At 68.1% G+C, this 56,008-nt stretch carries 52 protein-coding genes and 1 tRNA gene (2 of these 53 cut by a window edge); 24 read left to right on the top strand and 29 right to left on the bottom strand.

Annotated elements, in window-relative coordinates; translation table 11 throughout:
- A protein-coding gene (gene deoD, locus IEY31_RS06705) for a purine-nucleoside phosphorylase (RefSeq protein ID WP_188970236.1) crosses the window boundary here: on the top strand, positions 1–362 show its 3' portion. 349 nt of this gene lie to the left of the window's left edge; only the last 362 of its 711 coding nucleotides appear in the window; the start codon falls outside the window, past its left edge; its stop codon occupies positions 360–362.
- A 65-nt stretch (positions 363–427) separates the two neighbouring features.
- Here the strand turns inward: deoD and IEY31_RS06700 are convergent, their stop codons facing one another.
- Both IEY31_RS06700 and IEY31_RS06695 read right to left on the bottom strand, forming a co-directional pair.
- On the bottom strand, positions 428–1,096 hold the full coding sequence (locus tag IEY31_RS06700; protein ID WP_188970235.1) for a hypothetical protein: 669 nt from the start codon (positions 1,094–1,096) through the stop codon (positions 428–430).
- Between the two features lie 10 nt (positions 1,097–1,106).
- Entirely contained in the window at positions 1,107–2,387 is a 1,281-nt protein-coding gene (locus IEY31_RS06695) for an RsmB/NOP family class I SAM-dependent RNA methyltransferase (protein ID WP_188970234.1), read from the bottom strand.
- A 347-nt stretch (positions 2,388–2,734) separates the two neighbouring features.
- On the opposite strand from IEY31_RS06695, the gene IEY31_RS06690 reads away from it, so the two are divergent.
- From IEY31_RS06690 to IEY31_RS06675, 4 genes are all read left to right on the top strand, one after another.
- Positions 2,735–3,778 (top strand): HD-GYP domain-containing protein, encoded by a 1,044-nt coding sequence (locus IEY31_RS06690; protein WP_229723371.1) that lies wholly within the window; start codon positions 2,735–2,737, stop codon positions 3,776–3,778.
- Between the two features lie 39 nt (positions 3,779–3,817).
- Positions 3,818–4,711 carry a phosphotransferase family protein gene (locus IEY31_RS06685; protein WP_229723370.1) on the top strand — a complete coding sequence of 298 codons (894 nt, stop codon included), beginning with the start codon at positions 3,818–3,820 and terminating at the stop codon, positions 4,709–4,711.
- A gap of 109 nt (positions 4,712–4,820) precedes the next feature.
- On the top strand, positions 4,821–7,166 hold the full coding sequence (gene recG, locus IEY31_RS06680) for an ATP-dependent DNA helicase RecG (protein ID WP_188970231.1): 2,346 nt from the start codon (positions 4,821–4,823) through the stop codon (positions 7,164–7,166).
- Positions 7,167–7,456: 290 nt separating this feature from the next.
- Complete coding sequence (locus tag IEY31_RS06675; protein WP_188970229.1) at positions 7,457–8,320, top strand: SDR family oxidoreductase; 864 nt, start codon at positions 7,457–7,459, stop codon at positions 8,318–8,320.
- Positions 8,321–8,378: 58 nt separating this feature from the next.
- On the opposite strand, the gene IEY31_RS06670 is transcribed toward IEY31_RS06675, so the two are convergent.
- Positions 8,379–9,278 carry a hypothetical protein gene (locus tag IEY31_RS06670; RefSeq protein WP_229723369.1) on the bottom strand — a complete coding sequence of 300 codons (900 nt, stop codon included), beginning with the start codon at positions 9,276–9,278 and terminating at the stop codon, positions 8,379–8,381.
- 325 nt (positions 9,279–9,603) lie between these two features.
- Positions 9,604–10,131: a gamma carbonic anhydrase family protein gene (locus IEY31_RS06665; RefSeq protein ID WP_188970227.1), complete on the bottom strand. Its 528-nt coding sequence runs from the start codon at positions 10,129–10,131 to the stop codon at positions 9,604–9,606.
- Positions 10,132–10,483: 352 nt separating this feature from the next.
- Here IEY31_RS06665 and IEY31_RS06660 point away from each other — a divergent pair, with 352 nt between their 5' ends.
- Complete coding sequence (locus IEY31_RS06660; protein WP_029476324.1) at positions 10,484–10,762, top strand: cold-shock protein; 279 nt, start codon at positions 10,484–10,486, stop codon at positions 10,760–10,762.
- Positions 10,763–10,957: 195 nt separating this feature from the next.
- On the opposite strand, the gene IEY31_RS06655 is transcribed toward IEY31_RS06660, so the two are convergent.
- From IEY31_RS06655 to gluQRS, 8 genes are all read right to left on the bottom strand, one after another.
- The gene (locus IEY31_RS06655) at positions 10,958–12,535 is read right to left on the bottom strand and encodes an L-glutamate gamma-semialdehyde dehydrogenase (RefSeq protein WP_188970225.1); all 1,578 of its coding nucleotides are present in this window, start codon (positions 12,533–12,535) and stop codon (positions 10,958–10,960) included.
- A gap of 141 nt (positions 12,536–12,676) precedes the next feature.
- Positions 12,677–13,066, bottom strand: coding sequence for a hypothetical protein (locus IEY31_RS06650; protein ID WP_188970223.1), 390 nt, complete (start codon positions 13,064–13,066; stop codon positions 12,677–12,679).
- A 33-nt stretch (positions 13,067–13,099) separates the two neighbouring features.
- A complete protein-coding gene (locus IEY31_RS06645; protein ID WP_188970221.1) occupies positions 13,100–13,450 on the bottom strand; it encodes a hypothetical protein in 351 nt (116 codons plus the stop codon).
- Between the two features lie 34 nt (positions 13,451–13,484).
- Complete coding sequence (locus IEY31_RS06640; RefSeq protein ID WP_188970219.1) at positions 13,485–15,053, bottom strand: DUF4127 family protein; 1,569 nt, start codon at positions 15,051–15,053, stop codon at positions 13,485–13,487.
- 68 nt (positions 15,054–15,121) lie between these two features.
- Positions 15,122–16,912 carry a diguanylate cyclase gene (locus tag IEY31_RS06635; protein ID WP_188970217.1) on the bottom strand — a complete coding sequence of 597 codons (1,791 nt, stop codon included), beginning with the start codon at positions 16,910–16,912 and terminating at the stop codon, positions 15,122–15,124.
- A gap of 73 nt (positions 16,913–16,985) precedes the next feature.
- On the bottom strand, positions 16,986–17,801 hold the full coding sequence (gene trpA, locus IEY31_RS06630) for a tryptophan synthase subunit alpha (RefSeq protein ID WP_188970215.1): 816 nt from the start codon (positions 17,799–17,801) through the stop codon (positions 16,986–16,988).
- Positions 17,798–19,060: a tryptophan synthase subunit beta gene (trpB, locus tag IEY31_RS06625; RefSeq protein WP_188970213.1), complete on the bottom strand. Its 1,263-nt coding sequence runs from the start codon at positions 19,058–19,060 to the stop codon at positions 17,798–17,800. The genes trpA and trpB overlap by 4 nt, the downstream gene beginning before the upstream one ends.
- Before the next feature lie 56 nt (positions 19,061–19,116).
- A complete protein-coding gene (gluQRS, locus tag IEY31_RS06620; RefSeq protein WP_188970211.1) occupies positions 19,117–20,031 on the bottom strand; it encodes a tRNA glutamyl-Q(34) synthetase GluQRS in 915 nt (304 codons plus the stop codon).
- Between gluQRS and IEY31_RS06615 the strand changes: the two genes are divergently transcribed.
- The 5 genes from IEY31_RS06615 to IEY31_RS06595 all read left to right on the top strand — a co-directional run bounded on the left by IEY31_RS06615 (position 20,030) and on the right by IEY31_RS06595 (position 24,417).
- Complete coding sequence (locus IEY31_RS06615) at positions 20,030–20,536, top strand: hypothetical protein (RefSeq protein WP_229723368.1); 507 nt, start codon at positions 20,030–20,032, stop codon at positions 20,534–20,536. The two genes, gluQRS and IEY31_RS06615, sit on opposite strands and share 2 nt — an antisense overlap.
- Positions 20,537–20,555: 19 nt before the next feature.
- Positions 20,556–21,308 carry a TSUP family transporter gene (locus IEY31_RS06610; protein ID WP_188970207.1) on the top strand — a complete coding sequence of 251 codons (753 nt, stop codon included), beginning with the start codon at positions 20,556–20,558 and terminating at the stop codon, positions 21,306–21,308.
- Positions 21,309–21,414: 106 nt separating this feature from the next.
- The gene (msrA, locus tag IEY31_RS06605) at positions 21,415–22,002 is read left to right on the top strand and encodes a peptide-methionine (S)-S-oxide reductase MsrA (RefSeq protein WP_188970205.1); all 588 of its coding nucleotides are present in this window, start codon (positions 21,415–21,417) and stop codon (positions 22,000–22,002) included.
- Between the two features lie 142 nt (positions 22,003–22,144).
- Positions 22,145–23,035, top strand: a complete 891-nt coding sequence (locus tag IEY31_RS06600; RefSeq protein WP_188970203.1) for a UbiA family prenyltransferase — start codon at positions 22,145–22,147, stop codon at positions 23,033–23,035.
- Positions 23,020–24,417 carry a phytoene desaturase family protein gene (locus IEY31_RS06595; protein ID WP_188970201.1) on the top strand — a complete coding sequence of 466 codons (1,398 nt, stop codon included), beginning with the start codon at positions 23,020–23,022 and terminating at the stop codon, positions 24,415–24,417. Before IEY31_RS06600 ends, IEY31_RS06595 begins: the two co-directional genes overlap by 16 nt.
- A gap of 7 nt (positions 24,418–24,424) precedes the next feature.
- Here the strand turns inward: IEY31_RS06595 and pruA are convergent, their stop codons facing one another.
- The 4 genes from pruA to IEY31_RS06575 form a co-directional block, all read right to left on the bottom strand.
- The gene (gene pruA / locus IEY31_RS06590) at positions 24,425–25,996 is read right to left on the bottom strand and encodes an L-glutamate gamma-semialdehyde dehydrogenase (RefSeq protein WP_188970199.1); all 1,572 of its coding nucleotides are present in this window, start codon (positions 25,994–25,996) and stop codon (positions 24,425–24,427) included.
- 57 nt (positions 25,997–26,053) lie between these two features.
- Entirely contained in the window at positions 26,054–26,986 is a 933-nt protein-coding gene (locus IEY31_RS06585) for a proline dehydrogenase family protein (protein ID WP_188970197.1), read from the bottom strand.
- A 74-nt stretch (positions 26,987–27,060) separates the two neighbouring features.
- A complete protein-coding gene (locus IEY31_RS06580) occupies positions 27,061–27,738 on the bottom strand; it encodes a GntR family transcriptional regulator (protein WP_188970195.1) in 678 nt (225 codons plus the stop codon).
- Between the two features lie 22 nt (positions 27,739–27,760).
- Entirely contained in the window at positions 27,761–28,033 is a 273-nt protein-coding gene (locus IEY31_RS06575; RefSeq protein WP_188970193.1) for a hypothetical protein, read from the bottom strand.
- Positions 28,034–28,111: 78 nt separating this feature from the next.
- Between IEY31_RS06575 and IEY31_RS06570 the strand changes: the two genes are divergently transcribed.
- Positions 28,112–29,056, top strand: coding sequence for a DUF808 domain-containing protein (locus IEY31_RS06570; protein ID WP_188970191.1), 945 nt, complete (start codon positions 28,112–28,114; stop codon positions 29,054–29,056).
- An 87-nt stretch (positions 29,057–29,143) separates the two neighbouring features.
- Here the strand turns inward: IEY31_RS06570 and IEY31_RS06565 are convergent, their stop codons facing one another.
- Positions 29,144–29,983, bottom strand: coding sequence for an alpha/beta hydrolase (locus IEY31_RS06565; RefSeq protein WP_188970189.1), 840 nt, complete (start codon positions 29,981–29,983; stop codon positions 29,144–29,146).
- An 82-nt stretch (positions 29,984–30,065) separates the two neighbouring features.
- Here IEY31_RS06565 and IEY31_RS06560 point away from each other — a divergent pair, with 82 nt between their 5' ends.
- On the top strand, positions 30,066–30,503 hold the full coding sequence (locus IEY31_RS06560; RefSeq protein ID WP_188970187.1) for an OsmC family protein: 438 nt from the start codon (positions 30,066–30,068) through the stop codon (positions 30,501–30,503).
- 156 nt (positions 30,504–30,659) lie between these two features.
- Here the strand turns inward: IEY31_RS06560 and IEY31_RS06555 are convergent, their stop codons facing one another.
- Genes IEY31_RS06555 through IEY31_RS06545 form a run of 3 tightly spaced genes read right to left on the bottom strand, consistent with a single transcriptional unit; the run spans position 30,660 to position 32,883 of the window.
- Positions 30,660–31,427 (bottom strand): hypothetical protein, encoded by a 768-nt coding sequence (locus IEY31_RS06555; RefSeq protein ID WP_229723367.1) that lies wholly within the window; start codon positions 31,425–31,427, stop codon positions 30,660–30,662.
- Positions 31,424–31,882 carry a hypothetical protein gene (locus tag IEY31_RS06550; protein ID WP_188970185.1) on the bottom strand — a complete coding sequence of 153 codons (459 nt, stop codon included), beginning with the start codon at positions 31,880–31,882 and terminating at the stop codon, positions 31,424–31,426. The genes IEY31_RS06555 and IEY31_RS06550 overlap by 4 nt, the downstream gene beginning before the upstream one ends.
- On the bottom strand, positions 31,882–32,883 hold the full coding sequence (locus IEY31_RS06545; protein WP_188970183.1) for an Ig domain-containing protein: 1,002 nt from the start codon (positions 32,881–32,883) through the stop codon (positions 31,882–31,884). The genes IEY31_RS06550 and IEY31_RS06545 overlap by 1 nt, the downstream gene beginning before the upstream one ends.
- Positions 32,884–33,088: 205 nt before the next feature.
- Here IEY31_RS06545 and IEY31_RS06540 point away from each other — a divergent pair, with 205 nt between their 5' ends.
- From IEY31_RS06540 to IEY31_RS06530, 3 genes are all read left to right on the top strand, one after another.
- Complete coding sequence (locus IEY31_RS06540) at positions 33,089–33,397, top strand: hypothetical protein (protein WP_188970181.1); 309 nt, start codon at positions 33,089–33,091, stop codon at positions 33,395–33,397.
- A gap of 290 nt (positions 33,398–33,687) precedes the next feature.
- On the top strand, positions 33,688–36,609 hold the full coding sequence (locus tag IEY31_RS06535) for an insulinase family protein (RefSeq protein WP_188970179.1): 2,922 nt from the start codon (positions 33,688–33,690) through the stop codon (positions 36,607–36,609).
- 166 nt (positions 36,610–36,775) lie between these two features.
- On the top strand, positions 36,776–37,525 hold the full coding sequence (locus tag IEY31_RS06530) for a hypothetical protein (protein WP_188970177.1): 750 nt from the start codon (positions 36,776–36,778) through the stop codon (positions 37,523–37,525).
- Positions 37,526–37,574: 49 nt separating this feature from the next.
- Here IEY31_RS06530 and IEY31_RS06525 read toward each other — a convergent pair.
- Both IEY31_RS06525 and IEY31_RS06520 read right to left on the bottom strand, forming a co-directional pair.
- Positions 37,575–37,649 (bottom strand) — tRNA-Asn (locus IEY31_RS06525).
- Between the two features lie 160 nt (positions 37,650–37,809).
- The gene (locus tag IEY31_RS06520; RefSeq protein WP_188970175.1) at positions 37,810–39,648 is read right to left on the bottom strand and encodes an ABC transporter ATP-binding protein; all 1,839 of its coding nucleotides are present in this window, start codon (positions 39,646–39,648) and stop codon (positions 37,810–37,812) included.
- Between the two features lie 172 nt (positions 39,649–39,820).
- On the opposite strand from IEY31_RS06520, the gene IEY31_RS06515 reads away from it, so the two are divergent.
- Complete coding sequence (locus tag IEY31_RS06515; RefSeq protein ID WP_188970173.1) at positions 39,821–40,543, top strand: zinc ribbon domain-containing protein; 723 nt, start codon at positions 39,821–39,823, stop codon at positions 40,541–40,543.
- 166 nt (positions 40,544–40,709) lie between these two features.
- Here the strand turns inward: IEY31_RS06515 and IEY31_RS06510 are convergent, their stop codons facing one another.
- On the bottom strand, positions 40,710–41,678 hold the full coding sequence (locus IEY31_RS06510) for an asparaginase (protein WP_373289122.1): 969 nt from the start codon (positions 41,676–41,678) through the stop codon (positions 40,710–40,712).
- A gap of 103 nt (positions 41,679–41,781) precedes the next feature.
- Here IEY31_RS06510 and glmU point away from each other — a divergent pair, with 103 nt between their 5' ends.
- A complete protein-coding gene (gene glmU / locus IEY31_RS06505) occupies positions 41,782–43,230 on the top strand; it encodes a bifunctional UDP-N-acetylglucosamine diphosphorylase/glucosamine-1-phosphate N-acetyltransferase GlmU (protein WP_188970169.1) in 1,449 nt (482 codons plus the stop codon).
- Between the two features lie 78 nt (positions 43,231–43,308).
- Here the strand turns inward: glmU and folE are convergent, their stop codons facing one another.
- On the bottom strand, positions 43,309–43,938 hold the full coding sequence (folE, locus tag IEY31_RS06500) for a GTP cyclohydrolase I FolE (RefSeq protein ID WP_188970167.1): 630 nt from the start codon (positions 43,936–43,938) through the stop codon (positions 43,309–43,311).
- Positions 43,939–44,097: 159 nt separating this feature from the next.
- Between folE and IEY31_RS06495 the strand changes: the two genes are divergently transcribed.
- Complete coding sequence (locus IEY31_RS06495; protein WP_188970165.1) at positions 44,098–45,132, top strand: DsbA family protein; 1,035 nt, start codon at positions 44,098–44,100, stop codon at positions 45,130–45,132.
- Between the two features lie 84 nt (positions 45,133–45,216).
- Here the strand turns inward: IEY31_RS06495 and thrS are convergent, their stop codons facing one another.
- Both thrS and IEY31_RS06485 read right to left on the bottom strand, forming a co-directional pair.
- Positions 45,217–47,166, bottom strand: coding sequence for a threonine--tRNA ligase (gene thrS, locus IEY31_RS06490; protein WP_188970163.1), 1,950 nt, complete (start codon positions 47,164–47,166; stop codon positions 45,217–45,219).
- Positions 47,167–47,431: 265 nt separating this feature from the next.
- A complete protein-coding gene (locus IEY31_RS06485) occupies positions 47,432–48,217 on the bottom strand; it encodes a TatD family hydrolase (RefSeq protein WP_188970161.1) in 786 nt (261 codons plus the stop codon).
- Positions 48,218–48,340: 123 nt separating this feature from the next.
- On the opposite strand from IEY31_RS06485, the gene IEY31_RS06480 reads away from it, so the two are divergent.
- The 3 genes from IEY31_RS06480 to IEY31_RS06470 are packed head-to-tail and all read left to right on the top strand — an operon-like array spanning position 48,341 to position 51,081.
- Positions 48,341–48,952: a hypothetical protein gene (locus tag IEY31_RS06480; RefSeq protein ID WP_188970159.1), complete on the top strand. Its 612-nt coding sequence runs from the start codon at positions 48,341–48,343 to the stop codon at positions 48,950–48,952.
- A gap of 58 nt (positions 48,953–49,010) precedes the next feature.
- A complete protein-coding gene (locus IEY31_RS06475) occupies positions 49,011–49,898 on the top strand; it encodes an LptA/OstA family protein (RefSeq protein ID WP_188970157.1) in 888 nt (295 codons plus the stop codon).
- A gap of 10 nt (positions 49,899–49,908) precedes the next feature.
- Positions 49,909–51,081 carry an LptA/OstA family protein gene (locus tag IEY31_RS06470; protein ID WP_229723366.1) on the top strand — a complete coding sequence of 391 codons (1,173 nt, stop codon included), beginning with the start codon at positions 49,909–49,911 and terminating at the stop codon, positions 51,079–51,081.
- Here the strand turns inward: IEY31_RS06470 and IEY31_RS06465 are convergent.
- Together IEY31_RS06465 and IEY31_RS06460 are read right to left on the bottom strand one after the other, a co-directional pair.
- Positions 51,044–51,964 (bottom strand): lactate/malate family dehydrogenase, encoded by a 921-nt coding sequence (locus IEY31_RS06465; protein WP_188970155.1) that lies wholly within the window; start codon positions 51,962–51,964, stop codon positions 51,044–51,046. The genes IEY31_RS06470 and IEY31_RS06465 overlap by 38 nt on opposite strands.
- 10 nt (positions 51,965–51,974) lie before the next feature.
- Positions 51,975–52,439, bottom strand: coding sequence for a universal stress protein (locus IEY31_RS06460; protein ID WP_188970152.1), 465 nt, complete (start codon positions 52,437–52,439; stop codon positions 51,975–51,977).
- 157 nt (positions 52,440–52,596) lie between these two features.
- Between IEY31_RS06460 and IEY31_RS06455 the strand changes: the two genes are divergently transcribed.
- Both IEY31_RS06455 and IEY31_RS06450 read left to right on the top strand, forming a co-directional pair.
- Positions 52,597–53,937: a CCA tRNA nucleotidyltransferase gene (locus IEY31_RS06455; RefSeq protein ID WP_188970150.1), complete on the top strand. Its 1,341-nt coding sequence runs from the start codon at positions 52,597–52,599 to the stop codon at positions 53,935–53,937.
- 36 nt (positions 53,938–53,973) lie between these two features.
- The gene (locus IEY31_RS06450) at positions 53,974–55,455 is read left to right on the top strand and encodes a glycoside hydrolase family 13 protein (RefSeq protein WP_188970148.1); all 1,482 of its coding nucleotides are present in this window, start codon (positions 53,974–53,976) and stop codon (positions 55,453–55,455) included.
- Between the two features lie 85 nt (positions 55,456–55,540).
- Here IEY31_RS06450 and IEY31_RS06445 read toward each other — a convergent pair whose 3' ends face one another.
- On the bottom strand, positions 55,541–56,008 hold the 3' portion of the coding sequence (locus tag IEY31_RS06445; protein ID WP_188970146.1) for an MFS transporter. 705 nt of this gene lie beyond the right edge of the window; 468 of the gene's 1,173 nt are visible here — the last part of the coding sequence; its start codon lies beyond the right edge, outside the window; its stop codon occupies positions 55,541–55,543.

Here is a 56,008-nt window from a genome sequence, read left to right as displayed (position 1 = left end):
GCATCCGCTTCGGCGAGAAGACCTTCGCCCCCATCGCGGACTTTGAACTGCTGATGCGGGCCTACCAGATCGCCCAGGAACGCGGATTCACCACGCACGTCGGCAACATCATGAGCAGCGACACCTTCTATCACGACGATTTTGACCAGTACAAGATCTGGGCCGACTACGGCGTCCTGGCTGTGGAGATGGAGGCCGCCGGGCTGTACACCCTGGCCGCCAAGCACGGCGTCAAAGCGCTGACCATCCTGACCATCAGCGATCATCTGGTCACGCACGAGGTGACCACCTCTGAGGAACGCCAGCAGACCTTCAACCAGATGATCGAGGTGGCGCTGGACGCCGCGCTGGGCCTGGAATAAGACCCGTAAGTGAGGGAGTCAGTCGGATCGAAAATCTGACTGGCTCCTTCACTTTCACTGGCAGCTCAATACGGGTCGCCGGCTCCAAACGTCGTGTTGTTCAGGATGCTGTAGCCCAGCGCTGTGGCTGCGTCGCTCCGGCTGCCCAGCGTGGTCATGACGGCGCGGCCCAGCGCCTCATAGCGGTCCACCGCCACCTTCCATGCCTGGGGGTTGTAGGTGCTGAATTGCTCGTCGGGAGCAGGGCTGTAGGCCCGCAGCGTGGCGATGTACGCGATGTGACCGGCGGTGGCCTGCGCGATCTTCTGGCCGTATAGCTGCCCAGTCTGCGCCCCCAGCGCGCTGCGGGCCAGGGCCGAGAGGCTGTGCAACTGGTACTCCAGACCTGGGTACATCCGGGGCACGGCGTGGCTGTAAAGCGTGCCGCCCCCGGCGCGGATGCCGGCCAGCTGCCCCTCCAGCGCCCTCATCTCGCGGTACTGCTGCCGCAGGCCGTCGAGCCGGACGCCGAGCCTGGGAAACGCCCCAAGTTCCTTTCTCAGCCGGGCTGCACGGCACTCCGCCCAGTTGTAGGCGGCATTGTCCTGATCAGCCTCGCTCCACTGGCCGATGGTCAGGGTGGCGTACGCCGCGTCGTCCACGGCAGTGGCCAGGGCGCAGTTCGGCGCGGCCTGGGCGTGGGCGGCAGCGCTCAGGGTCAGCAGGGCAGGCAGCAGCCAGCGCGCAAGGGTCATAGGGGCCAGCCTAGCCGACGGACGTCTCGGGGCGGCGGCGCAATCGCGCGATAAAGAAACCGTCAATCCCCCCCTCTGGCACGGTCAGCAGGCCGTCTCCAGCAGGAACGTGTGGCACCTCCAGCCCCGGCACCGCCTCGGCCACGAATTCCGGGTGCCCGGCCAGGAATCCGGCCACCACCTCCGGCCCCTCCTGCGGCGTCACCGAACAGACCGAGTAGACCAGCGTGCCGCCGGGAGCCACCAGTGCGGCGGCGTTGGGCAACATCTGGGCCTGAAGCGCCGCCGCCGCCGCCACCGCGTGCGTTGTCAGCCGCAGCTTGATCTCCGGATGGCTGCGCAGGGTGCCGCTGCCGGTGCAGGGCGCGTCCAGCAGAACGTGGGCGGCGGGGACCAGGTCGATGGGCCGGGTCAGGTCATGGGTCACAAAATCCGCCCGCAGGCCCAGGCGGGTCAGGTTGGCGCGGGCCTGCTCGTGCTTGCGGGACAGCAGGTCCACACTGGTGACCTGCGCTCCGCGTGCGGCCAGCATGGCGGCCTTGATGCCCGCTCCGCCCGCCAGATCCAGCACCCGCTCGCCCGCCACCTCGCCCAGCGCGTCCACGCAGGCCAGGCTGGCCGGGTTGATCGGCTGCGCCCAGCCGCGCTCAAAGGCCTCGGTCTCGCGCAGGGGACGCGAGAGTTCCACCCGGTCCGCCCCCTGCGGACCAGGGGTGACACGGCTGCCCTCGGCTTCCAGCGAGCGCAACCCGGCATCCGACACGCTCATCCACAGGGGCTGCGGGGCCAGCAGATCGGCAAAGACTGTGTCGGCCGCCTCACCGTAGACTGCGCGGAAGGTGGTGGCCAGCCAGCCCGGCAGCTCGGTGCGGGTCACCTCTGACGGTACGGGGGCCTCGATACGACGCAGCACGGCGTTGACCAGACCCGGCGGGGCCAGCCGCGCCCCGCGCGCCAGATTCACGTACTCGCTGACCACCGCGTGCGGCGGCGTGTCCAGATACAGCTTCTCAAAGGCCCCGGCCAGCAACAGCGTCCGGACCTTGGGGTGGGTGTCTCCGGTCAGCATCGGGGTCAGGGCCGTGTCCAGGCTGGGAAAGTGGCGCAGCGTGCCGTACACGATGTGCGTTGCCAGCCCCGAGTCCCGGCCCGGCAGGCGGGTCTGTTGCAGCGCGGCGTCCAGCGCGGGGGCGGCAAAGGTCTCGCCCGCCAGCACGCGCAGCAGCACCCGCACGGCGAGTTCACGGGCCGGATTGAAGGCTTCGGGTCTGGGCCGGGGTGTGAAGGTCATCCGGGGCCAGCATACGGGCTGCGGCGGGCTTGGATAGGTCACGGGGGCAGGGTCTGGGCGAACACTGAGGCCGGGCGTGTCCGGACCCACAGCAACGGCCCCCCATCTTCACTCGGACGGGAGGGCCTGAACTTTGCGGGCGGGTTGTCGATGCTCCCACTGGAGGCCCCACCCGAAAGTAAGCCCAGTGTGCGCCGTGCGCCGGGGGCCGCGCATCCACCAGAAGTCGCATGGGACGGTAAGCCAGACGGCGGATGGGCACAGGAGGGGGGGCGGCAGACCAGTCTGCACACGCCCGCAGACTGACCGATGTCCGGCCCCCGGCGCACGGCTATACTGCCTCTACCGTGTTCCGACGCCCCCGCCCACCCCAGCCGCCTCCGCTCGCGTCCGCCGAGGCCCGCGTTCCTGCTCCCAGCGCTTCTGCCGGCGACATGGAAGCGGTGCGCGTCCTGAACGATCTGCTGGCCCGCCCCACCCAGGAGGGCGTGCTGGAAGGCACGCTGAGCCACGCCAGCTTCCTGCTGGGCGGCAACCTGCGCGGCTACGCGGTCACGCGCCGGGGACCGGGGCAGGACCGCGTCACCGCCGTGTTCGGCTACCCCAAGGCGCTGGTCGGCACGCCGCTGTCCGGCCCGTGGACCACCGCCCGGACACGGGCACTGAGCGACGGCTCGCGCGAACTGTACGAGGCCAATCCGCCGGAGCTGCACGGGATACTGGACACCTGCGGCATGCGCGACGTGGCGCTGTCACTGGTGGTGCCGGTCTCGGACCGGGGGCGCAATCTGGGGGCTCTGGTGCTGGACCGTAATTCCTCGGAGGACATCGGCCCCAGCGCGCAGGAACTGGTGACCCACTGGGCCGCGGCCGTCGCGCCGCTGCTGGGGCTGCTGGAGGGCCGCGAGAACTGGAGGCTGGCGGCGCGGCAGGTCAGCAGCGCAGTGGTGGAGGCCTTCGAGAGCCAGGAATTCGACGGCCTGGGCCACGCACAGGCGGTGGCCCAGGCCAGCGTGAAGCTGGGCCGCGCGGTGGGTCTGGCAGAGCGCGAACTGGACGAGGTGTGGTTCGCGGCCACCCTGCACGATCTGGGCAAGATTCACGGTGAGCAGGGCCACCCCCAGTTCGGCGCGAATTTCCTGCACGGCGTGCCGCATCTGGCCGAGGCGCAGAAGGCCATCCGCCACCACCACGAACGCTGGGACGGGCAGGGCGAACCCGACAAACTGGCCGGGGAAGACATCCCGCTGTACGCCCGGATTCTGGCCGTCGCCAACGCCCACGTGCGCCTGGGCGACCCTGAGCGGCTGCGCGCCCAGGCCGGCAAGGGGCTTGACCCCCGTCTGGTGGGGCTCATGGAAAAGGTCAGCGCCGAGCCGCCCGCGAAGTGACGTGGGTGCCTGCGGCTGGGCCGCCCCGGTGAGGCGGACGTGACCCTGCGCCCCACCCCGCCCGGCACGCCGCGCCCCCAGCGTTTCCCCGAGCTTGAGGCCCGTTACGGCGCCCTGACCCCGATGGATTCCGGGATGCAGAGCCGGGTGTACACCACGCCCGATGGCGCGGCGGTGGTCAAGATCTACCGCAACCACAAAGGCCAGCACCGCACCGAGGCCCGGAACATGGTTCAGGCCGGCATGGGCGAGTGGCTGCTGGGTGTCACCGAGGCCGACGGCGTGGAGGTGCTGATCATGCGGCGGTTTGCGGGTCATCCCCTGCGCGCCGCCGACGTGCCCCGCGCCCTGCCGCGCCTTCAAGAGATCGTGGCCCGGCTGCACACCCAGCAACAGGGACGCGTCAATCTGGCAAAGGTACGCGAGCGGCTGATGCGCTTTCGCCGCGCCCTGGCGGCCTACCCGCTGCCGGATCTGTTCGACGCGGTGGAACTGCCGCTGGAGCGCGGCCTGCTGGACCAGCCTGCTGCGTTCTGCCACCTGGACATGTGGCACGACAACATCCTGATCGCCGGTTCGCCCGTCCCGGACAGGGGCCGGGCAGGCGCGGCAGAGGAGAACGGCGGGGGCAGCGAGGTCCTGCTGATCGACTGGACGCGGGCCGACTGGGACGACCCGCTGCGCGATCTGGCGCTGCTCAAGACCGGCACGCTGGACCTGCTGGGCGCCGCACACAGCCTGGAAGCGGCCCTGAGCTTCCTGCCGGACCACACCCCCGCCACCCTGACCCGCTACCGCGCCTACCTGGCCCTGACCACACTGCACGACCTGTACTGGTTTTTAATGAACGAGCCGTACGAGTTCGACACCCAGAAGGAATTCAAGGTGGCCCGCGCCCGGCACGCGCTGGCGCGGCTGCCGGAAATCGGCTGAGCGAACAGCACGTTTTCCGGGGGGCAGGCACAGCGAGTCGCCTCACCGACGCCCGCCTGCGCCTCTGCTAGCCTGCGGCCCGTGAAGGGCGAGGGGGAGGTGGCAAGGCGTGGCAACGGTGACAGAACTGCGTGAACGGCTCAGGCGACCGCTGGCCGCCGAGCTGGCCGCCGGATGTCAGAACCGGGTGGTGGCGGGCGGTGTGGACAGGCTGCTGGCCTCGTCGCTGGGCAACCCCTTCCCCAGGGTGCGTGAGCTGCTGGGCGGCTACGGCGACCTGAGCGTCCCCGAGCGCGAGGACGTCCTGAAAACGGCGCTGGCCGAACTGGCCGACAGCGAGAAGATCAAGCCGGCCCGCACGCCCCGCCCCGCCGCGCGTCAGGCTGTACCCACCGCCGCACCCGGCGAACGCCTGCCCATCGACGCCCCACTCTCCCGGCTGGACACCGGCCCTGGCGGAGCGCGCAAATTGCAGACGCTGGGCCTGCATACCCTCAGGGACGTGCTGCACGCCTACCCGCACCGCCACGAGGACCGCCGCGCCCTGCCTGACCTGTCGGATGTGGAAGAGGGCCAGAAGGTCACGGTGGAGGGCCGGGTGGTGGCCAAATCGCGCCGCAGCCCGCGCCCCGGCATGCTGGTTATCGACGTGACCCTGGAAACGCCGTCGGGCGGGCGGGTCAAGGCGACGTGGTTCAACCAGCCATGGGTGGAAAAGCAGTTGCGCGAGGGCGCCTCGCTCGTGCTGACCGGGCGGGTCAAGAAATTTGGCCGCAGCGTGCAGCTGGGCGTGGAGCATCATGAAACGCTGGACAACGCTCAGGACAGCCTCAGCACCGGGCGCATCGTGGGCGTGTACGACGCCAAGGACGGCATCTCGCAGGAGTTCCTGCGCCGCGCCGCCTTCCGGGCGCTGGGGGCCGCGCCGCTGGACGATTACCTGCCGGCCCACTGGCGCCGGAAGTACGGCGTCACCGATCTGGCCGACGCACTGTGGGGCCTGCATTTCCCCAGCGACGAGACTCACCTGACGCGGGCCACCTCCCGCCTGCGCTTCGACGAATACCTGTTCCTGGAACTGCGGATGCTGCTGCAGGGCGAGGATTCGGTGCTCCAGGGCAAACGCTTCCAGGCCACCGGCGACGACATCAACCGCTTCGAGGCCGCCCTGCCGTTCCGCTTCACGAATGCCCAGCGCCGCGTGCTGCTGGAAATCACCGACGACATGCGCGGCGATCAGCAGATGGCCCGGCTGATCCAGGGCGATGTTGGTAGCGGCAAGACGGCGGTGGCGGCCTGCGCCCTGTATCTGGCGGTGCGCGACGGCTACCAGGGGGCGCTGATGGCCCCCACCGAGATTCTGGCGCGGCAGCACTACGCCAACCTGCGCGGCTACCTGGGCCAGTTGGACGTGCGGGTGGGCCTGCTGATCGGCGCCATGACCCCGAAAGACAAGCTGGAGATGCAGACCCGTATCGCCCAGGGCGAGGTGGACGTGGTGGTGGGCACCCAGGCCCTCATTCAGGAGAACGTGCGCTTCGACAACCTGGGGCTGGCAGTGGTGGACGAGGAACACCGCTTCGGCGTGCAGCAGCGGCGCCGGCTGCTGGCCAGCCGCCCGGACGTACTGGTGATGTCGGCCACCCCGATTCCGCGCAGCCTCGCCCTCACCGCCTACGGCGACTTGGAACTGAGCATCATCGACGAATTGCCGCCGGGGCGCACGCCCATCGAGACCAAGCTGCTGCAGGACACCCACCGCGTTCAGGCCTACGGCTTCGTGATGCGGCAGATCCGCGAGGGGCAGCAGGCCTTTGTGGTCACGGCGCTGATCGAGGAGAGCGAGACGCTGGAGTTGCTGGCCGCCACGCAACTGGCCGAGGACCTCAAGACCATTCTGCCCGAGGCCCGCATTGACCTGCTGCACGGCCGCATGAGCGCCGCCGAGAAGGACCACGTGATGGAGCGCTTCCGCGCCCACGAGTTCGACATCCTCGTCTCGACGACGGTGATCGAGGTGGGCGTGGACGTGCCCAACGCCACGGTAATGGTGATCGAGAACGCCGAGCGCTTCGGGCTGGCGCAGTTGCACCAGCTGCGGGGCCGGGTGGGGCGCGGCCACCAGCAGAGCTACTGCGTGCTGATCGCCGGGGAACACAGCCAGAAGACCCGCAAACGCCTGAAGATCATCGAGGGCTCCACCGACGGCTTCGTGATCGCCGAGGCGGACCTGAAACTGCGCGGCCCCGGCGAGCTGCGCGGCACCCGCCAGAGCGGCATTCCCGACCTGCGGCTGGCCGATCTGGCCAATGACACCGAGGTGATCGAGCGTGCCCGCGAACTGGCCAAGCACATCCTGGCGCACGATCCCCGGCTGGAGCATCCCCGGCTGCAATACCTGCGCAGCGAACTCCAGAACCGCAGCGAGAGCGTGGCGTACCGCGAGGTGATCTAGCCCCGGCATCCAGGAACCGCAGCCGCGTCCGACAACATCCGGACCGGGACCTTTCTCTCCAGTCAAGGCAGCACAGGCCGGTTCTCATCTGTGGTGACAACGCTGTGACTTCCGGTGGCGTACGCTACTGTCACAGCGCACAACTTAAAGGTGGGCCGGGTGAAGCTCACAGCGCCCCGAGGGGCCGGATCGAAAAAGGATCGGGTCCTTTCTTTTTGGCCTGGCGGCGGCCCCTTTATCTGGCATGCAGACATCCGGTGTGCCCGGCACCCGGCCCGTATGCTGGGCGGATGACGCAAGGCAGGCAGAGCATGAAGGGCAGAAGCGTGCTGGTCACGGGCGCCACCGGCGGGATCGGGCTGGAATCGGCGCGGGAACTGGCGCGGCGGGGAGCGGCCGTGACGGTGCTGGGCCGTGACCCCGGCAAGACGGCGCGGGTGGCCCAGGAGATCGGGGCCGCCGGAACGCTGATTGCCGACCTCACCGAGATGACGCAGGTGCGGCAGGTGGCCGCCGAATTCCGCGACCGGGTCCAGCGGCTGGACGTGCTGGTCAACAACGCCGGGGCCTTGTACAGCGGGCGTCAGGAAAGCCGCGAGGGCGTGGAATTGACCTGGGCGCTTAACCACCTCGCCCCCTTTCTGCTGACGCGGGAACTGTTGCCGCTGCTGCGGGCGGGCGAGGCCCCCAGGGTGGTGACGGTCTCCTCCGGCGCACATGTCATGGGCCGCATCCGCTTCGACGATCCCGAATTCCGGCGCGGCTACAGCGGATGGGGCGCCTACAGCCAGAGCAAGCTGGCCAACATCCTGTTCACGCGGGAGCTGGCGCGGCGCGAACCGTGGATGCAGGCCAACACCCTGCATCCCGGCTTCGTGTCCACCAATTTTGGTCCCGACAGCAGGGTCTTTGGACAGTTCAGCCGCCTTGGCCTCAGCCCCGAGCAGGGGGCACAGACCAGTATTCATCTGGCGGCGGACCGCATTCTGGTGTCGGGGCGCTACTTCGTAGAGTCGCGAGATAGGTTGCCTGCCCCGCAGGCGCTGGACGACGGCGCGGCGCTGCGGCTGTGGCAGCTGAGCGAGGGGTACGTGGGTGACCCCGCCTCCCTCTCCCCCGCCCCGGATGGGCGTGGCCAGCAGGCCATCCGCTAAGCACAAAGGGGCGGGGTGAGGATGCTATTCCTCACCCCGCCCCTTTGTGCTGTTCTGGTTAGACCTCGCGGATGTACCCGGTTTTCAGGAAGCTGTGGACCATCGGCTCCAGATCGTGCAGCGCCGCATCCGAGCGCATGGCGTACTCGGCAGGTGTCAGCTTCTCGCCCAGCGCCCGCAGGAAAGCGATGCCCGGTGCGCCGTGCTCGCTCCTGAACACCTGATACACGTCGGTGATGGCGTTCATTCCGTCGCGGCCCCGCAGGGTCAGGTTGTAGTGGTGGTGCGCCCAGCCGGCCAGACTGCGCGGCAGGATCAGCGTTTGCGGGCGCAGCGGGGCCGGGAACGCGCCCTCGTAGGGCAGGGTGGCGGGCAACGTCGCCACGATCTCGCCGCGCGAGTAGAAGATTGCTCCGGTGGGCCGGGCGTGCAGGCCGGTGAAGTCCTCGGTCAGGTTGAACTTCCAGGCCCGCGACCCGATGCCGCTCAGTACATGGGCGTAGGCCGGGCTCAGCGGATGCGCGCTGAGCGACGCGCCCTGCTCGTACAGGTTGAGCAATTCGCCCAGTGCCTGTTCCCCGGTCGCGCTGGCGGCGGCGGCGGTGACGGTGCGGCCCTCGAACAGCAGCACGTAGGCGGTCTGGTCCCCCAGCACCGCGTACAGGTAGCCGTACCAGGAATGCTCGTGCAGGTACTTGAGTAAAGCGTGCAGGTCACAGAAACTCTCGTTCAGCCCGGCGTAGGTGGGCGGCGAGTGCGGCAGGAAGCGTGCCAGAAACGGGGAGGCTCCGGGAAACATCGGCGTCAGTTCCGGAATCAGCTCGGCCAGCTCCTCGGTGGGCGCGGTAGCCGGTTGTGTCGAGGAGACCTGTGTTGCCGGGTTCTGGTCTGCCGGATTCGGTGGCGCGGACGCGTCCTGTTCCTGACTGTCCGGGGCCGCCGCTGGCCGGAACCTCATGGCCTGCTCAGAGGGCGTCACCCGGATGGCTGAGTCAGCGGGAGGGTCTGCCAAGGGTTCCGGCGACACTTTCGGCGCCGCGTTGGAAGCTGACCGGGAAGACTGGCCCCTGGCGGTGGAAGGTTTTGGGGCCGCTGGCCGGGGCTCAGGCCGCGCGGGCTCGGGACCCGTGGGCTCCGTACGCCCCGGCTCGGGGTGCTGTGGGTTCAGGGGTGAATTGGGATCTTCGGTCACGGATGTTCCACCAGTTCCTTCGGGGCTGTGGGGCGCTTCGTCGTGGGGCGGAGCGGAGTCGGTCTGTGGAGCGGACGGGCAGACTGCGGCTTCAGCGCTGCTTGGCAGTGCCGGGACCGGCCAGCCGGAGGTGCCCATTGTAACGGGCGGCATTCTGGACGTAGCGGGCCGCGTGCTCACCCTGGGGGGCGGCCCGCACCACACGGGCCGGCACACCCAGGGCCAGCATACCGTCGGGCACATGGGCTCCTTCGGGCAGCAGCGCTCCTGCCCCCAGCATGGCCCCGGCCCCCAGGCTGGAGCCGCTGAGCATCACCGCGCCCATGCCCACCAGACTGCCGGGGCCGCACACCGCGCCGTGAACGATGGCCCGGTGGCCCACCGTGACGTCAACGGCCAGCACACAGGGGTGCCCGGCGTCGGTGTGCAGCACCGCGCCGTCCTGCACGTTGCTGCCCGGCCCCACCGTGATGGCCTCGATGTCGCCGCGCAGCACCGCGCCGAACCACACGCTGGCCCGCTCGGCGATGAACACCCGCCCAATCACCTCGGCGCTCGGGGCCACAAAGGCCGTGGCATCGACTTCAGGAGTGAGTCCTTGCAAGGTATAAAGCGGCACACTGTCCTCCGGGGCCGGACCTGGCGACGGCCGGAAATCCCCGCCGGCACCACGTCTGGCGAATTGAAATGAAGCTGCGCCCAGGCTAGCACGCCGCCGCGTAGCCGCTGAGAACGGAGCCGTCAAGGGCGGGACGCCCCGGTGGGCCCACGGCTGAACCCGGTTTAAGAAGAGGCCTGCGGCGCGGCTGGAAGGGAAAGGAACCCTGAGCCATCAAGCCGAATCCTTCACACTTTTACATGCGGGGGCCGGAACGTGCGATACTACGCCTGTCTCAAGCCCCGCGCCATTGTGCGGTTGCAGCCCAGAGGGCAGCCAACCGGGCGGCGGACTTGGAGATGCAAGGAGATTTATGGCTCAAGGACGAGTAAAGTGGTTTAACGTTGAGAAAGGCTACGGTTTCATTGAGCACCCGGGTAACCCCGACGTGTTCGTGCACTACAGCGCCATCCAGAGCGGCGGTTTCCGCAAGCTCAACGAAGGCGACGAAGTGGAATTCGAAGTCGAAGCTGGCCAGGGCAACAAAGGCCCCCAGGCCAAGAACGTTGTCGTGACCAACGCTGCACCTGCCCCCATGGGCGGCAACGGCGGTATGGGCGGCGGAAACCGGGGTGGCGGCAGCCGCTGGTAAACCCCTGATCTGTTGATCAGGAATTCAACTTTTCTTTCTCTTGCGGACGCTCTCGGGCGTCCGCTTTTCGTGTGCGGCACGTGGAGGCGGAAGCAATTCTCGACACGCAGCCGATGCCTTGCCGGCGCTCTCCCCTCCCGGCACAATAGAAGAGCAGACGCCGTTGCCAGCGCCTGCCCGACAAATCCATCCCGTTCAGTAGCGCTGGGCCACCGTCTTGGTCTGCAGGAACCAGAACAGGTAATCGGGGCCGCCCACCTTGGCGTTGGTGCCGCTCATGCCGTAGCCGCCGAAGGCGTGCGTGCCGCTCAGCGCCCCGGTGCATTTGCGGTTCAGGTACAGGTTCCCCACCTGCATCAGCTTGCGGGCCTCGGCCAGCTTGTGCGGATCGCGGCTGTAAAAGGCAGCAGTCAGACCGTAGTCCGAGTCGTTGGCCAGTTCGATGGCATGCCGCCAGTCGCGTGCCCTGGAAAACGCCAGCACCGGGCCAAAGATTTCTTCCTGAAACAGGGGATCGGTGCTGTCCACATCCGCAAAGATCGTCGGCTGCATGTAGCCGCCCTCCCGTTCGCCCACATCCGCCCGCTCGCCGCCCAGCACCAGCCGGGCCGACTGTTTGCCGCTTTCCACATACCGCATGATGCGTTCGGCGCTGCTCGCGCTGATCACCGGACCCAGCGGCGCGTTCTCCTCGGGAAGGCCGACTTTAACCTCTGCCGCCAGTTTTGTGACCATCTCCAGGAGCTTGTCATGGATGCTGTCCTCGGCTATCACACGGCTGCACGCGCTGCATTTCTGGCCCGCGTAGCCGAAGGTGCTCTGCACGATGCCCAGGGCGGCGGCCTCCAGATCGGCATCGGCACAGACCACCGTGGGGTCCTTACCGCCCATCTCGGCCATCACACGCTTGAGCCATTTCTGGCCGGGCTGCACCTTCGCGGCGCGCTCGAAGATGCGGCACCCGATCTCGCGGCTGCCGGTGAAGGCCACCATGCGGATGTCCTTATGGTCCACCAGCGGATCGCCCAGCACGTCGTCGGTGCCGGTGATGAACTGGATGACGTCTCTGGGCAGCCCGGCCTCGTACAGCAGTTCCACCAGCAGCAGGCTGCTCAGGGGCGTCTCGCTGGCCGGTTTCCACACGACGGTGTTGCCCGCAGCAATCGCGCCCAGCGCCATGCCCAGCGGAATCGCGCTGGGAAAGTTCCAGGGGCTGATGCAGGCCACCACACCAATGGGTTCGTACACGGTGGTGACGTGCTCGTCGGGCATCGGGTACACCGGCTTGCCCGTTGCCCAGCGCAGCGTCTCGCGGGCAAAGACCTCGAAGTGGTCCACCGATTCGGCCACCTCGCCGTCGGCCTCAGGCCAGTTCTTGCCGTTTTCCAGGGTCATGACGGCGTTGAACTCCATGCGGCGTGCCCGCAGCAGCTCGGCCGCCCGCTTGAAGATGGTGGCCCGCTGCAGCGGATCGCTGAAGCGCCACGTTTCGAAAGCTGTTTTCGCGGCGTCAATGGCCTGCTCCAGCTGCTGCGGCGTGGCTTTTGGAAAGTGCCACACGGTCTCGCGCGTATCGGCGGGATTGCGGACCTCGAAGGTCTTGCCGCCCTCCACGCGCTGGCCGCCGATGTACAGCGGAAAGTGCTGCCCGACGTACCGCTCACGAACCTGCCGGAACGCCGCACGCTGGGCCTGCGCCACGTCGGTCTGGGCGAAATCGAAATAGGGTTCGTGCTCGAAGGGCAGAAAACCGCCCGCAAGAGTGTCTGTCATAAAGGCCTCCTTGTGCTTGAGGCTGAGGCTAACACGCCGCCCAGCGCTGGTGAGGCGGCGTTTTCAGACGCGCTGATCCGGCCGCGACAGGCTGTGGGCAGGGGCCATTCTTCGCCGCCCGGCTGGCAAATGACAGGTCAGCTAGCGGGGAGCAACGCGCCCGTCCTCCCCAATCGCCACGCGCAGCGGCAGGACCGGGGAGGCGAGCGCCGTGCTGACCCCGGGGCGGCCCGGCAGCCTGACCTGAAACCGGAGCGGCCCGGCCGGAAACGCCTGCTCCACCGCCCAGACCCGGTCCACGCCCAGGGTGCGTGTGGCCGCCGACCCCTCCCCCCGGACCGTGACCGTCACGGCCTGCCCACTGGCGTTGATGACGCGCACGTCCGGACGGGGCATGGTCAGCCACGCGCCCAGCGCGCACACGCTGAACAGCGCCGCTCCCACCGCCAGTCGCGCCGGGGTGACCGGGGGCCGCTTGCGGGAGGCAGCGCCCAGGGAAAAGACAGGCGTTCGGGGACGGGGTTCGCTCACCGGACCATTGTGGCCCACCCACGCAGGACCGCTCTACTGCACCACGATCCGTCCGCCCTGACCCACCACGAACGAGGCGCGTCGTTCGGCGGTTCTGGGCGTATGCAACAGCATCTGCCGCTGGCCGCCTACCTCCCGCACGGTCAGACGCAGCGGCTCACCCGCCGGGCGGTCCAGCGGAATCTGCCACGTCTGGTGCGGCCACAGGTGGGCGCGGTGCAGGCACTTCCCGCTGGCCGGGCACACCGTCAGGCCGCCGAGAACCGCGCCGCTGCGGTTGGCCACCTGCACCCCCGCCGTCTGAAACAGCAGCAGATACACCCACAGCGCCAGCGTCAGCACGGCGAGGGCGGCGGCAGCAGGCAGGGCGAGGCGGTCAGTCATGGGCGCAGCGTGTCACAGCAAGGTCTGCGGCGCATCAGACAAATGGCTCAGGCTCAGGCGGACTCTTGCGGCTGTCCGCCGGTGCCGAACGCTGCTGCCCCGGCGTAAGGACAGCCAGCGGAAACACCCCCGTGAACAGCCGGGGCCACGCCAGACCTGCCCCTCCCACCTGCAACCGCAGCCCGGACCCCGCAAAATGCCGCTGCCACAGGGCTTGAATACGGGGCGTGATGAGTTCCCGCAGGTGGGCCTCTGCCGCTGCCCGCTGATCGCCCAGATCGTAGGGACTGGGGCTGGACAGCCGTCCCCGAACCTCCGCACGGACATAGCTCTGGTACAGCACGTCGTCCACCATTCGCGCGAACAGCGCCTCCGCGTGGGCTGCCCGGTTCCCCACCAGCAGCGCAAGCTTGCCAAAGGCAATGGCCGACCCCAGCGTATTGCCCGCCGTGTTCCACGCGCTGAAGCCCGCCAGCCGGGCCAGCGGCAGCCCCCGCAGCAGGGTCCACAGCCGCCGCTCGGCCCCATTGGGGTAGGCGATGTCGGCCAGCGAGACCGCGCGCCCGGCCTCCAGATCGGCGTGCAGCGCGTCCACGAAGGCGGGAAGATGACGGTGGGGCGTGTCCACCGTGGCGAAGTCCGGTTGCCGATTCGCCTGCCGGGTGCCGGGGGTGTTGACCGCCAGCACGAAGTCGGCCCCGACAGGCGAGTCGGCCAGCACGCAGCCGGCGGCGCGCAGATGCGCCTGCACCAGTTCCCCGGCAGGCCGATCCTCGTAGATCAGTTCGGCACCCGCGCCGCCCAGACCGCTGTAGCGCACCCATACGCGCGCCTGCTGCGGGGCCAGCGCCCGCGCCAGCAGGGTGCAGGGCACCTCATCCGCGCCGGGGTAAATGTCCAGGTGCGGCCAGACGCCCAGTTCGTCGGCCCGCGCCTCCAGCATCCGGCGGTCGTGGGCGGCCAGACCGTAGGGCGTGGTGTCGTCCAGCGTCAGGCACAGGTGGGTCAGGACGCCCGTCGCCAGCAGATCCAGCGCAGCCAGATGCAGCGCGTGGTTGCGTTCACGGGTGCCCAGCCAGTCGGCCAGAATCTCGGGGGGCAGGGCGGCGCGGGCCGCGTCCAGCGCCCCGGCCTCCGCGTCGCCGTGCCGGGCGTGGCGGTCAAAGGCCGTGCTGTAGGCCCGCAGCTCGCGCCCCCACTGGCCGTAGTACGGTTTTTCCTCGTGCGGATCGTTGTCGTGGGCCACCCGCACGATGACGCCGAAGGCGTAGATCTGGAGATCCGGCTCGCGCCGCTTGACCTCGGCCAGCACCGCCAGCCGCCCTAGCGCCGTCTCCAGCGGGTCCGACACACGCCGGGCTGGAATCATGCCGCCCAGGCACAGGGTTTCGAGGCAAACGATCAGGAGGTCCGCCTGCCCCGACTCGCTGAGCAACCAGTCGCTCAACAGATCCGTGTTTCCAGGGGTGTGGAACTCCGGCAATGCGCCGGCAGGGGGCACACTCACTTCCGCCCCGGTCATGGCCGCCAGTTGCACCGGCAGGTTCAGCGTCTGCGGGCGGGTGTCGGGCGGAATCAGCAGGACGCGGGCAGGAGGCGACATCGCCGTCAGGGTAGTACACGGCGCGGCTGGACCCGCCTCGCCGCCGGGCGATGTTGCGCCTCTCCCCTCTACCCTGGCATCAGCGCCAGCCAGGATTCCGGGTGAAGCGGCTCGGCGCGCTCCACGCGGTTGCGGCCCTGGCGTTTGGCGCTGTACAGGGCCTCGTCGGCGGCGCGCACCAGGGCGTCGGGCGTGGACAGCGGCGGGGCGTACCCGGCCACGCCCAGCGACACGGTGAGCTGCCCCAGCGAGATGCCCGCGTGCGTCAGCGCCCAGCCGGCAATCTCGGCGCGCAGGCGTTCGGCCAGCAGGGTGGCTGCCGCCAGATCGTGGCCGGGCAGCAGCAGCGAGAACTCCTCGCCGCCGGGGCGGGCAGGCGTGCTGCCGGGCGGGGCCACATCCCGCAGCGCCGCACTCAGGCGTACCAGGGCGGCGTCTCCGGCGTCGTGACCGAAGGTGTCGTTCAGCCGCTTGAAGTGGTCCACGTCCAGCGCGATCAGGGACAGCGGCTGACCGCTGGCGGTGGCATGGGCCGTCTGCGTGGCCAGGTCGTCTTCCAGGCGGCGGCGGTTAAACAGGCCCGTCAGTGGGTCACGGATGGACTGTTGCAGCAACCGGTCCTGCAGGCGCAGTCCCGCCAGCGCCAGCGACACCTGCCGCACGATGCCGGGCAGCAGGGCACGCAGGGACTCGGGCACTTCAACACCTTCCACCTCGGGGCGCAGCCGCATGATGCCCAGCGTCTCGCCGTGCGAGAACAGCGGCACACACATGTAGCTGCCTCCCAGCCCGCCCAGGCACGCCGGGGCCAGCCGGTCCATGCCCGGCGAGACAATCTCGCCCCGGCGCAGCGCCCAGCAGCCGTCCGGCGGGGTGGCCGCGCCGGTTTCGCCGCCCCAGGTGGCCAGCGGCACCAGCAGGTTGCGCGAGGCGTTGTGCTGCAGCAGCGTGCCGCGCGTGCCGGGCAGCAGTTCCGGCAGGGCGCATTCCAAAATCCGCGCGCCCTCTTCCAGGCTGCGGGCGGCCTGCATCCAGTCGCCGAATTCGCCCAGACGGTGCATCCAGTCGTTGCGGGCCACCAGCGTGTCGGCGTGGGCCTGGGTCTGCTGCTGGGCCAGCGCCAGCGCCCCGCTCATGTGGTTGAACGCCCCGGCCAGCACCTGAATCTCGGCCGGGCCGCTAGGGTCGACGTGCACGCCGCTCTCCCCGCTGGTCAGTCGGCGGGCCGCAGCCGTGAAATGACCGAAACTGCCGGACAGCTTGTGGGCGCTGTACAGCGTGGCCAGCAGGCTGCTCAGCAGGGCCAGACCGCCCACGCTGTACAGGGTCAGCCGCAGCTGGCGCAACTGGGCCAGGGCCGACGTCTCCAGCGCCTGCAGCGTCTGCGTCTGTCCAGCACTGTAGGCGGCCACCTCGGCACGGATGGCGTCGAGAATCTTCTTGCCCCGGCCCGTCTTGACCAGCGCGGCGGCGGCGGCGGCGCTGTCCTGCCGCGCCAGCAGTTCGGGCGCAGCCACCTCGGCCTGCCAGCGGTCAATCAGGGTGCGGATGCGGCCCAGACCCTGGGCGTTGCCGTCCCGTTCCAGGACGGCCAGCTCGCGCGGCAGGGCCACCTTGGCCGCGTTGTACGGCTCCAGAAAGGCCAGCTCCCCGGTGATCACGTACCCGCGCAGGCCGGTTTCCAGATCCACCACATGCTGCATCACCTGGGCCACGGCGGCCAGCTGGGCGCGGGTCTGGGACGCCCGCTCGGTGGTCTTGACCCGCGTGTTCAACGTGGACGAGAGGAACAGGAAAGCGACAACCAGCAATGCCCAGAAGGGAAACTGGGACAGCAGCAGCAGGCGGCGAAGATTCATTCTGAATCACTGTAGAAAGCGCGGCCGTGCAGCGTTCTTACAATGGGCGCCTAAAAGCGGCGCCTATGGAGGCTCAGCGCATGCAGCCGTCGGCCAGACGGCCCACCAGCGCCGACACGTCCTGCCCGTCCCGCACCGCGTTGATAAAGGCGCTGCCCACCACCACGCCGTCGGCCAGCATCGCCACCTCGTGGGCGGTCTGAGCGTCCTTGACGCCAAAGCCCACCGCAATCGGCACGTCCGTGTGTTGCCGGGCCAGGGCCAGCATGGCCGGAACCTCGCCCAGCGCCGTGCCTTCCCGCGCTCCGGTCACACCGGTCACGCTGACGGCGTACACGAAGCCCGTGCAGGCCTCGGCCACCAACTTGATGCGCTCCGGCGTGCTGGTGGGCGCGATCAGGAAGGTGACGGCCAGCCCATGCTCGGCCGCCAGACCGGCAATTTCGAGGTCCTGATCCGGCGGCAGATCAGGAAGGATCAGGCCGTCCACCCCGGCCTCCTGCGCCAGCCGCATGAACTCGCGCGGGCCGACGGCGTAGATGGGATTGACGTAGGTCATGATCACGATGGGGGTGTCGTGGCGGGTCCGTAACTCGCGGATCAGCTCGATGGTGCCCCGCGTGCTGGTGCCGTCTGCCAGCGCCTGCTCGCTGGCCCGCTGGATGGTGGGGCCGTCGCCCAGCGGATCGCTGTAGGGCAGCCCCACCTCCAGCACGTCGGCGCGGGCCAGCAGGTCATCGGCCAGCGCGGGAAAGGCGGCGGCGGACGGATACCCGGCAGTCATGAAGGGAATGAAGGCGGCGCGGCCCTCGGCCCTGGCGTTCTCGAAGGCGGCGCGAATGCGGGCGACGCCCCTGGACGGAACAGCTGCTATCTGGGGTGCGGTCATGCCAGCACCTCCGGACCCGTGACGTTTCCGGGGGCATCCTCGGCCTTCGCCAGCAGGCGCATCACCTCGGCCACGTCCTTGTCGCCGCGCCCCGACAGGTTGACCACAATGATCTGGTCCGGCGACAGGGTGGGCGCGAGTTGCACGGCGTGGTAGATGGCGTGCGCGCTTTCCAGGGCGGGGATGATGCCCTCCAGGCGGGTCAGCAGTTGCAGCCCTTCCATCGCCTGCGCGTCGGTCACGGGCACGTACTCGGCCACGCCGGTCTCGCTGTACAGGCAGTGTTCGGGGCCGATGCCGGGGTAATCCAGCCCTGCGCTGATGCTGTGCGGCGGGGTGATCTGTCCCTCGTGGTCATGCAGCAGGTACATCATCGCGCCGTGCAGCACGCCAATGCGCCCCCCGGCCACCGAGGCGGCGTGCCGGCCGGTCTCCACCCCCTCCCCCGCCGCCTCAGTGCCGATCAGGCGGGGCCGCTGGGCTTCAGGCAGGTAGGCGTACGGCGCGAAGATGCCGATGGCGTTGCTGCCGCCGCCTACGCAGGCGACGATAACGTCCGGCACCTCGCGGCCCTCCAGTTCCTTGAGCTGCCACTTGGTCTCCTCGCCGATCACCGACTGGAAATCGCGCACCATCGCCGGGTAGGGGTGCGGCCCCACCACGCTGCCCAGGATGTAAAAGGTGTCGCGCACGTTGGTCACCCAGTCGCGGATGGCCTCGTTGGTGGCGTCCTTGAGGGTGCTGGTGCCGCTGGTCACGGGAATCACCTCGGCGCCCAGCAGGCGCATGCGGAACACGTTCAGTTCCTGGCGGCGCATGTCCTCGACGCCCATGTACACCACGCAGTCCAGGCCCAGCAGGGCGGCAGCGGTGGCGCTGGCCACGCCGTGCTGCCCGGCCCCGGTCTCGGCAATCACCCGGCGCTTGCCCATGCGCCTGGCCAGCAGCGCCTGGGCCAGACAGTTGTTGATCTTGTGCGCCCCGGTGTAGTTCTGGTCCTCGCGCTTCAGGTAGATCTTCGCGCCGCCCGCATGCTCGGTCAGGCGCTCGGCCAGATACAGGCCGCTGGGTCGGCCCACGAAGTCGCGCAGCAGACGCTCCAGTTCGCCCAGGAACGTCGGATCGGTCTTCGCCTCGCGGTAGGCGGCTTCAAGGCTGTCCAGCGCGGGAATCAGCGTCTCGGGCACGTAGCGGCCGCCGAAGCGCCCGAAGCGGCCGCGCTCATCCGGTTGCGGATAGCTGGGGAGGGTGAGGGTCATGGCCCCAGCGTAGGATTCTGGCCGTGGCCTGTGGGTGGGAAACTTAGACAGGTTGTCTAAGTTTGTGACCGAGATTTCACTGGGTGAAAATGTACAGACGCCTGCCAGAGCGAAAGGAGTTCAGCAGTCGTGACTTCGTCTGGAACGGCATCGAAGGGTGAAGCACCCAGGCTCCCTGCCAGTTCGGAGAGGACCCGTCCCGGCTCTTCGCCCGCCTTCCGCAAGGCCATCAGCGGGGGAGCGCCGTCCCGCTTGGCCAGACGCTCACCCCGGAACCCGGTCATCAAGGGGACGTGCCGGTAACGCGGCCTCGGGAAGCCGAGCGCCTCCTGCAAGGCCACCTGACGCGGTGTGGCCGTCCACAGGTCCGCGCCGCGCAGGATGTCGGTCACGCCCATGTCGGCGTCGTCCACCACCACCGCGAGGTGGTAGGCGAACACGCCGTCGTTGCGCTGCAACACAAAGTCGCCAACGTCTGACGGCAGAGACTGGCAGAGGGTGGCCCCGGTCAGGTCGTCCGTGATGCAGACGGTTCGGTCCGGCACGCGCCAGCGGCGGGCGGCAGGCCGGTCGGCATCGCAGCCGTCGCGGCACAGCCCCGGATACACCGCCTCCTCCCCGTGCGGCGCTCCGGCACTGTCCTGCATGGCGGCGGCAATCTCCCGGCGAGTACAGGTGCAGGGATAGGTGTCCAGGCGGTCCAGGGCGGCGGCATACAGCGGCAGCCGCTGCGATTGCCGGGTTTCCTCGTCCCAGTCCAGGCCCAGCCACTCCAGATCGCGGCGGGTGGCGTCGTAAGCCCAGTCCCGCACCCGGCCCGTGTCCAGATCCTCGAAGCGCAGGATGTGGCGGCCCCCGTGGACGCGGGTGTGCAGCCACGCCAGCAGCGCCGTGCGGGCGTTGCCCAGGTGCATGGCCCCGGTGGGGCTGGGGGCGAAGCGGCCCACCACGGGCCGGACTGGGGCGGTCATGACCATGAGGCTAGCGCAGGCGGCAAAGTACGGTCATCCCGCCCCGGCTTTTCCGCGCGCCCGGTGCGGCCCAAGGCGCGCGCGAGGCCGCGTCTTCGAGCGACTGGCTCCCAGCCCGGATGTCGCTGAGCACGTCGGCGCCCTGCCGCCCACGCTGCAGCAGGCCACCGCCTCCGTTCAGGACTTCGTGACCCGTACCACCCGCCAGCCGGAGCTGACCCCGGCCCTGTTCGAGCTGCGTCTGAAGGCCGCGCGCCGTCCCGGACTGGCCCAGGTCCTGAGCGTCACCCTGGATAGGAACTACGCCCTGAACACGGGATTCCACCTTCAGGCCCGCCTGCCCGGCGGCGCTCCGGAGGGGGCCCTGCTGCATTACGCCGTCGACGGTCTGCTGCTTGATGTGCTGACCGTTTCAATCAACGGCTGCCGCCACACCGATCAAGTGGTGAGCAAACTGGTCCGCCGACTGCTGGGGGGGGCACAGGCAGACCAGCCCCCATCCTGACCTGCTACAGTCCAGAGCCGTGCCCGGTCCCGAAGTCCTCCTGTACGGCCTGCCCCTCGCCTTTCTGGCCGGATTCATCGACGCGGTGGCGGGCGGCGGCGGCACCATCACCTTGCCAACGCTGTTTTTCATGGGGCTGTCTCCGGCGCAGGTGGTGGCGACGAACAAGCTGATGGCGATCTTCGGGTCCGCCAGCGCCACCGTGCAGTACTGGCGCAAGGGGCATGTGAGTCTGAAGCTGATCGTGCGCCTCGTGCCGCTGGCGCTGATCGGCAGCGCCCTGGGCGCGTATCTGGTGAAATTCGTCAATCCCGACGCCTTCCGCACCCTGATCGGCGTGGTGATTCTGGGCGTGGGCGCATTGGTGCTGGTCAACAAGAACTTTGGCCTGGAAGACCGCTACCCCGGTCTGACCGCCCGCACCCTGGCCCTGACCCTGCCCGGCGCGTTCATCATCGGGATCTACGACGGCTTTCTCGGCCCCGGCACCGGCACCTTCCTGATGTTCATGTTTGCGCTGGCCGGCTTCAATCTGGTGGGCGCCAGCGGCAACGCCCGGACCATCAATTTCGCCACCAATCTGGGCGCCTTCATCTTCTTCCTGATCGGCGGCAAGATGGTGTTCTGGATCGGCCTGCCGATGGGGGTGGCCAACGCCCTGGGCGCCACCCTGGGCGCCCGCATGGCGATGTTGCGCGGCAGCGCCTTCGTGAAGTGGATCTACGGCGGGATCGTGCTGGTGGTGGCGGCGCGGCTGTTCCTGGCAGGGTAGGCCCCGGCGTCAGGGTCAATTCCCTCTTCCAGCCTCAACGTTCCCTAAACACCCAACCGTGCCATGGGCCGTGCTTCGTGGTGAAGCGCCGCGCCAGAATGCGGGTATGACAGACGCCACCTCCACCCCCACCAGTGAAATCCCCACTCCCGAAACCACCGGGCCGCAGCAGGCCATCCTGGCCGGCGGCTGCTTCTGGTGCACCGAGGCCGTGATGCAGCAGGTGCGCGGCGTAACCAGGATCGAGAGCGGCTACATCGGCGGCCACACGCCCCATCCCGACTACCGCAGCGTGTGCAGCGGCGAAACCGGTCACGCCGAGGCGGTGCGCGTGACCTTTGACCCGCAGCAGGTGAGCTACAAGGACCTGCTGGGCCTGTTCTTCGCCACCCACGACCCCACCTCCATGAACCGGCAGGGCGCGGACGTGGGCACCCAGTACCGCAGCGCCGTGTTTCCCCTGACCCCTGAACAGGAGCGCGAGACCCGCGAGGTTATGGCCGATCTGGACGCGCAGGGCGTGTTTGGGCAGCCCATCGTGACCAGCGTAGAGCCCGCCACCGAGTTCCATGTGGCCGAGGACTACCACCAGAACTACTACAACGACAACTCGCGCCAGCCGTATTGCGCGGCCGTGATTGCGCCCAAGGTGGCCAAGCTGCGCCGGGACTACGCCGAGAAGCTGAACGCCTGAGCGACGGCAGCAGGGTCCAGAGGGACCAACAGCAGGCCTGAAGGCTGGGGCGCAGATTCGGTGCGCCCTGGCCTCTCTGTTTGCGGCCCTCCTGGGCCGGGTCATCCACCCCATACCGGCCCTTCTACAATGCAGGGTGCGAATGCGAACGCGCGTCCTGATTTCCCCCCTCACCCTGCCCCTGCGCCGACTGCTGGTCGTGTCGCGGCCCGCGCTGTGGATCAATACGGTGGGCACGCTGGTCACGGGCGTGTGGCTGACGGGGAGGCTGTACACGCTGGACCCCGGCGTACTGGCGCTGCTGCTGTACCTGACCCTGCCGTTCAACCTGCTGATCTACGGCCTGAATGACCTGTCGGACCGCGAGGAGGACGCCCGCAGTTCGCGCAAGGGCGGCTGGCAGGGCGCACGCCTGACCGTGGCCGAGGGTGGCCCGCTGCTGACCATGACGCTGGCGATCAACCTGCCCGGCCTGCTGGGGCTGGCGGTCATCCTGCCGCCTGCCGCGTCCGCGGTGCTGGCAGTGTCCGCCGCTCTGTTCGCGGCCTACAGCCTGCCGCCGCTGCGCCTGAAGGGCCGCCCGTTTCTGGACGGCCTGAGCAACGTGGCCTACGCCCTGCCGCTGGCGCTGCCCGCACTGACCCTGGGAACGCCGGTACCGTGGTGGCCCCTGCTGGCGTTGATGGCCTATTCGGTGGGCAAGCACGCCTTCGACGCCGCACAGGACATCCCCGCCGACCGCGAGGCCGGCACGCACACGGTGGCGACGGTGCTGGGTGTGCGCGGCACGGCCCTGTACGCGCTGACGTGGTTCGTCGTGGCCGGGGCGCTGCTGCTGCCGGTCTCGGCCCTGACGGCGCTGGCATTGTGGCTGACCTGCGGAGGCATGGCGCTGGCGCTGTTGCGTGACCCCACCCCCGTGCGGGCCGCCCGCCTGTACCCGCTGAGCATCGTGACCCCGTGGATTGTGGGCGCGGTGGCAGGGGTGGGGCTGGTATATCTGCTGGCCCGTGGGCTATGGACGGGCCTCTGAACTCGGGTTTGGACATCGGCATGCTGGGCGGTGGGCTGGCGGGACTGGCTCTGGCCTCCCTGCTGGCCGGCAGAGGCCACCGCGTCACCATCTACGAGCGGGACCGTGCGGGCGGCAAATTGCGCCGCGAGCGGGTGGGCGGACTGGCCTTCGACACCGGCCCCAGCCTGTTCACCTTTCCAGGCGTGTGGCAGGCGTTTCTGCGGCGGCTGGGCGAGGCTGACCCGCTGGCCCTGCAGCCGCTGCCGGGCGGCCTGGGGATTCACCACACCCCGTTTGGAGCTGTGCCACTGCCAGTGCCGCCGGGGCACCCGCTGTCCGCGGCCTGGGAGGGGTATCGCGCCAAGGTTGGGCCGCTCGCGCCCCACATCGTCCCGCTGCTGACCACGCCGCCGCGTCTGACCGATCCAGTTTTTCTGCGGGCCAGTCGAGCACTGTTCAGGGTGGTCGGTCCACATCCCACCGCCGAGGGCTGGATTCGGGCTCAAAAGCTCCCTCCTGCGCTGGCCCACGCCATTCGCACGCACGCCCTGAACGCGGGCCTCTCCCCTGCCGATGCGCCGGCCCTCTACGCCCTGATACCGGCGCTGGTGGGCGCGGAAGTGTACCGGCCCGTAGCGGGGATGGGTGCCCTGCTGGACACACTCATTGAATATGCTACGGCGCGCGGCGTGCAGTTGCGGGAAGGCGCAGAGGTGACGGGACTTAAGGGAGCCACCCTGACCCTGAACGGTGGCGAGGTGGCTCAGTATGATCTCCTCGTCAGCGCGCTTGATCCGCACCGACTGGCAACATTGCGCGGCTCGCCCATCGTTTCCCTTAGATCAAAACGCACGGTGAGCGGTGTGGCAATCTACGCAGCGTTGCCCGAAGCGGCGCCACTGCCCGCCACCTCCGTCATCCCACCATCCGACTTTCAGACGTTTCGCGCTGCCATCCGGGCCGGGGCGCTGCCGCCCGACACGCTGGCCCTGGTGCATGCCGATGGGCGCAAGCTGGCCGTGCTGCTGACCGCCCCCGCCACGGCCTGCCCGCTGGGGCTGGACCACCCCTGGGTGCGCGCCCAGGTCGCACGGGTGGAACGGACGCTGGGGATGCCGGGGCGGCTGGCCTCTGCCGACGACGTGCTGGCCCTGACCCCCGCACACTACGCGGCAGGCGGCCATCCCGGCGGCGCGATCTACGGCGCAGCCCTCCCCTTCTGGCGCGGTGGCCCACTTCACCCCCAGCCCCACCGCCTGACAACCCGGCTGTGGCAGGTGGGCACCGGCGTGCATCCCGGCGGCGGCATTCCAGCGATTCTGGGCGGGGCAATGATGGTAGACACGCTGCTGGCCGAGGCCCAAAAAAAAGCCCTCCCGGTAAAGGGAGGGCCTGGATGATCGCGGCTTACCAGCGCTCGGTGACGGTCTTGAGCTGCATGAAGTTCGCCAGGTAGTCCGGGCCGCCCGCCTTGCTGTCGGTGCCGCTCATGTTGTAGCCGCCGAAGGGCTGCACGCCCACGATGGCCCCGGTGATCTTGCGGTTGAAGTACAGGTTGCCCACCTCGAACTCCTGGCGGGCCTGCTCGAGCCGCGCACGGTCCCGGCTGCACACGCCGCCGGTCAGGCCGTACTCGGTGGAGTTGGCGATGTCGAGGGCGTCCTGCCAGTTCTTCGCGCGGATCACGGCCACCACCGGCCCGAAGATTTCCTCCTGCGCCAGCCGCGCGCCCCGCTTCACGTCGCCCACGATGGTGGCCTGGACGTAGTGGCCCGTCTTGCCGCCGCACTCGCCGGGGGCCTCGCCGCCCAGCAGCACCTTGCCTTCCTGCGGCGCGAGGTCCAGGTAGCCCTTGACCTTGTCGAAGGACATCTGGTTGACCACGGCGGTCACGTTGGCATTCTCCTCACCGGTGCCCATCTTCAGCCTGCTCGCACGCTCGACGAAGCCGTTCACCACATCGTCGTACACGGCGTCCACCACGATCAGGCGGCTCATGGCGCTACACTTCTGACCGTTGAAGCCGAAGGCCCCCTGCACGGCGGCGGTGACCGCCACGTCCAGATCGGCGGTCTCGTCCACGATCATGCCGTCCTTGCCGCCCAGTTCCAGCACGACCTTCTTGATCCACTTCTGGCCGGGCTGCACCTTGGCGGCCACCTCGTTGATGTGCAGGCCCACGGCGCGGCTGCCGGTGAAGGTGATAAAGCGGGTTCTGGCGTGCGTGGTCAGGTACTCGCCCACGTCCTTGCCGACGGCGGGCAGGAACTGCAGCACCCCGGCGGGCAGACCGGCCTCGTACATGATGTCGGCGATGAAACCGGCGATCAGGCCCGCGTCCTCGGCAGGCTTGGCGATCACGCAGTTGCCCGCCACGATGGGGGCGGCCAGCATGCCCAGGAAGATGGCACAGGGAAAGTTCCACGGCGAGATGGAGACGCCCACGCCGAGGGGCAGCGACATCAGGCCGTTTTCCTCGCCCTCGAACCAAGTGGTTTCATGGGCGCCGAAACCGGCGTACTTCATGGCGCTGCGGGCGTAGTACTCCAGGAAGTCGATGGCCTCGGCCACTTCCACATCGGCCTCGGCGTAGTTCTTGCCCACCTCGATGCTCATCAGGGCGCAGGCTTCCAGGCGGCGGGCCTTGAGCAGGGCCGAGGCCTTCAGGAGAATGCGGGCGCGGGCGTCCATGTCCCAGGTCTTCCAGGTCTCGAAGGCCTTCCAGGCCCCGTCCAGGGCGCGTTCGGCGTCCTCGGTGGTGGCCTTTGCCGTGGTGCCCACCACCTCGGAGGTGTCGCAGGGGTTAATGGATTCCAGTTTCTCAGCGGTGTCCACGCGCTCGCCGTTGATCACCAGCGGGTAATGCTTGCCCAGCAGTTCGGCACGCACCTTCTTGAGGGCCGCCTGATACGCCTGCACATTCTCGGGCTGGGTAAAGTCGATGAAGGGCTGGGGGCGGTAGTCCTGAATCTTAAGCATGGGAGTCTCCTTGATCGGGTGTGAAGTAAGTGGAGTGGGCGGGCAACCGGGCGGGAGCTAGCCCTTAAGCATGCCGCGCAGAACGAACATCACATTGGCGGGACGCTCGGCAATCCGGCGCGAGAAGTACGGGTACCAGTCGCGCCCGTAGGGGATGTAGGCGCGGACCCGGTAGCCCGCCGCCGCCAGTTCGCGCTGCAGGTCACGGCGCACGCCGTACAGCATCTGAAATTCGTAGGCGTCCTTCTCGATGCCGTGCGCCAGCGCATAGTGCTTGACGTCCTCAATGATGCTCTCGTCGTGGGTCGCCACGTTCACATAGTTGCCGGCGGCCATGTGCGCGTAGACCAGCTTGCGGTAACTGGCGTCCACATCGGCCTTGTCGGGCATGGCGACGCTCTCGGGTTCCAGGTACGCGCCCTTGACGATGCGCAGGTTGGGCTTCAGGTCATCCAGGCTGGCGCGGTCGGCCTCGGTGCGGTACAGGTAGCTCTGAAGCACCGTGCCGACGTGCTGGGTCCCGAACTCCTGCGCCAGCGTGCGAAACTGGGACAGGGTCTGGTCCACACGCGGGTGGTCTTCCATGTCCAGGCAGATAAAACCGCCGTACCCTTTGGCCTTGCCCACAATCCGGCGGGCGTTGGTCAGGCCCAGATCCTGGCCGTCCACCGTCTGACCCTGGCCCACGGCGGACAGCTTGACGCTGGCGTAGGGCATGATGCCGGCGGCGTGCGCGGCGTCCAGCAGGTGCAACACCTTGTCGGCAAACTCATTGGCCTTGTCCGGCGAGGCCACGAACTCGCCCAGCAGATCGAGGTTGCCCAGGATCCCCTCGGTCTGAAGCTCTTTCACGGCGGCAATCGCGCCGTCGACCTCTTCCCCGGCCACGAAGCGCTGCGCCAGGCCCCAGCCCTGCTTGCGGACGATGTTTTCCACGAACTTCTGCCCCGAAACGGTCAGGACGGCCTTGCGGTAGATCTGGTCAATCATGGAAAACTCCTTGGGAGGTCTGAAGTTCTAGAGGAAAAGGGACAAAAAGAAGAAGGGACAAAGAGAAAGGGCGCTCAGGCACCGGCCCCCAGTTCTTGCATCACCAGCGTGCCGAAGGTGCGGACATGCAGGCGGGCAGCCTCGCGGGCGGCCCCCGCGTCGCGGTCCAGCACGGCACGGAGGATCGCGGCGTGCTGGGCCGCCGTGTCGGGGTGGGCGTTGTAGGTGCGGGTCTGGTGCTTGATTAAAGCCACGCGCTGCTCCAGATCGCGTGCCAGATCGCTCAGTGTGGCGTTGTGGGCGGCCACGGTAATGGCGCGGTGGAACTGGAGGTCCAGACGGGTCTGCTGGCGGTAATCCTGCGACTGCGAGGCGTTCACAGCGTCCAGCGCGGCCCGCAATGTTGCAGCATCGGCAGGGCTGTGGGCGGCGGCGGCCAGGGCGGCGGCCAGACCGTCGAGTTCCTCACGCACGGTGTAGGTGTCCCGCGCCTCCTGGGCCGTGACGGTGCGGACACGCACGCCCTTGTTGGCCTCGGCCACCAGCAGGCCATCCTGGGTCAGGCGCATGATCGCTTCCCGAATGGGGGTGCGGGACACGCCCAGGCGCTCGCCCAGTTCCACCTCACCAATGCGCCCACCGGGAGCGATCTCGCCGTCCAGCACAGCGCGGCGCAGATGCTCGTACACCCCATCACGCACCAGCACGGGCCGCGCGAAAGCGGCAGGCGTGGGCTGTTCGGAAAGGGTCATATGGATATTGTATACAATATTCTTAGATTCGGGATGAGGGCAGCTGCAGGGGAATGGCCTCTTTCTCATGCTCTCGGAGGATGTTGGTCCGGCTGGCAGCCAGCGCGCGTACCCCACCAGCGTGCACAGAAACAGCAGGGTGGACCTGAGAGAGCAGCATGTGCATGCAGCCGTTGGCGCCGCTCAGGACGAAGGCCGCCAGGATGCCCCGCATCGGTTTCAGCTTGTTCCAGAAGGATTCCATAAGGGGAATGGGGACAGCGTGGGTTGTTCCGGCAGCCGTCAGCGGCCCCATCCTTGATAAGGTCGGCGAACTGATGAGCGCCTGTCTTCTTTCCGCCACCACCGAAGCGCCGTGCCTGAGGTGCCTGCCATGAGCGGCCTGGTGGCCCTGCTGGACGACGTGGCGGCCCTGGCCAAACTGGCCGCCGCCTCAGTGGACGACATCGGTGCGGCAGCGGGCCGGGCGGGCGTCAAGGCCATGGGCATCGTGGTGGATGACACGGCGGTGACGCCGCGCTACGTGACCGGCTTTACCCCCGAACGCGAGCTTCCCATCATCTGGCGCATCGCCAAGGGCTCGCTGAAGAACAAGATCGTGTTTATCCTGCCCGCCGCGCTGCTGCTGAGCCAGTTTCTGCCGTGGGCACTCAATCCGCTGCTGATGCTGGGCGGGGCATACCTGTGTTTCGAGGGGGCTGAAAAGGTCTACGAGGCGATCTGGGGCCACCACGAGGACGGTGCCGAGCAGGTCATCAAGCTGACCAGCACCGCCCATGAGGAAAAGATGGTCGCGGGCGCGATCCGCACCGATTTCATCCTGTCGGCGGAGATCATGGCGATCTCGCTGGCCGAGGTGGCCACGCAGCCCCTGTTCTCACGTGCCCTGATTCTGGTGCTGGTGGCCCTGATGATCACGGCGCTGGTCTACGGCGTGGTGGGCCTGATCGTGAAAACTGACGATTTTGGCCTGAAGCTGGCCCAAAGCGGTTCGGGTGTGGCGCAGGCCATCGGGCGCGGGCTGGTCAAGGGCATGCCCATGGTCATGTCGGCGCTGTCGGTGATCGGCACGGCGGCCATGCTGTGGGTGGGCGGCCACATCATCATCGACGGTCTGGACAAGTTCGGGCTGACCTGGCCCGCCCACACCCTGCACGATCTGGCGCTGGCGGCGGGCCACGCCATCCCCTTTGCAGAGGGCGTGGTGGAGTGGCTGGTGGACACGCTGGGGTCTGCCCTGGTGGGTCTCCTGCTGGGGGGGATCATCGTGGCTGCGCTGCACCTGAGGCCCGCGAAGAAGGAAGCAGCAAGCCACTGAGCGCACGGCACACGCCGCACCTGAAACACAGCCAAGGCGGGACAAGACAGCGGGGGCGAGGTCTGAAGCCGCCCCCATCCCTGCGGCTCAGGAGCGTTGCAGCAGCCACGCCACCAGCGCCGCCCGGATGTCATCGCGCGGCTCATCGTTCAGCAGTTCGTGGTAGCCGCCTTCCTGCATGATCAGGGTCTTGTCTGGACTGGCAATCGTGTCGAAAAAACGCTGGCTGCCCGCCGGATTGGTGATGGTATCCGCCGAGCCGTGAGTGACCAGCGTGGGCAGCGTCCAGCCGGGGTACCCGGCCCACAAACGCCCGCTCAGGCCCAGCATGGTGGCGGCGGTCAGGGCACGCACCTTGCCGTGGTAGATCAACTCGTCGGCCTTGTAGGCAGCCACTTCCCCGGTCAGGCGCGACAGACCGTCCGTGTCCAGATCGCTGACCGGGGCGGCAGGGGCCACCCTGGCCAGCAGCGGCGCCAGCCTCCGGAGCAGCGCCGGCTCCTTTTGGCCCACCAGCAATGCCGGGCTGGACAGAATTACCCCAGCCAGCCCGCGCGGATCACGCGACGCGCTGGCTGCCGTGACCAACCCCCCCATGCTGTGGCCGAAGGCAAACAGCGGCAGCGCGGCGTCGTCGCCGGAACGCTCACGCAGCGCCTGACGGGCCTTGAGATGGTCCTGTACCAGCACGTTCAGGTCCACCACCGCGCGCGGCCCCTGCGAATGGCCGTGGCCGCGCTGATCGTAGGCGTACACGGTAAAGCCGTTGCCGGTCAACGTGGGAATCAGGGCGTGGTAGTGCTCCACGTAGCGGGCGGCGTACTCGCCGACCCCGTGCGAGAGCAGCACCGCGCCGCGTGGGTTTGATGCTGGCCAGACGTACCCGCTGACCGGCGCGCCCGGCACCATCCATTCCTGGGAATTCATGGCCCGGAGTGTAGCGCCGCCATAAAGCGTGCGTGAACCCGCGTCATCACGGCCACACACCTGGGCACGGCAGACTGGGCGCATGGCAGATATTGCGAGAAAGGCGAATGCCCAGTGGATGGGCGACCTCAAGGGTGGCAAGGGCAACATCAGCACCGAGAGCGGCACGGTCAAGGACGCGCAGTATTCGTTCGGCACGCGCTTCGAGAACGGCACCGGCACCAACCCGGAAGAGCTGCTGGCCGCCGCGCACGCGGGCTGCTTTACCATGCAGCTGTGTGCCATTCTGGCCGGGCACGGCCATGATCCGCAGGACGTGCGGACCGAGGCCACCTGCGAGATGGTCAAGGACGGCGCAGGCTTCAAGGTCAGCGCCATGCGCCTGAACGTGCGCGGCAAGGTGGGCAACATCGATCAGGCCGAATTCGACAAGCACGTGGCCCAGGCCGCCCAGTCATGCCCCCTGAGCAAAGTCATGCAGGGCAACGTGGAAATCACCCACGAGGCTGTGCTGGAGTAAGAAACAAACCACGAACATCAGCGCCCCGCTTCGGCTGGGGCGCTTTTTATGTTCTGCAATATCCTGGCACTGCTCATGGCAGAGGCGGAGCAGTTGAATGCGGAGCATAGGGGGCGCTGGACTCAACCCCTAGCTAACCCCCGCACTCCAGCAGCCTTAAGGCTGCTTCGGCGGCGCCGGGTCAGTGGGCGGAGTTGGCACGGGAGGGAACGGGGCGGGTGGCGTGACAGGGGCCGGGTCCGCTGGCGGCGTGGCCGGAGGCGTCGTGGGCGGTGTCGTGCCAGGAGCCACCGGCGTGGGCGTGGTGCCGGGCTTCTCCGCGTCGCCCGGCTTCGTCTCAGCTGGCTTCTCCTGGGCGGGCACTGGCTCCGGCTCCGGCGTGGGCTTGTACTGACTGCTGAAGATCCGCAGGTCCGCGTCGTCCACCTTGCGGTCCTGGTTCAGGTCACCCACCGAGTTGGCCTTGCCGTAGTTCTCCATCAGGATCGCCAAGTCTTTCAGGTCAATCTTGCCGTCGCCGTTCAGGTCCGCGCCGCTCAGGCGGGTGCGGGCCGCCTCGGCGGTCCACTCCTTGAAACCCAGCTCACGGGCCAGTTCCTGCTGCACGGCCTGCTCCAATGGCAGCGGGCCAGCCGGATTGAACTCGATGCGCCGCGCCCCGGCCACCGTGACCACGCGGGCCGCCACGTCGGGGTTAAACGGCGCGGCGCTGCTGCCCGCGCCGCCCAGGGTCAGCACGGTGCCGCTGCCGCTGTCCAGCGTGACCGGCAGTTCTTTCGTGCTGATCGCGCCCAGGGCCGCCTGCACGGCGCGGGTCAGGGCCTCGCCCTGCGGCTGCAGCTTGACGCTAGCGGCGTCGGCCACGCCCAGGGCGGCACCCAGCAGCACGATTCCCAGGGAACGCAGACAGTTCAGGCGCTTCATTTGGCCTCCAGCGCGGCGCGGATGGCGTCCCGTAGCCTTGCAGGATCGGTGATTGGCATTTTGGCATCGCCCACCGCAACCTTACCGTCAGTGACCGGGTACAGTCCCTGGTTGAAGCCCACCAGCGGGCTGTCCTGCTTGCGGATATACAGCAGCGCAAAGACTTCCTGTCCACTCTTCAGTTCCGGCAGATCTGCCAGGCCCTGAAGAAAGAACAACGCGGGCTTGCCGTCGTTCTGGGGCAGGCGGGCGGCGTCGCCGGTGATGGTCTCGGCCACCGTTAGCGGGTAGGCCAGATACGTGACCTCGCCCTCCTTGACGCTGACCGCCGCGCCCAGCGTGCCGCGCACAATGACTTCGGCCTTCTTGACCTGATGCGCCAGCGTCAGCGGCGGCGCGGTGGTGGCCCATGCCGTGCCCGCAAGAAGGGCGGCCAGCAGTACCCTGCGGCGCATCACAGCGGTCCCTCCCTGTTCAGGAACGCACCGGGTGGAGCCGGGTTGGGCGGCTTGGGGGGCTCGATAACCTGCCCTGGAGGTGCACCGGGCACGTCGATGGGGGGGGTCTGGGGTGGTGTCGGCGTTGTCTCCGTCGGGGGGGTCGGAGTAGGGGCCGTATCCGCCGGTGTCGTTTGCGCCGGGGCCGGGGTGGGAGCTGTTTCGGCTGCCCCGGACGGCTTCGCGTCCTCCTGGGCCTCAGCCGCTTTGGGCGTTTCGGTCATGACGGTGCCGGCCATGGTCCGGCCGGCCAGCAGCTTGCCGGTCCCGTCGCGGGCCTCATAACCCAGCCTGGTGGCGTTCAGCGTGGCGGGCTTGGCCGGCTTAACGCTGATCAGGGCCACCTGCACGCCGTTGCGCGGTACGGTCTTGAAGCCCAGGTCCACCGTCAGCACCTGGCCCTGCTGCTGCCAGAACAGCACGCCGCTCTGCTCGGAGGCCTGCACGCGGGTTACGGTCACGCCTGTGGGCAGTTCCCAGTTCAGCCGGGCGGCCCGCACGTTCCGGGGCGCGGTGATGTTCACCGGAATGCGCGTCTCGCCGCGAATCTCGCCCGAGGGCAGTTTGGGGGCCAGTGACAGGGGCGGCAGGGTGTTCACGTTGACCGTGTATTCCTTGGCACGGGTGCTGAGGGTGGAGTCGGTCACTTCCAGCGTGAACCGGTAGGTGCCGGTGGTGGTGGGCGTACCGCTCAGCTGCTGCCCATTGAGCTTGACGCCGGGGGGCAAGGTGCCGCTCGTGACCCTCATGCTGTACGGCCCCGCGCCGCCGGAGACGCTCAGGTTGGCGGTATAGGACTCGCCCTGATACATCACGGGCAACCCGGCGGCATTGTCGGCAAAATACAGGATGTCCCGGCCGCTGCTGGTGGAGGTGCCGGTGACCGGCTGACCGCATCCGGCCACGGCGAGGCTCAGCGCCAGGGCCAGGGCGGGCCACGTTGTGCGAACTCGCTTCATGTCTGTCAGTTTACGCGCCGCGCCGTGGCAGTCCGGTGAGTTTGCCGTGATGTGCCAGGAGACGGCGGGTGGGAAGGCACCGGAGTTCTGGATCCCACCGGGACCGCCCCGACGCTGGCCCCTCGGTTTTCGCTCTACCCTCGGCTGCCAGACCCACATCCACACACGGGCGGCCTCAGCACCGCATTGCCATTGATCGGACGCGATGAGGACTTCCTTTCCTGGGGGTCTTTCTTTCCTGGGGGTCTTTCCGCCCATCCGGGCTGCCCTGGCAGGCGTCGGGGTGGGCGGGACGAGTGCGGCCTTGCGGGCCTGCGTCGCCAGGGAAGCGGGAACAGCCCACGGCCGGGTGGTCTTCATCGTGGCCGGGCCGCTGTTTGGGCTGGTGGAAACCGGAACGTTTCTGAGCGCTCCGGCCACGGCGCAGGCGACAGTCTCGGCCTTTGTCCGGGGGCTGCGTCAGAAGCATCCGGGGCGGGCCTCACGCTGTCCAGCACGCATCTGCGGTGGCTGAAGCGCTTCTTCCGGGAGGCCGACGCGGCTCTGCACCTGTTTGATCCGGCGGCCGGGGTGATCGCCCGGTTCGCGCCGCTCGCCACCCCTGGGTGCAGAGTCCTGGTGACGCTGGGCACCAAGAGCCGCAAGCATCCATTCGCCTACTTTCAGGCCCTGCTGGGCCACCTTGCGCTGGACCTTCATCCGCGTGTCGTGCGCCTCTGAGGGGACGGCCCTGGCCCGGAGTGCGCAGCGCACTTGGGCGCGTGAGCCACGGTCTGTGCCGCCCCATGCTCTAAAATCCCTGGCATGACCACTGCTGCTTCCACTCTGCCCAGCCTGCCCGGCGTGGGTGACCGTCTGGGCCGTTACACCGTTAACCGCGTTGAAGAGCTGCCCGAAATGCAGGGCTGGCTGGTCCTGCTGACCCATGAGAACGGGGCGCGGCATGCCCACGTGGTCCGCGATGACGACAACAGCGCCTTTGGCGTAACCTTTCCCACCGTGCCGCGCGACAGCACCGGCGTGGCGCATATCCTGGAACACATTGTCCTGATGGGCAGCCAGAAGTACCCGGTCCCGGACCCGTTTTTTGCCATGCTGCCGCGCAGCCTGAACACCTTCATGAACGCGATGACCAGCAACGACTGGACCACCTATCCGTTTTCCACCCGCAACGAGAAGGATTATTTCAATCTGCTGGGCGTGTATCTGGACGCCACCTTTTTCCCGCTGATGCGCTACGAGAGCTTCCGGCAGGACGGCCACCGCTTCGAGTTCGAGACGCCCGACGATCCCAGCACCGAGCTGAAATTGCAGGGCGTGGTCTACAACGAGATGAAGGGGGCCATGGCCGCTCCCGGCGCGGTGATGTGGCGGGCCTTCGGCAAGGCGCTGTTTCCGGACCTGACCTACGCCAACAATTCCGGCGGGGCGCCCAGCGACATTCCGGCACTGACCTACGACAACCTGCGGGCCTTTCACGCCGCGCATTACCACCCCAGCAACGCCTTTTTCTACACCTACGGCAAGCTGCCCCTCCCGCGCATCCTGGACGAGATCGAGTCGCACGTGATGTCGCGCTTCCAGGCCCAGACGCTGGACGTGAGCATTCCCGATCAGACGCCGTTCACTGAACCGCGCCAGGAGCGCGTGACCTACCCCGGCAGCGACACCGAGCGCGGCACCCAGGTCAGCGTGATGTGGAAGCTGGGATTGAGCAACGACGCCGACGCCAACCTGCGCTGGAGCGTCCTGAGCGATGTGCTGCTGGGCAACGCCGGTGCGCCGCTGACCCGCCCGCTGATCGACTCGAGCCTGGGCAGCGCCCTGGCGGACCTGACCGGCTACCGCGACTCGTTCCGCGAGGGGGCCTTCGCGGTGGGCCTCAAGGGGCTGGGCGCGGGCAAAGTCGAGGAGGTTCAGGCGCTGGTGCTGGACACCCTCAAGGCCATCGTGGACGCGGGCATTGACCCCGCGCTGATCGAGAGCAGCCTGCACCAGTTCGAGATCGGGCAAAAGGAGGTCAGCAACTCCGGCTTTCCCTACGCGCTGGGCGTGATGTTCCGCCTGCTGGGGCCGTGGCTATACGGCGGCGACCCGCTGACCGGGCTGCGGCTGGACACCCAGCTGGAGCGGCTGCGGGCCGACCTGACGGCGGGTCAGGTGTTCGAGCCGATGCTGCAGCGTGAACTGCTGGACAACCCCCACCGCGTCACGCTGGAACTGGCCCCCGATCCCGAACTGGTCACCCACATGGCCGAGCAGGAGCGCGAGCTGGTGGGGCGCCTCAGTGCCAACTTCAGCGACGAGGACCGCGCCCGCATCGTGGCCGAGAGCCTGCGGCTCAAGGAATTGCAGGCGCAGGAGAGTGACCCCAACGTGCTGCCGACGCTGGCCCTGTCCGATGTGCCGGCCAGCATTCCCCCGGTGCCGTACAGCACCGAGCAGGCGGGCCGCGCCGTGATTGCCCGCGTGCCGCAGCCCACCGGCGGCCTGACGTACCTGGACGTGCAGGTAAGACTGCCGGAACTGCCGGACGACCTGCTGGACGTGCTGCCCCTGTACACCTTCGCCGTGACCAAGAGCGGCGCGGCAGGCCAGGATTACGTGGCCCTAAGCCGCCGCATCGAGGCTGTGACCGGCGGCGTCAGCGCCAGCGCCAGCAGCGGCGTGCGCCCGGATGACCTGCACCGGCTGCGGCTGGCCGTGTCGTTCAGCGGCAAGGCGCTGGCCCGCAACGGCGCGGCGCTGGTGGAAGTGATGCGCGACATCATCTCTGCCCCCGAATTCACCTGCGAGCGGCTGGAGCAACTGCTCAAGCAGCGTCTGGCCGGGCTCAAGGCCAGCGTGGTCAATTCCGGCAACGCGTATGCCGAGCGTCTGGCCGCCGCGCAGGTCAGCCCCGCCGCCGCCATCGGCGAAACCTGGGGCGGCCTGAGCGGACTGGGACGCCTCAAGCAGATCGTGGAAGACGGCGGTCTGGACGACCTGCTGGAACGCTTCGGGCGCATCCATACGCTGCTGCTTTCCGGCCAGCCGGTGCTGTGCCTGACCGCCACCGAGGACGACCTGACGCTGGACCTGATGCCGCTGACGACCCTGTTCACCGGGGACGCCGCAGTCGGCCGCCCGCAGCCGCAGTTGCATGACGGCGGCCCGCAGGCGCGCGTGACCGATTCGCCGGTGGCGTTCAACGCGGTGGCCTTCGAGACGGTGCCGTACACCCACCCCAACAGCCCGGCGCTGCTGGTGCTGGCCCGCCTGCTGAGAAGCGAGTACCTGCTCAAGGAGCTCCGCGAGAAGGGCGGCGCATACGGCGGCAACGCGTCGTTTGACCCGCGCGAGGGCGTGTTCGCCATGTCCAGCTACCGCGACCCCCATATTGCCCGCACCTACCGGGTGTTCCGCGACGCCCGCGCCTTTCTGAACACCGCGCCGGGCCAGCGCGAAATCACCGAGGCGGTCCTGTCGGCCAGCAAGACCCTGGACCCGCTGACCAGCCCGGACACCGTGGGCCGCCTGCGCTTCTTCGGTGATCAGGCGGGCTTCACGCCGGACGTGCAGGAGGCCTATAAGGCGCGGCTGCTGGCGGTCACCGCAGCGGACCTCAAACGCGTCATGGACACCTACCTGACCCCGGAGCGCGCCGCCTACGCCCTGGTGGCCGGACGTGATCCCAACACCGAGGTGCAGGAACTGGGCCTGAAGTTCAGCGTGCAGTCCATCTGACGCCTCACCGGGGACAGGGCAGGGAGAGGGGCCGCCTCTTCCCTGCTCTGTTTCTGATTGCCCTGTTTCTGATCCACCTGTCCTGATTCAACAGTGAGAGAAACGCACGGGCAGCCTGAATGCAAGCGGGATTCCTTTCGCCAGCCGAGGTGTCAGGCTATGGAGCATGTTCAATCAAACCAACCTGAAACGGCCCGCCGCCTCTTTCGCCGCCGTCATCGGCCTGAGTCTGCTGCTGAGCGCCTGCGGGGGCGGCACCGTGACACCTGAACCCCAGCCGGATCCAAAGCCCGCGGAACCTGTTCCGAACGGACAGATTGCGTTGATCAAGGGGCAAATAACACCGTTCACGGCGGGCGAGGCCAGCAGCGTGAACAAACGAGAACTCGAAATTCCCGCCCCGGTGGATGCCACAGGCAAATTTGATCTGAACTTACCAAACACAGCAGCTATGACAAGCGCGAAAGCGAACCTGCTGTTCTCGGTTAGAGATCCCAATGCAAGCGTTTTTGGACTGTGTAAGGACGTCGTCACTGACGCCCCAGCCGATCTCCGGGTCTATCCAATCAACTTCTTGCGGACAGACAAGGATGACATGATCATCGCTCAACTCACAGCAACCAAAGCGAGCGCCACCCATTTCAAGTCGTGGTGGTTCTCCAATATGGATATTACCTTCAAGTACAAGGGCGACTGCCTTGGCCTGGGTCAGATAGACACCACCATCACCCTCAAGAAGGGCTGGTCTGTGCTTAACACTGAGATTGACCCTGGTGTCAAAACAACCTATGCCGCCACAACAGCGCCGGTTTCTTATTCCCCCTGGGTGAAGACCACCGCCGCAGTGGGCGCACAGTCGCTGTCTATGAACATTTTCGAGCCCTGGAAGAACCTGCCGCAGTACCGCAACCGCTAGACCCTCACAGCAGCAAAAGCCCCCGCACTTGAGGCGGGGGCTTTTCTTGTGGCTCGGCAGGTAGGGGTCGAACCTACGACCATTCGATTAACAGTCGAACGCTCTGCCACTGAGCTACTGCCGAACAGGGTCTTTCTGTGATCCTGCACCCGAAAAAAGCGTCGGGGCGCAAGGTGGCGGGCCGTTTCCGGCGCGAGAAGGATAGTACCATCCCCCTTCACAACGTGCAAGCCCCAGCCTGGAAGCGCCGGCACCGGGCCACCCAGCCCTGAGCCATACCTGTCCTAGACCAGTTTGGCCTGCGCCTCCTGCTCGCGGCGGAATTGCAGCTCGTACAGGTCACGGTACAGCCCGCCTTGAGCCAGCAGCTCCGCGTGGGTGCCGTCCTCCACCATCTCCCCGGCGTTCATCACCAGGATGCGGTCCGCGTTGCGGATGGTACTCAGGCGGTGGGCGATCACGAAGGTGGTGCGGTGCTGCATCAGCCGTTCCAGGGCAGCCTGCACCAGCGCTTCGGATTCGTTGTCCAGGGCGCTGGTGGCTTCGTCCAGAATCAGGATGCGGGGATCCTTGAGAATGGCGCGGGCAATGGCAACGCGCTGGCGCTGCCCGCCCGACAGCTTGACGCCGCGCTCGCCCACCACGGTCTCATAGCCGTGTTCAAAGGCGCGGATGAAGTCGTGGGCATGGGCGGCAGTTGCGGCAGCCTCGACGTCCTGCGGTAAGGCGTCGGGGCGACCGTACAGGATGTTCTCGCGCACGGTGCCGGAGAACAGCAGCGTCTCCTGCGGCACCAGCCCGACCTGCGCCCGCAGGTCCGCCAGCGGGTACCCACGGACGTCGTGCCCGTCCACGCGCAGGGACCCGCCGGTCACATCCCAGAAGCGCGGGATCAGGTTGACAAAGGTGGTCTTGCCCGCGCCGCTGGGGCCGACGAGCGCGACCACCTGACCAGCGGGCACGTCCACATTGATGTGCCGCAGCACCGCCGCACCCTCGAAGGCGGACTGGCCGTCGTAGGTGAAGCTCACATCGCGGAACTCCACCCGGCCCTCGGCGCGGGCCAGCGGTAGCGGCGCGGCAGACGCGGGCAAGTCGCTGCGCTCGTCCAGCAGCTCAAAGATCCGGCCCGAGGCCCCCAGCGCCTCCTGAAACTGGTTGAAGATGCCGGTCAGCGCGGCCACTGTGCCGCCCACCTGCAGGGCGTAGATCAGGAAGGTGACCAGATTGCCGGGCGTCATGCTGCCGTTCATCACCTGCCGCCCGCCGTACCACAACACCACCGCCAGCGCCCCAAAGGTCAGGAAGCTCATGACGCCGCCCATCAGCGCCTGCAACCGGGCGCGGCGCAGCGCAGCCAGAAAGCTGACCAGGATGCCCTGACCGTAGCGGCCCCGTTCCACGTTCTCGGCGGTGAAACTCTGCACCACACGCACGCCGCTGATGGCCTCTTCGGCGCTGGCATTGGCGGCGGCCACGGCGTCTTGCACCTCACGGCTGACCTTGCGGATGCGCCGCCCAATGAAGATGGCCGTGCCGATGATCAGCGGAATCACTGCCAGGGTCAGCAGGCTCAGGCGGGCGCTGGTCAGGATCAGCAGAATCACGGCCCCGATCAGGCTGACCGACTGCGCCGCAAGCTGCGCCAGCGCCGTGCTGGTCACAGTCTGCACCGTGCCCACGTCGGCGGTCAGGCGGCTGGTCAGGTCGCCGGTCTTGTGGTCCCCGAAAAAGCGCGGCGACAGGGTCAGCAGGTGCGAGAACAGCGCGCGGCGCAGATCAGCCACCACGCCCGCCCCCACCCGCGACAGCAGGTACGACTGCGCCGCCCCGAACAGCGCCGACAGCGCAAAGATGCCCAGCAGCAGCAGCACCGTGCGGTCCAGCGGCCCGGTGTCGGTGCTGCCCACCTTCAGGAACGAGGCGTCGATCAGCCGTCCGAACAGCAGCGGAAACACCAGGCTCAGACCGCTGGAGACCAGGGTGGCCAGCATGCCGATGATGAAGATGACCCGGTAAGGCCGGGCATAGGCCAGCAACCGTACCAGTTGCCGGGGATCGCGTTTGGGCCGGGGCGCGTCGGGATCGTGGGCGGGGACGGAGCGTCCGGGGCGCGAGAACATGAACGCAGCGTACGCCTGTGCGCGGGGCCAGATGGCCGCCGGGGTGACCAGGCCCGCACAGGCCAGTCTTGCAGACGGGAGAGGCTCCAGCCGGTGCGTTGCCCATGCCAACGTCACGTTTTCTTGCCGGTCCGGAGTCGGCCCCGGCAATTGGGAGGTACACTGGCGGGTGATGACTGATCTTTCCCCCCTGCGCCGCCTGCACCGTGTCCAGGAACTTGACCTGGGCCTTGACCGTCTGCGCGACGAGGAACAGAATTTTCCCGATGACCTGCGGGCCGCCCGCGCCGAACAGGAACGCCTCAACAACGAGCTGGAAGACACTGAGATCACCCTGGAAGGCGTGGACCGGCGCGCGCGCCAGCAGGAACAGGACCTGAGCGGCACCCGCGAACAGATGGCCCGCGCCGCCGAGGAGCAGGAGAAGAACGCCTTCGACGCCCGCGCCCAGAGCCAGTACGGCAGCCGCATCCAGCAGCTTGGTGAACGCGCCGACGAGATGGAAGAGGATCTCGTGCCGCTGCGGGAGCGCCAGCGCGAGCTGAACGAACGCGCCGCCGACCTGCGCGCCCAGCACCGCGCCCTGCGTCCCAGCCTGAACGGCATGGAAGAAAAGGACGAGGCCCGCATCGAGAACCTGCGTGCCCAGGGCGAGGCGGACCGCCAGGAACGCGCCGGACTGGTCCGTGACCTGGACGCCCGCACCGTGCGCGAGTACGACATGATCCGCAAGGCCAAGAAGGGGCTGGGCGTGGTGGAGATCCGGGGCGGGCGCTGCACCGGCTGCAACGTGGTGTTGCCCGTCAACGTGCAGCAGAAGGCCGCGCTGGGCAAGCTGCCGCCCGTGAAATGCCCGTCATGCGGCCGCTTCCTGGTCCGGCTGGATCTGGAGTAGGGGGTTCAACTACGGGGACGGCGCAGCATCTGAACGCTGCGCCGTCCTCACCCTGACGCAACCCGTCCTGCTGCGGATTCGCGCGCTGGTATTGGCGTGCTTCTGCTGCTGGCCGGGGCCAACAGCGCGGGCCTGATTCGCATGCCGCCCGCGTCCTGAGCCCAAGCTAAAACCCCGCCTCGCCGAAGATCCGCCGGATCTCCTCCTTGCCCAGGCCCGATCCCAGCAGCGTCAGCAGCAGGATGCGGGCCTTGTGCGCGTTGAGGAAACTGGCGGGAATGGCCCCCGCCTGCACCAGCGTCGCGCCGCCGCCCGCGTAGCCGTACACCGGCAGCACCGGGCCGGCGTGGGTGCGGGTGGCGATGATCACGGGCTGCCGGGTCTTGGCGATCAGCGGCAGCAGTTCGGCCGGCAGGTTGCCGGTGCCCAGGGCGGCGATCACAATGCCGTCTGCTTCTGCCCGCGCCCCGGCGTACCCCTCGCCGCGCCAGCCCGCGTAGGCGTACAGGATGTCCACGCGGGCCTTCAGGCTATCCGGCGCGTAGGTCTGGCGCTGCTCCGGCGTGGCGAAGAAGCGGACGTGGGCCGCCGTCTCGGTGCGGTCAATCCGTCCGATGGGACCGGGGTAGCCGCCGAAGGCATCGACGGCGGTGGTGTGCACCTTGGTCACGGTCCGCGCGTCGAAGATGTCGCCCCCGAAGACCACCAGCGGGCCGCGCCCGGAACTGTGGGGATGCAGCGCCACCCCGGCGGCGTCCAGCAGGTTGGCCGGGCCGTCCCAGGACACCTCAGCCGCGTGGCGCATGCTGCCGGTCAGGACAACGGGCGTGGGGGTGCCCAGCAGCAGGTGCAGCGCAAAAGCCGTTTCCTCCAGCGTGTCGGTGCCGTGGGTCACGACGACGCCGTCATGGTCCGGCGCGAGCGCCGTGATCAGCCCGGCCAGCTCCAGCATGTGGGCGGGCGTGATGTGCGGGCTGGGCAGATTGAGGGGCTGGACGTCGTGGACCTCCACATCCGGCAGGCCCGTCAGGCTGGGGGCCTGCTGGGGGGTCAGGCCACGCCCGTCGGGGCTGGGACGACTGGCGATGGTGCCGCCGGTGTGAATCACCGCGAGACGCTTCCGGGAACGCTGCATACGGGGCATTGTGGGGCCTGACCTGCCCTCCGGGCCAGAGGTCTGTGCAGCGGCTGCTTCTGTCCCGGCGGCGTGCACTACACTGCCCCAAAGGTGAAATGACATGACTGGAAACAAACGTCCACTCGACGTGGTAATTCTTGCGGCGGGTCAGGGGACCCGCATGAACTCGGCGCTGCCCAAGGTGCTGCACCCGGTGGCGGGCCGCCCGATGGTGGCGTGGGCGGTGAAGGCGGCGCGCGAACTGGGCGCACGTAACGTGGTGGTGGTCACGGGGCACGGCGCCGAGCAGGTGGAGGCGGCCCTGGCGGGTCATGGGGTGGTCTTTGCCCGCCAGGAGCAGCGGCTGGGCACCGGCCACGCCTTTATTTGCGGCATCGACGCCCTGGAAGATCATGCGGGCGCCGACGTGCTGGTCCTGTACGGTGACACGCCAATGCTGCGCGCCGGGACGCTGGAGGCCATGCTCGAGGACCACCGCGGGCGGGGCAGCGCCCTGACCCTGCTGACCGGAGAATTGCCCGACGCCACCGGTTACGGGCGGATCATTCGCGACAGCCAAGGCGACGTGGTCCGCATTGTGGAGCAGAAGGACGCCACGCGTGAAGAGGCACAGGTGGGGGAATTCAACAGCGGCGTCTACCTGATGGACTCCCGTGCCGCCGAACTGGCCCACCGTATCAGCAACGACAACGCGGCGGGCGAGTACTACCTGACCGATCTGCTGGGTCTGTACCGCGCCGAGGGCGAGGCAGCCCACGCCTTCAAGCTCACGGACCCCGACGAGGTGATGGGGGCTAACGACCGCGCCGGGCTGGCGGAACTGGAAACGATCCTGCGCCGCCGCATCAATGCCGCGCACATGGCGGCCGGCGTCACGCTGCACGATCCCGACACCACCCGCATCGAGGACACCGTCACCCTGGGCCGCGACGTCACCCTGGAACCCGGCGTGATCCTGCGCGGCCAGACCCGACTGGCCAGCGGCGTGACCGTGGGGGCCTACAGCGTGGTCACCGACAGCGTGCTGGAGGCCGGGGTGGTGGTCAAGGCCCACAGCGTGCTGGAAGGCGCGCACGTCGGCGCGGGCAGCGACGTCGGCCCCTTTGCGCGGCTGCGGCCCGGCACCGTGCTGGGCACAGGCGTCCACATTGGTAACTTCGTGGAGACCAAAAACGCAAGGCTGGACGCTGGGGTCAAGGCCGGACACCTGGCCTACCTGGGTGACGTGCAGATCGGCGCGGAAACCAACGTCGGCGCGGGCACCATCGTCGCCAACTACGACGGCGTGAACAAGCACCCCAGCCACATCGGCGCGGGCGTCTTCATCGGTAGCAACAGCACCATCATCGCCCCGCGCACGGTGGGCGACGCCGCCTTCATTGCTGCCGGCAGCGCCGTCCACGACGACGTTCCCGAAGGCGCGATGGCGGTGGCCCGCGGCAAGCAGCGCAACCTGGAGGGCTGGTCCCGGCGCTACTGGGGCGGCATGCGGGACCGCGTACAGCAAAAGCTTCCGTGGCTGGCGGGCTGGCTGGAACGCCAGGGGTAAGGCACCCCAAGGAGGAAGGGCCTCGGCAAGATGTCGCGGCCCTTCCTCCTGTGGTGAATCTGTCCCCTCTCTTCTGCCTCAGCGGGCGCGCAAGGTGGTCTGCACCGCACTCATGAACTCGCCGCGGGTGCGGGGGTCATCCCGGAACACGCCGCGCATGGCGCTGGTTGTGGTGGATGAATTCTGCTTCTGCACGCCGCGCATCGCCATACACAGGTGCGTGCCTTCCATCATGACGGCCACGCCTTTGGGGTCCAGCAGTTCCTGCACGGCGTCGGCGAGTTGCGTGGTGATGCGCTCCTGAACCTGCAGGCGGCGCGAATACAGGTCCACAATTCGCGCAAACTTGCTCAGGCCCAGAATCTTGTTTTCGGGAATGTAGGCGATGTGCGCGCGTCCGTAAAAAGGCAGCATGTGGTGCTCGCACATGGAGTAGAACTCGATGTCCTTGACAATCACCATCTCGCTGCCCTCGGCCTCGAAGACGGCGTTTCCGGCGGCCTCCTCCAGCGTCATGCGGTAGCCGTCGGTCAGGAAATTCCAGGCCTTGGCGACGCGGTGCGGGGTCTTGAGCAGCCCCTCGCGCTGCGGGTCCTCGCCGACGGCGGCCAGCCACTGCCCCGTCAGGGCGCTCAGACCGGGCAATTCCAGTTCCTCCTGCATAAAAGGATCGGCAGCGAGATCGGCGGCAGGGACGTTCGTGGTCATCGGGCCAGTATGGGGGCACAGCCCCTGGCCTGAACGTAACTTTGGTTAAAAGAACAGCACAAACGCGCCCCAGTCGCGGCGCCATGCGGGGCAGCAGCGGACGTCCGGTGGCCTGCATTCTCGCCTCACGGTCCGGATGTGGACGGCTAGACTGACGCCGTGCGTTTTCCAGCCTCGGTCCGTCCCAGTTCCCTCCTCCGCTTCCCGCTGATCCTGCTGCTGGGGGCTGCGCTGCTGTATTCCAGCGCCGCGCAGGCGCAGCTGTGGCAGACGCCGCAGGTCACGGCAAAACAACCGATTCTCAAGGGCTTTGCCGCCACGGGCCATGTGTTCAGGAAGGGCGACACCGCCTTCACGCTGGACGTGGTGGCCGGGCGGGTGGTGGGCGTGCTGGTGGAAACGACAAACACCGCCGACCTGGCACGGGGCTTCGGCGTGGCCTGGGGCATGAGCGAGAAGGACCTGCCGGAACTGCAGAAAACCCTGTCCTCGCCTGACGTCCTGATCTCGGCCCTCCGGGGAATTGTCGAGACGACGGACCAGTCCGGCACCAGTCTCCTTGCGCTGCGGCGGGACGGCCTGCGCTGGAAGGCGTACCTGACGCTCAATGTCCTGCCGGAAAGCACCTTTCCCAGCAGCGCCAATGTCACCGGACAGGCCAGCGCTCCCAACGTCATTCATCTGATGAGCGACTTTCAGTGTCCGTTCTGTCAGGACCTGTGGCAGGGCGATCTGGCCCGCTGGCGCAAGCAGCCGGGACAGTACCGCGTCGTGTACCACCAGTTTCCGCTGGATTTTCACAAGAACGCCTTCGCTGCCGCTGAGGCATCCGAGTGCGCGGCGACGCAGGGGCAGTTCTGGCCGTACTCGGACCGCCTGTTCGAGCGCTTCAACCAGTGGACGCGCCTGAACACCACCCAGGCCACCGAGAAATTTGCCCTTTATGCCAAGGAGGGCGGGCTGGACATCGCCGCCTTCAAGACCTGCATGGGCCAGCACACCACCCAGGCCGAGATCAAACGGCAGATGGCGGGCCAGGAAGCAACCTTCGTGGACGGCACGCCGACGGTGTACCTGAACGGCATCAAGCTGCTGAAGCGCAGCGCGGAGGAGCAGAAAGCGGTCCTGGCCGTCACCCGCGCTACGCCCAGTGCCGGAGCCGTGATTGAGGGGCGACTCAAGGCGTTCCGGTAAACCACATGAGGAGGCCGCCCCGAGCCCCGGCAGGCGGCCTCTCCACTCTGCTGTTCAGCTTCCTGCTGTTCAGCTTCGCAGCCTCTAGCTGCGGCTGGTGTAGCGCTCCAGCAGTTCGGCCTTCAACTCGTCAAAAGACACGCCCTTGCGCTCCCGGTGGCCGTCGGGCCAGCGCTCGCGGGTGCTGACCTGCCGGGCCTCCTGCTCCTTGTCGCCCACCACCAGAATCATGGGAATCTTGGACAGTTCGGCGTTGCGGACCTTGGCCTGCATGCGGTTGCTGGAATCGTCCACCTCGGCGCGCAGACCAGCCCTGTGCAGCTCGGCGCGCAGTTCCTCGGCGTAGGCGTTGTGGCGGTCCGCGATGGGCACGATGGCGATCTGGCGTGGGGCCAGCCACAGCGGAAAATCCCCGGCGTAGTGCTCGATCAGGATGCCCACGAAGCGTTCCAGGCTACCGAAGGGGGCGCGGTGGATCATCACCGGGCGGTGGTCCTGGCCGTCCTCGCCCACGTAGGAGATGTCGAAGCGTTCGGGCAGGTTGTAGTCCACCTGGATGGTGCCCAGCTGCCACTCGCGGCCCAGCACGTCCTTGACCACGAAGTCCAGCTTGGGGCCGTAGAAAGCGGCGTCTCCCGGCTCAATGCTGTAGGGCAGGCCCACTTCCTCCACAGCCTGAATAATCTGGTCCTCGGCCAGCTGCCAGTTCGCGGCGTCGCCCACGTACTTGTCGTTCTCCGGGTCACGGGTGCCGACGCGGAAGCGCACGTCGTTCATGCCGAAGGTCCGCAGCACCAGCACCGTCAGGTCCAGCACGTCCAGGAACTCTTTTTTCAGCTGATCCGGGCGGCAGAAGATGTGGGCGTCGTCCTGCGTGAAGCCGCGCACCCGCGTCAGGCCGTTCAGCTCGCCGGACTGCTCGTAGCGGTATACCGTGCCGAACTCGGCCAGCCGCACCGGCAGATCGCGGTAGCTGCGCGGCTTGCTGTCGTAGATGCGGACGTGGTGCGGGCAGTTCATCGGCTTGAGCATGTACTGCTCGTCGTCCACCGTAATGGGCGAGAAGTTGCTGTCGCTGTAGTTCTGGTAGTGCCCGCTGGTCTTGTACAGTTCCAGGTTGCCGATGTTCGGCGTGATGACGCCCTGGTAGCCGCGCTGGAACTGCTGCTCCTTGAGGAAGGCCGCCAGTTCCTCGCGCAGCACCGTGCCGTTGGGCAGCCACAACGGCAGGCCCTTGCCCACCAGGGGATCGATGGTGAACAGTTCCAGCTCGCGGCCCAGCTTGCGGTGATCGCGGCGCTTGGCCTCCTCCAGCCGCTCCATGTACTCGTCCAGCTCCTTCTGGCTGGCGAAGGCCACCCCGTACACCCGCTGGAGAATCGGGTTCTTCTCGTTGCCGCGCCAGTACGCGCCGCTGGTGCTGGTCAGCTTGAAGGCGGTGGGCAGCCTGCCGGTGCTTGGGAAGTGCGGCCCCCGGCACAGGTCCACGTAGTCGCCCTGCTGGTACAGAGTGATCGGCTCGTTCTCCGGCAGGCCCTCGATCAGTTCCCTCTTGTAGGGATCGCCGGGGAACTGCGCCAGACCGTCGGCGCGGCTGACCTCGCGGCGCGAGAAGGGCAGGTTCCGGCCAATGATGTCGCGCATCAGCTTCTCGATCTCGGGCAGGTCTTCCTCGCGCAGCGGTTCGGGCAGATCAAAGTCCTGATACCAGCCGTTCTCGATGCTGGGGCCGACGCCGCGCTTGATGGCCTCTGCCGGGTAGCCCCTGGCGGCGTAGAACTCGCCCACCGCCTGACTCATGACGTGTCCCAGCGAGTGCCGGAAGACGCTCTGGGCCTGTCCCGGATTCTTCTTGGTGATCAGGCTGATCTCCGCGCCCTCCGGCAGCGGCGTGAACAGGTCAGTCAGCACGCCATTGGCGGTGGCGGCCAGGGCGTCCTGGGCCAGCCGGGGGCCAATGGCCTGTGCGGCGTCGAGGGCGGTGGCGCCCTGCGGTAATTCCAGTTGTTTTCCATCGGGAAGAGAAACGTGCATGGTTATAACTCCTTGGTTGAGCACAAAAAAGCCCGGTCTGCCGCGAGGTCAGCACAACGCCTGAAAACCGATAAAAGGCTTTCAGGCGCGTGGAGTTCGCGTATTCAGACCGGGGTGCTGGGGCATTCGCCGCCACACGACTGCCATCACCAGACCGGAGTGATGGGCGCGTGACTTCATGGGGCCATGTTAGCGGGTTGCGGGCGGGCGGGGCAAGTTGGGGCGAGGTTGCGGGCGGAGACGTTCGACGCTCCTACCTCTGTATTTAATCCTCAATTCTACCTTCAGCCCCCAATCCATACACCCGCCGAGCGTTCGCATCCGTCATGCGCTCCAGCGTATCGGCGGGCATCTCACGCAGGGCGGCGATGAACTCCAACGTGTGACGCACGTAACCGGGGCGGTTGGGTTTGCCGCGTTTAGGCACCGGGGCCAGGAAGGGCGCGTCGGTTTCCAGCAGCATGCGTTCCAGGGGCAGGGTGCGGGCGGCGGCGTGAATCTCGTGCGCGTTCTTGTACGTGGTGTTGCCCGCAAACCCAAAGAAGGTATGTTCGCCGCGCTCCAGGCCAAAGCGCAGAAGGTCCGGGTGACCGCTGAAGCAGTGCAGGATCACCGGCACGTCCGGCCACCTGCCCAGCACGTCCATCACGCCCCGGTGGGCGCTGTCCTGCCCAGCCTTGTCGCGGGTGTGGATCACCAGCGGCTTGCCCACGCGCCGCGCCAGTTCCAGTTGCCACTCGAAGGCGCTGACCTGTGCAGCACGCTTGGTGTCGTCCCAGTAATCGTCAAGTCCGCTCTCGCCGAGGCCCACCACGCGCGAATGGCCCGCCAGTTCTTCCAGCTCGCGCCGGGCCTCCGGGCTGTCCTCCCCGGTGTCGGTGGGGTGCAGGCCGACGGTGGCGTACACGTCGGGAAACTGTTCGGCCAGAGCCACGGCGTTGCGGGCGTGTTGGGGGCTGGCGCCGATGCAGACCATCGCGCTCAGGCCCAGTTCCCCCCGTGCAGAGGCCGGGTCTTCTAGGTAATCGAGGTGGCAGTGGGTGTCGATCATGCGAGACAGGGTAAGCGGTATGAGCAGGGCAGACCCAGCCTGCACCGCTCTTCCCCCGCTCCCCCCCACTGCGCCCATCCCAGGCCCACCACTCTCATGAGGGCCGGACGCTAGAGTGCCCGCGTGCAGAAAACGGGCCTCTACGCGCTGCTGGCGATCCTTATCTTCGCCCTGATCTTCGCCTTCTTGCCGGGCGCAGGCCGGGGCGGGCCGCAAACAGACGCCACCCTGCGGGGCGTGGAGCTGCGCCTGTTTCCCTCCCGTGACCCGGACGCGGTGTGGAGCTTTTCGGCGCAGAACGTCAGCAGCAATCCCGTGTCCAACGAGACGGTGTTGACCGGGATTTCCGGCGGCAAACGGGTCCTGAAGGAACGCGACGCCAGCGGCAGGCTGACGGGCCGCGAAACGCTGGACGCCACGCTGGACGCGGACCGGCTGACCATCGACGGGCAGGATGACATGACCACGCTTAAGGCCAGCATCAGGCTGGTCAACGAATGTGCGGGCATCGTGATGAAAGGAACGCGCCAGAACCCGGTCAAGATCGAGCAGGGCTACGGCTTCACGGCGCCGGTGGCCGACATCACGTCGCCCTTCCTGAATGGTCACGCCGAGAAACTGCGAATGTCGTTCCAGTTCGACCTCGACGACATGGACAACGACACCTCCTCGACCTCACTGAACCTGAACGCCACTGAGAAATGCCAGGACGGACGGCTGGTTCCCACAACCTGACCCTGCTCCCGACAGCAACCTTCATCCACCCACCACAGATCCATCCAAGGAGAACCACATGAAACGAATTGCCCTGATGATCGGCCTGCTGAGCCTGACCGCGCTGGCCCAGACTGCCGCCAACCCCAACCGCATCGTTAAAATTCAGGGTGGGGCACGCGGCAACGTCCGAACTGGCCCCCTGACCTACAGCGGCAACCCGGTCAAGGCCACGGTCAGCACCCTCAAGATCGAATCGGCACAGGCCACCCTGGCTGCCCCCAGCGGGGTCTCGCTGCTGGAGGCCGAGGGCAAGCGCACCGCCAATTTCACCGGGAATGTGCAGGTGGAGCGTGGCCGCCTGAGCGCCGAGGGCAGCGCCCTGGCCTACAGCGAGGCCACCGGACAGGGCGTGTTGAGCGGCACCCCCAGCGCCACCTTTGTGCCCGAGGACAAGGAGGACGGCGACAAGGTGAGCATCAGCGCCTCGCAGATGAGCCTGGACGTGGACAACAACATCTCCACCAGCACCGGCAGCGTCCGCCTGACCAACGGCAACCAGACTGGCCGGGCCGACAAGCTGGTGTTCGATGAGGACAAGGAACTGGCCCAGATGACCGGCACGCCCAGCCTGACCCGCGCCGCCAGGGGCAACCAGAAGGAGCTGACCATCACCGGGCAGGAGGTCCGCGCGCTGACCAAGACCAAGACGCTGTACGTGTCGGGCGGGGTCAAGCTGGTCCAGGGCACCCAGACCACCACCGGTAACGCGGTGTACTACGACGACCGCAAGAACGTGGCCTATGTGGTGGGCAACGCGGTCAGCGTAGACAGCAAGAGCAAGGTCACGGTGCGTGCCCCGGCCAGCGGCTATCTGGAACAGCGCACCGACCTGGGCCGCGTGCGCGCCCTGAACTCGGCGTACAAGATTCCGGCCGAACAGTTCAAGCTGAGCGGCGAGAAGTAAGCTAGAGCCTATGCTGCGTTCCGGAATGGTAAGGGGATGGGTCACGCTGGCCCTGGCACTGGGCGCGGCGCTGCCGGTGTGGGTGCTGGCCCAGGACGCGGCCCCGGCGCCCACACCGCCCGCCCAGACGCAGCCGCCGCCCACGCTGCCCGCCGCCCCGGAACAGACCACCCCACCTGAGCCCACGGACCCAGACGCCGAACCAGAAGCCGCGCCGGGCGCGGAAACCTCCAGCCTGGAACTGGTCCGCAAGAGCGACACGGACGGCCAGGAACGCCGGATTCGCATCGTTAAAACTGGCATCACTGATGACACAGGCATCTTCGCGCTTTGTGGTCCACAAGGTGACGATCCTCCAGAAACGCCCACACTGGCCGTGTTCAGCGAGACCGGGCCGGGCGGCGTGCGCATCACCATCGACAAGAACGTGATCCGGGTGCCGCTGGCGGTGGTGACGCAGCAGCAGCCTGAAGACGGCCAGGAGGGCAGCGACGGACGGGTGGAGGCCAGTGCCGGAACCGCCCGATTCTTGAATCCAGACGAGGTGCCGCCGGATGCCACGGACCGCCTGACCCGCTGTGAGGTTCAGGCCACCCCCAAACCGGCCCCCGACACGGTGTTTGTGACCCAGGGCAAGACCGAACTGAAGGGCCAGAAGCTGGTCTACGACGAGACGGACGGCATTGCCCGCATCGACGGCCCGGTGACTTTTCAGCGGGCCAACGAGACCGACCCGCTGACCGGCAGCAGCGAGCGCATCGAGGTCAACGTGGACGCGGAGACCACCACGCTGGTAGGCAACGTCGTCCTGAACAGCGAGGGCGGACGCGTCAGCCGGGCCGGGCGGGTGGAGTACGACGACGCGGCAAATCTGGCCCGCCTGATCGGCACGCCGGAGCAGCCGGCCGTGAGCGTCAAGGGCGGCGACACCCTGCGCGCCGGAATGATCCTGTATGACCTCGACCGGAACGAGGTCTACGCGGTCAAGGCCGAGGGCGGCACCATCACCGGGGAGTTTGTGGAGGAGGGAGACGCACCGGACACCGGTTCAGCTGCCCCGGCCACGTCCCCCACAACACCTCCCGCGCCGACCGGCACTCCCCCGCAGACGCCGGACCCGAACACGGACCCCAACGCCTCACCGCTCAGTCCGGCAGGCCCAGCCGTTCCACCGACGCCCTGAGCACCGCCGCACTCCGTTCGAGTGCGGCTTTTTCGTCCCCGGTCAGCAGCGGCATCACGCTGGCCTCAATGCCGCCCGCCGCCACCACGCGCGGCAGACTGAGGCTCACGCCGTACTCGGGGGTGGGGGCGCTAACGGTCAGCACCGCGCGGCGATCTCCCAGTATCCGCTCGGCGATGCGGGCCAGCGCCGCCCCAATGCCGTAATACGTGGCCCGCTTGCCGCCGATGATGCTGGCGGCGGCGTCGCGCGTACCTGCCTCGATCCCGGCGCGGATCTCGGGCTTCCAGGGCAGGCCACGCGCCGCCATAAAGTCGGCCACCGGCAGCCCGGCCACCGTGACGCCGCTCCAGGCGATGACCTCGCTGTCGCCGTGCTCGCCTAGCACGTAGCCGTGGACGTTGGTGGCGTCCACCCCGGCGTGCTGCGCGATCAGCCAGCGCAGGCGGGCGCTGTCCAGCACCGTGCCGGACCCCATCACCGCATGTCCGGGGGCCAGCCGGACGGCCAGATCGGTCAGCGCGTCCACCGGATTGGTGGCGATCAGCAGCACCGCGCCGGGGGCGTGCGCAGCCACCTGCGGAATCACCTGCCGGAAGATGTCAGCGTTGCGGTCCAGCAGTTCCGGGCGGCCCTCGCCGGGCTTCTGGTTGGCCCCGGCAGCGATGATGACCACCCGGCTGCCTTCCAGCGCCGGATAGTCGCCGCTGCTCACCCGCGCCCCGTGGCTGATGGGCGCGGCGTGGGCGATGTCCTGGGCCTCGGCCCGCGCCCGGTCCCCGTCCTGATCCACCAGCACCAGCGCGCTGCACGAGCCGCGCAGGGTCAGGGCGTAGGCGGCGGTGGCCCCCACCAGCCCCGCGCCGACAACCCCGACCTTCACAGGCGGCCCTTCAAGGGCGGCGGTCCGGCAGGCGCACGGTCAGCACCGGGATGGGACTGCGCCCCACGATCTTCTCGGCGCTGCTGCCGATGAAAAAATGCTCCAGCGCCCCCTGCGCGTGCGTGCCGACCACGATCAGGTCCGCGCCCCAGCGGGCAGCGGCCTCCACGATCCCCGTCACTGGATCGCCCACAAGCTGCTCGGTTTCCTCGCCGTCTTGCATCAGGGCCGCCAGCCGCTGGGCGTCGGCGTCCTCCAGGGAACTGAGCAGACCCGCGTCGAACACCGCCGGGGTCACGCCGCCCATCAGGTCCGGCGAGGTGGTCACCCGCGCGTCGGTGACGTGCAGCAGCCGGATCTGCGCGCCGGGAAAGCGGGCGCGGGCCACCTCCAGCGCGTGCTGGCTGGAGGGCGAGAAGTCCACGCCCACGGCAATCCTGGCGAAGGTAGTCGGGGTCGGTCCAGTCTGGGTCATACCTGCAACTTACCCGTGCCGGTGGGTGGGAAGCAAGACGCACAGGGTGAAGGCGCACCTCACGGACCCCAGGCCCTGCTCTGCCGCACGTCTCTGCCGCACGTTCACGGGCACCGGTAAGGGGGCCGGGACCCCACGGCACAGTTACCATGGCCCCATGTTCCGCCGCCGCCCGCCCCTGCCTCCATTTCCACCCGGCAGCCTGCTGGTGGGCGGCGCGGCACGGGACTGGCTGCGCGGCGTGTCCCCGAAAGACTACGACTGGGCCGTGCCAGATCCGGCAGGGGCGGCCCGCGCGATGGCGGACGCCCTGGGGGGTTCGGCCTTCGCACTGGACGAGGAACGCGGGTACTGGCGGGTGCATCTGCCGGACGAGGACCACCACGCTGCGCCGCACCACGACTTCGTGCCGCTGCCCGCCGACGTGACCGAGGATCTGCTGCGCCGGGATTTCACGGTGAACGCGCTGGCCCTGACCGGGGACAGGAAGATTCTGGACCCGGCGGGCGGGCGGGCGGACCTGAAGGCGCGGCGGCTGCGGATGGTGGGCGCGGCCAACCTGCGGGCCGACCCGCTGCGGGCGTGGCGGGCGGCGCGGCTGGAGGTCACGCTGGGCTTCCGGCTGGAAGCGGACACCGAACAGGTGATGCGCGAGGTGGCGGCGGAACTGGCCCACGGCGCACTGAAGCGGCCCGCAGCAGAGCGCGTCCGTGACGAGGTGCAGGCCCTGCTACGCCACCCGGACGCCGCCCACGGCGTGAAGCGGCTGGAAGATCTGGGGCTGCTGGCCCTGACGCTGCCGGAACTGCGCGAGGGCATCGGCCTCCAGCAGGGCGGCTTTCACCATCTGGACGTGTTCGGGCATGGGCTGGAGGCGCTGCATCAGTTGCTGGCCCGGCAGCCGGACGCCCCGCTGCCCCTGCGCTGGGCCGCCCTGCTGCACGACGTGGGCAAACCCCGTTCACACACGGTAGACCCCGAGACAGGCCGCACCCACTTCTATGGCCACGACAAACTGGGCGCGGCGCTGGCCACGCAGATGCTGGGCCGCCTGAAACTGCCCGCCGGCGACATCCGACACGTTGCCCGGCTGGTGGAGGCCCACATGGTCCCGCTGCCTGCCGGGGAAAAGGAGGCCCGGCGTTTCGTTCACCGCCGCCGTGACCTGCTGCCGGACCTGTTGTGGGTGATGCTGGCGGACCGCGAGGCCGCGCGGGGGCCCAGCAGCTCGGCCGCCAGCCGCCACGCCTACGCCGCCGCCATGGGCCGCGTGCTGGCGGCGCTGGAAGACCGGCCCGCACCGCCCAGGCCCCTGCTGACCGGCGCAGACGTGATGGCGCTGCTGGGTCTCTCGCCCGGCCCCCGCGTGGGCGAGGTGCTGCGGGCGCTGAACGAGGCGGTGGCGCTGGGCGAGGTGACTGACGGGGTCGGGGCGCGAATGTTCGTCGAGAATTGGAACGCGCAAAATGCAGGACAACCACAGCGCCCTGCTGAATGATCGTTGTCAGTCGGGCTCCGCTATGCTGGCGCGCAGATGACCGCCGTGCAGAACGCTCCCCATACCGACACCCAGACCGCCCACCCCACCACCCCTGAATGGGTCAAGGACGCCGTGTTCTACCAGATCTTCCCGGACCGCTTCGCCCGCAGCGGACGGGTGACCGGCATGAACTTGCAGCCGTGGGGCGACACTCCAGAATTCAACCGCTACATGGGCGGCGACCTGTGGGGCGTCATCGAGCGGCTGGACCACATTCAGGGCCTGGGCGTGAACGCCATCTATTTCTGCCCGGTGTTCCAGTCGGCCAGCAATCACCGCTACCACACCCACGACTACTTTCAGGTAGACCCCATGCTGGGCGGTAACGCGGCGCTGCGGGCCCTGATCGACGAGGCCCACGGGCGCGGCATGCGCGTGGTGCTGGACGGCGTGTTCAACCACAGCAGCCGGGGCTTTTTCCAGTTCAACGATCTGCTCGAACAGGGCGAGGCCAGCGCCTACCGTGACTGGTTCCACCCGGAAAGCTGGCCGCTGCACCCCTACGACGACGCCCGGCCGGCCGGCTACGCGGCGTGGTGGGGCAACCGCGCCCTGCCCAAATTCAACACCAGCAACCCCGCCGTGCGCGACTTCCTGTGGGAGGTGGCCGAGTACTGGACGCGCTTCGGCATCGACGGCTGGCGGCTCGACGTGCCCAACGAGATCGACGACGACTCCTTCTGGCAGGAGTTCCGCCGCCGCGTCAAGGCGGTGAATCCCGACGCGTACATCGTGGGCGAGATCTGGGGCGACGCCCACCGCTGGCTGCGCGGCGATCAGTTCGACGCCGTGATGAACTACCACTTCACCCGCCCCTGCCTGGCCTTTTTCGGTGCCCGCACCCTGGACCACCCCATGAACGAGCGCAGCGGCACGGGCCGCGTGGACCCGGTGGACGCCCCGGCCTTCGCCGCCCGTATGACTGAAGTGGCCCACATGTACCATCCGGAAATCGTCGCTGCCCAGCTGAACCTGCTGGACTCGCACGACACCGCCCGCTTCATCACGGCGGTGGGCGGCGACCCTTCCGCCTTCCGCCTCGCCACCATCTTCCAGATGACCTACCCCGGCGCGCCGTGCATCTACTACGGCGACGAGATCGGCCTGCAAGGCGGCCCCGACCCCGACTGCCGCCGGGCCTTTCCCTGGAATGATTCAGAGTGGGATCTGGACACGCTGGAGCTGACCCGCACGCTGACGGCAGCCCGGCACACCAGCCGCCCGTTGCAACGCGGCAGTTTTGAGGTCCTGTATGCCCAGGGTGAGCAGTTGCTGTTCGCCCGCTGTCACGAGAACCGCTGCGCCTACGTGGCCCTGAACTGCGCCCAGGACCCGGCCCGTGTGGCCCTGCACGGCGTCGAGGCGGGGCGGTACCGGGACGTCTTGAGCGGTCAGATTCATGAATTGAAGGATGGCGCGGAGCTGGAGGTGGGCGCGCGGGGCGGCGCGGTGCTGGTGTGGGAAGAGCAGGGCTGAAGCCCCTGACCGCCAGCCCTCGACCGAGCAGCAAGTAAAGAGCCCCTCCCGCAGGTGGAGGGGGCTCTTTCGTCTGCGTCCAGGCTCAGCTGAATTCGGTCTTGTCCGGCTCTGGCAGGCGGTAGGCGATCACGGCGCTGGGAATCAGCAGGCTGATGCTGACCAGGGCCGCCGTGGTGGGCGTGGTGGCGTCGGCCAGCATCCCCACCAGGAAGATCAGCAGGCCCGCAAACCCCCAGGAAAAGCCCATCATGATGCTGCTGGCAACCGCCACATGCTCGGGGGCGTATTCCTGAGCGGTGACCACGCCCACCGGGATGCTGGCGTTGACCGCCGCGCCCACCACGAAGGTCAGCGGGTAAAACCACCACTGGCCGGGGTTGGACAGGATCAGCACGGCGAAAAACGGAATGGTGGTCAGGATGGCGGCGCGCAGCACCGGGGTGCGCCCGTAGCGGTCACTCAGGCGTCCGCCCACAATGCCGCCGATGGCGCTGGCGAGGGCGTAGATCGCCAGGGTCACGCCCACCTCGCGCAGGCCAAATCCCCGCGC

Source organism: Deinococcus aerolatus (genome assembly GCF_014647055.1).
Lineage (GTDB): Bacteria > Deinococcota > Deinococci > Deinococcales > Deinococcaceae > Deinococcus > Deinococcus aerolatus.
This window is presented reverse-complemented; position numbering and strand designations above follow the sequence as displayed.

Excerpts from the sequence above, each read along its gene's own strand:
- IEY31_RS06700 (WP_188970235.1), bottom strand. The coding sequence starts at position 1,096 with ATGACCCTTGCGCGCTGGCTGCTGCCTGCCCTGCTGACCCTGAGCGCT.
- IEY31_RS06695 (WP_188970234.1), bottom strand. The coding sequence starts at position 2,387 with ATGACCTTCACACCCCGGCCCAGACCCGAAGCCTTCAATCCGGCCCGT.
- IEY31_RS06675 (WP_188970229.1), top strand. The coding sequence starts at position 7,457 with ATGACGCAAGGCAGGCAGAGCATGAAGGGCAGAAGCGTGCTGGTCACG.
- IEY31_RS06670 (WP_229723369.1), bottom strand. The coding sequence starts at position 9,278 with ATGAGGTTCCGGCCAGCGGCGGCCCCGGACAGTCAGGAACAGGACGCG.
- IEY31_RS06660 (WP_029476324.1), top strand. The coding sequence starts at position 10,484 with ATGGCTCAAGGACGAGTAAAGTGGTTTAACGTTGAGAAAGGCTACGGT.
- IEY31_RS06655 (WP_188970225.1), bottom strand. The coding sequence starts at position 12,535 with ATGACAGACACTCTTGCGGGCGGTTTTCTGCCCTTCGAGCACGAACCC.
- IEY31_RS06645 (WP_188970221.1), bottom strand. The coding sequence starts at position 13,450 with ATGACTGACCGCCTCGCCCTGCCTGCTGCCGCCGCCCTCGCCGTGCTG.
- IEY31_RS06640 (WP_188970219.1), bottom strand. The coding sequence starts at position 15,053 with ATGTCGCCTCCTGCCCGCGTCCTGCTGATTCCGCCCGACACCCGCCCG.
- IEY31_RS06635 (WP_188970217.1), bottom strand. The coding sequence starts at position 16,912 with ATGAATCTTCGCCGCCTGCTGCTGCTGTCCCAGTTTCCCTTCTGGGCA.
- trpA (WP_188970215.1), bottom strand. The coding sequence starts at position 17,801 with ATGACCGCACCCCAGATAGCAGCTGTTCCGTCCAGGGGCGTCGCCCGC.
- trpB (WP_188970213.1), bottom strand. The coding sequence starts at position 19,060 with ATGACCCTCACCCTCCCCAGCTATCCGCAACCGGATGAGCGCGGCCGC.
- IEY31_RS06615 (WP_229723368.1), top strand. The coding sequence starts at position 20,030 with ATGACCATGAGGCTAGCGCAGGCGGCAAAGTACGGTCATCCCGCCCCG.
- gluQRS (WP_188970211.1), bottom strand. The coding sequence starts at position 20,031 with ATGACCGCCCCAGTCCGGCCCGTGGTGGGCCGCTTCGCCCCCAGCCCC.
- msrA (WP_188970205.1), top strand. The coding sequence starts at position 21,415 with ATGACAGACGCCACCTCCACCCCCACCAGTGAAATCCCCACTCCCGAA.
- IEY31_RS06600 (WP_188970203.1), top strand. The coding sequence starts at position 22,145 with ATGCGAACGCGCGTCCTGATTTCCCCCCTCACCCTGCCCCTGCGCCGA.
- IEY31_RS06595 (WP_188970201.1), top strand. The coding sequence starts at position 23,020 with ATGGACGGGCCTCTGAACTCGGGTTTGGACATCGGCATGCTGGGCGGT.
- pruA (WP_188970199.1), bottom strand. The coding sequence starts at position 25,996 with ATGCTTAAGATTCAGGACTACCGCCCCCAGCCCTTCATCGACTTTACC.
- IEY31_RS06585 (WP_188970197.1), bottom strand. The coding sequence starts at position 26,986 with ATGATTGACCAGATCTACCGCAAGGCCGTCCTGACCGTTTCGGGGCAG.
- IEY31_RS06580 (WP_188970195.1), bottom strand. The coding sequence starts at position 27,738 with ATGACCCTTTCCGAACAGCCCACGCCTGCCGCTTTCGCGCGGCCCGTG.
- IEY31_RS06575 (WP_188970193.1), bottom strand. The coding sequence starts at position 28,033 with ATGGGGCCGCTGACGGCTGCCGGAACAACCCACGCTGTCCCCATTCCC.
- IEY31_RS06570 (WP_188970191.1), top strand. The coding sequence starts at position 28,112 with ATGAGCGGCCTGGTGGCCCTGCTGGACGACGTGGCGGCCCTGGCCAAA.
- IEY31_RS06565 (WP_188970189.1), bottom strand. The coding sequence starts at position 29,983 with ATGAATTCCCAGGAATGGATGGTGCCGGGCGCGCCGGTCAGCGGGTAC.
- IEY31_RS06560 (WP_188970187.1), top strand. The coding sequence starts at position 30,066 with ATGGCAGATATTGCGAGAAAGGCGAATGCCCAGTGGATGGGCGACCTC.
- IEY31_RS06555 (WP_229723367.1), bottom strand. The coding sequence starts at position 31,427 with ATGAAGCGCCTGAACTGTCTGCGTTCCCTGGGAATCGTGCTGCTGGGT.
- IEY31_RS06550 (WP_188970185.1), bottom strand. The coding sequence starts at position 31,882 with ATGCGCCGCAGGGTACTGCTGGCCGCCCTTCTTGCGGGCACGGCATGG.
- IEY31_RS06545 (WP_188970183.1), bottom strand. The coding sequence starts at position 32,883 with ATGAAGCGAGTTCGCACAACGTGGCCCGCCCTGGCCCTGGCGCTGAGC.
- IEY31_RS06540 (WP_188970181.1), top strand. The coding sequence starts at position 33,089 with ATGAGGACTTCCTTTCCTGGGGGTCTTTCTTTCCTGGGGGTCTTTCCG.
- IEY31_RS06535 (WP_188970179.1), top strand. The coding sequence starts at position 33,688 with ATGACCACTGCTGCTTCCACTCTGCCCAGCCTGCCCGGCGTGGGTGAC.
- IEY31_RS06530 (WP_188970177.1), top strand. The coding sequence starts at position 36,776 with ATGTTCAATCAAACCAACCTGAAACGGCCCGCCGCCTCTTTCGCCGCC.
- IEY31_RS06520 (WP_188970175.1), bottom strand. The coding sequence starts at position 39,648 with ATGTTCTCGCGCCCCGGACGCTCCGTCCCCGCCCACGATCCCGACGCG.
- IEY31_RS06515 (WP_188970173.1), top strand. The coding sequence starts at position 39,821 with ATGACTGATCTTTCCCCCCTGCGCCGCCTGCACCGTGTCCAGGAACTT.
- IEY31_RS06510 (WP_373289122.1), bottom strand. The coding sequence starts at position 41,678 with ATGCAGCGTTCCCGGAAGCGTCTCGCGGTGATTCACACCGGCGGCACC.
- glmU (WP_188970169.1), top strand. The coding sequence starts at position 41,782 with ATGACTGGAAACAAACGTCCACTCGACGTGGTAATTCTTGCGGCGGGT.
- folE (WP_188970167.1), bottom strand. The coding sequence starts at position 43,938 with ATGACCACGAACGTCCCTGCCGCCGATCTCGCTGCCGATCCTTTTATG.
- thrS (WP_188970163.1), bottom strand. The coding sequence starts at position 47,166 with ATGCACGTTTCTCTTCCCGATGGAAAACAACTGGAATTACCGCAGGGC.
- IEY31_RS06485 (WP_188970161.1), bottom strand. The coding sequence starts at position 48,217 with ATGATCGACACCCACTGCCACCTCGATTACCTAGAAGACCCGGCCTCT.
- IEY31_RS06475 (WP_188970157.1), top strand. The coding sequence starts at position 49,011 with ATGAAACGAATTGCCCTGATGATCGGCCTGCTGAGCCTGACCGCGCTG.
- IEY31_RS06470 (WP_229723366.1), top strand. The coding sequence starts at position 49,909 with ATGCTGCGTTCCGGAATGGTAAGGGGATGGGTCACGCTGGCCCTGGCA.
- IEY31_RS06460 (WP_188970152.1), bottom strand. The coding sequence starts at position 52,439 with ATGACCCAGACTGGACCGACCCCGACTACCTTCGCCAGGATTGCCGTG.
- IEY31_RS06455 (WP_188970150.1), top strand. The coding sequence starts at position 52,597 with ATGTTCCGCCGCCGCCCGCCCCTGCCTCCATTTCCACCCGGCAGCCTG.
- IEY31_RS06450 (WP_188970148.1), top strand. The coding sequence starts at position 53,974 with ATGACCGCCGTGCAGAACGCTCCCCATACCGACACCCAGACCGCCCAC.